Raw genomic sequence first — 53,174 nt, 5'->3', positions numbered from 1 at the left:
TTCGTCGTGGAATTCGTCGGTTGTGTGCGGGGCGGAAAACGAATGTGGGTAGGTCACACCGGAGATGTCGGAGCGGGAGCACTGATGTGCCTCGGGATGGCAGCGATGTGCCTGCCAATGCTTGTTGGTTGAGGCTGCCCTGTCCAGGGCGGCACAAAGTAAGGAGAAATCAATGCAAGAATCTACACAACAGCAGACGCTGTCTTGGGCGAAGCGTCCAAGGCTGATGGGTGGCGCGGCCGTGCTGGGTGCGATCGCGCTGACATTCGGGGGCGCCATAGCAGCGAACGCGCACGTCACAGTGAGCTCAGACACAGCAGAAGCCGGTGCTTACGCGCTACTTACGTTCAGCGTTCCCCATGGGTGCGACGGGTCAGCGACAACGTCTGTGTCGATCCAGATCCCCGAAGAAATAACTTCAGTTACCGCTACGCGCAACCCGCTCTACACGGTCGAAACGATCGCCGAGACCCTTGAAAAACCGATCACCGATAGTCACGGTAACGAAGTGACTGAACGAATTGCGGAGGTTGTTTACACGGCACAAACTCCACTGCCCGATGATCAGCGGGACGCGTTTGAATTGTCGTTGCAGCTGCCCGAGGATGCGGCAGGATCGACACTGTATTTCCCCACGGTGCAAACCTGCGAGCAGGGAGAGTCGGCGTGGGTGCAGATAGCGGCCGAAGGTCAAGATCCGCACGAACTCGATCTTCCCGCTCCGGAGATCGCGATTGTTGAGGCGAGCGCGAATAGCGGTCACGATCACGGCGATCACACCGCCGAAGCTTCGGAAGCCGCGGCTCAGGATGAGACTTCGAGCGTACAGACACCGCTGGTGATCACCGCACTGGTCGTCGGAGCCCTGGGGCTCCTTGCTGGCATCGTCGCACTGGTTCGGGGACGCAAGCAGGCATGAGTCTGACCGTCGCGGGAAAGAGACAGCTCCTAGAGGGGGTGGTCATGCGGTTACTGCTGGCCATCCTCATCGGGGGTGTGCTGGCGTTAATTACTGGCGTCCCACCGGCGAATGCGCACGCGGTTCTGCTAGAGACTACGCCGGGCGATGGTGAGGCCCTTGAGCAAGCTCCAGAAACCGCCGAACTGCAGTTCAACGAACCTGTGCAGCTCATCGAGGGCGCGATCCGCCTCTTTCCTAGCGACGGTGACTCGGTCACCCTTGACGCGCACACACGCGACCACGCCGTCGTAATCTTCCTCCCTGACCGGCTCGCCGACGGCACGTATGCTCTGAGCTACCGGATCGTGTCTGCCGACGGACACCCCGTCGGGGGCGCGATTACCTTCCATATCGGCGAAGCTTCCTCATCAGCTCTGACTCCGGACGCCGAGACCGTGACATCGGCCTCCGCAGACTCGACAGTCACCGTCTTGACCGTCATTCAATACCTCGGGCTGCTCGTCTTCGCAGGATTACTGTTTTTCCATAACGTCGTTATGCGTCATCACCAGGCGCTCCCTCCGGGAGCGCGCCGTCTCACCAAAGCTGCCCTCTGGGGCGGGGCTGCCGCGTCGGTGCTTCTGCTACCTGCCTCCGCGCTGCGCATTACCGGTAAAGGCTTGGGGTCGATCCTCAATCCGGACAGCTGGCTCCCGGGAATGCAGTGGCCTCCGATACTCGTTGCGGCCATCGCGGTGGTCACTGGTTCTGCTGCCTACTTCCTCGGCGCACGCGTCCGTTCCGTGGCGGCCCGAGTCTCATCTGCGCTGCTGGCTGCCACGGCGACCTCGGCGCCAGTCCTAGTCGGGCACTCCCGAACCAGGGAGCCCGGATGGCTCATGATCGCGGCAGATATTTCGCATCTTGTCGTCGCAGCATTCTGGACAGGCGGCGTAATCGGGCTTCTCCTGTTCATAGCGTCTGCCAGTCCGCGACGTGGCGGGGTTTCTACAGATGTTGAACAAGCCGCCCAGGCGACAGCGAGATTCTCGCGGTTCGCTCTGTATAGTGTTCTGCTGCTCGCCCTCAGTGGCACAGTCATGACCGTTCTGATCCTCGACGCACCCGAGCAGCTCGTCAGCACCGGTTACGGCCTGACCTTACTCCTCAAGCTCAGCACAGTTCTCACGGTCATCGCCCTGGCTGCGTGGAACCGCACTCGGCTTCTCCCACACATCCTTTCCGACCCACTCGTCGCTCTGAGATGGGCCACTCTCAAACGCATCCTCAGTTACGAGGCGGCCCTCATCATCACGGTTATTGCGATCACGGGATACCTCGGGAACAGTAGCCCGAGTCACGATCACCACCATGCCGGAGTCGCGGTTCAAACGACGAAACCGCAGGAAAGATCAGTGCGAATCGAATCGCAAGGATTAGTTGTGGTCGGCACACTGAGTCCCGGCACACCCGGCCCAAACGCCCTGGTCTTCAGCCTCTCCTACGACGGGGAGCCCGTCACCACGGAGGACGTTCTGGTATCTGCGCGGCTACCCGCACAACAGCTCGGACCCATTACTGCGGCTACCACACTCGACACCGCTACTGGAGAATATGAATCGTTACTTACTCTCCCTGTCCGCGGTGAGTGGCAGGTCGAGTTCACCACTCGTATCTCGACATATGATCAGCCAATCGCAATGGAGACTATTTCGATCCAATAACACTCGCTCGGCCAACGGCGCAGGTCGGGCTCCCGACTTTTGCGAACGACTTTACACAGTGATCTGACGAGTCGTTCAACTTCTATCGGGCGGTCCAGGGCCGCCACTGTTTGCGAGACACAGGCAGCTCATGCCGCATCACCGCCCGTGTCGGCAGAACACGCAAGGGCCATGTTCACGATTTATGGTTGCGCGCCGGGGACTTCCTCGACCGGTGCGCCCAATCCGGGGTCCGCACCCAAAAACACGACCACTATCTGAAGGACGCCCTATGCTGCGGCAGATGCAGGCAGCGAATGACGATCATCCACGCCAACAACCGGCACGGCAACATCTACCCGCACTTCATCTGCCTGGGTCGCAACAAAGGCCTCGCAAACCCGACGTTCTTCACCCCCATCTAAACAAGAACTCGCGACTAACCGCCGACACGGCGGCGCCGTTCGAGACGATCCTCGACGAGACGACCAAACAGCAAGCCATCGCCTGGGCAGACCAGCACACCGCTAGCAACGAAAAAAGCGATGTTGTAACCCAGAACCTGTTTCTTCAGGCCCGGGTTACAACATCGCTCATTGGGTGCGCGAGGGGGGACTTGAACTGACCTCGACCTCCTCGCGTCGCGAATCTCGGTAGGCCGTTCTGCTGCATGAAATCAACGATCTACGACGTGTGGCATGTGGATAACTCCACGGTGATACTCCGAACTACAGAGTGCTTAGCACTTTCGTTAGCACTTTTCGCAGCTCACAGGATATCGAGCCTGGTCCAGTTCGGAGGCTGAGACGAGACCCGCACCGGCCAGTAACGGTTGTGGCTGAACACGGAAGACAACCATCTCGGTCAAGGTCTGTGCGTCTGGCAATAGTCCAACGTGTTCTCCACCCAGCCCTCGGCGACGATCCCGGCGCATGCCTTCACCTATGGCAGGAACGGACTTCGACAGCGTGATTCGCGGCGGCGTACAGGGGAACACCGGGTTGGCGAACTATCGTCAGGGTAGCGATCGGCAAATGCCGTAGCTCCACAAGGGCCCCGCCTCAGAAGTGCCCGTGATGGAAGCAGGTACCGCCCATGTCGGTAACCAACATACAAGAACTCAACGGTCTCGGCCCCGTACGCGCGACTCGCGCCCGTGCCGGTGACTTTCCGCCGATAGCGAAGGCTTATACGCGGGTCTCGCAGCAGGTGAGGGATGCGGGTCTCCTGCGTCGGGCGCCCTGGTTCTACGTCCTGGTCGGACTGGTTCTTGTGGTCGCTCTCGGCGGCACGATAGCCGGATTCGTTCTGCTAGGAGAGAGCTGGTTCCAGCTCCTCATCGCGGGAGCCCTGGGGATCGTCTTCACGCAGATCGCGTTTCTCGCCCACGAAGCGGCGCACCGGCAGATCCTCTCCCTCGGTCCGGCAAATGATCGTCTTGCGCGCGTCCTCGCCGGTGCCATCGGAATGAGCTACTCCTGGTGGGACTCCAAGCACAGCCGCCACCACTCAAACCCGAACCGAGTGGGCAAGGACCCCGATATCCAGGTCGATACCATCTCGTTCCTCGAAGAAGACGCGGCCCAGGCGAGAGGATTGCGGCGCGCTATCACGAAGCGACAAGGCTGGTTCTTCTTCCCTTTGCTCACACTAGAGGGGCTGAACCTCCACTTCCACAGCCTCCGCCACCTTCTGAGCAGGGAACCGGTGAAAGGGCGCTGGATCGAGCTTGCCATCATCGCCGCGCGGTTCGCCCTCCTGATCATCCCGCTCTTCCTCTTGCTTCCTATAGGTATGGCTTTCGCGTTCCTGGGGATTCAAGTCGCGGTCTTCGGCGTGTATATGGGAGCCTCTTTCGCCCCCAATCACAAAGGGATGCCGGTGATCGCTCACGACGCGAAGCTCGACTTTTTCACGAAACAGGTGCGTACCTCGCGGAACATTCGGGGTGGGTGGTGGGCGACTTCGCTCATGGGCGGCCTCAACTACCAGGTCGAGCACCACCTGTTCCCAAGCATGTCCCGACCGTTTCTTTCGCGCGCGCGACGTATCGTCCGCGAACACTGCCGGGAACTGGGCGTCCCATACACGGAGACATCGCTGGGTCGTTCTTACGCGATTGTCGTTGACTACCTGAACCGTGTCGGTCTCTCGGCTCGTGATCCGTTCGAGTGTCCCATCAATGCCCGGTATCGCCGAGTGTGACTATCTAACCCGTGGCGAGTGGATCGAGCGGTGGGAGCGCGAAGTACGCGAGTCTGGACACGCATACGCCCCGTCTCCAGCCACCGTTGTCCGTCGACAAGCTGAGCTCGCACGAGATCAAGAACAGCAAGATGGCGCTGCAAGTGAGCGACCGTATCGAGGCGGTGAATGTGTCGGATCTGAACCGCGATGCCGATGATCCTTCGCGCGCGAACAAACAAACGAAGGTGTGAAGATTCTCCATCTGACCCGGCGGGGGAGAAGCAGATGGGACGTTCGGCCATCATCAGCCACAGAATGGGTTCTCGAATCATCGGGCTCGCTGTCGACAAGTTTCCTGCCCGTCACAAAGATTTTGTGACGTTCGGCGGTCGGGTGCCGTCTTATGTGTAGAGCGTTGTTCTTCGCTCGTTGGATGGTGCGGCCAGCGGTCGTGCTGCTGGATTGTGGAGGTAGTTCTGATGGCTACGGATGAGATGAACAAGACTGTTGCTTCTGAGGGCGGCGCATCGGTGCCGCGAAGCGTAGGGGCTGCGGGCTCGTCGCGAGTGGATCGTGCGCCTGCGGTACCGCGTCTTCCGATGGAGGAGGGTGCTTCGGCGGGACGGACGACGATCGCCGAGGGCGTGGTCGCGAAGGTCGCGGGCATCGCTGCCCGTGAGGTTTCGGGGGTGCATGCGCTTGGCGGCGGAGGGGCGCGTGCATTCGGTGCGATCCGTGACGCGGTGAACGCGACGGATCTCACGCAGGGCGTAAAGGTCGAGGTGGGTGAGACCCAGGCTGCCGCGGATATCACGATCGTGGTCGACTATCCGGCGCCGATCCAGGAAGTCGCCGATAACGTGCGCAGCGCGGTGACCGCGGCAATCACTCGTCTGGTCGGTTTGCAGGTCGTCGAGGTTAATATCGACGTGAATGATGTGCACCTGCCGATCGACGATGCCGACGACGACACCGAGTCGCGCGTCTCATGAGTGCGACGCTGACCGGGGCGCTGGTCGGCGCAGTGCTGGCCTTCGCTGCGCTGATCTTCGGGTTCTGGGGATTCCTGCTGGTCGTGCTGCTCATGGTGATCGGTGCTCTGACCGGGCGAGTGTTGTCGGGTCAGCTGGACCTTCGCGCGCTCGCTAGCGCATTCACGGGGAGGCGGACCTCGTCATGAGCGTGCTGACCGTTGCATCCCCGAGCATTAGCATTGCGAGCACACCTGATGTTGTTTCGCCGGCGCCTGGGAGCGTTCGGGTGGATGAGCGCGTCATCGACAAGGTTGTTCGGGAAGCGTCAGCGGTCGCGATCGGTGTGTCTCGAGACGACGTGAGCGTCGAGGCGGCTGAATGGGGTGGAGGTCTTGCTGTGCGAATCGCGGCGAAGCTTCCCGTCCCGGATCTCAGCGATCTCGAGGCGATTGAGGCTGCGGTTCCGGTCCTCGAACGGGTTCGTGCGCTTCAGGCCGAACTCGCTGAAGAGTTCGCGCGTTTGACAGGACGGGACATCCGCCGTGTGTCGTTCACTGTTACGGGAGCGATCATCCCGAAGCGAAAGCGGGTGAGGTAGATGACGAATACCGTGCTAAAACGTGTCGTGCGCCGAGAGACGCACTCTCCACGCACCGTCGCCACCGTGATTCTCCTTGTTCTCGTCGCCTTGTCAGCGATCTACGTGGGAATCGAGATCGTCTTACGTCTCCTCGGCATCGGCCCGTTGCTGGTCGCACCAGGGACAGCGCTGACCTGGCTGCAGGATCTGCCAGACCAGCCTCAGGGCCTGGTCGTTGCAGGAGGACTCATCGCGCTGGTTGCCGGGGTGGTTCTCGTCTGGCTCGCCCTCGGCCCTGGCCGGAGACCGAAGCACGAGCTTGGATCCTCGTCGTATGCGGTGATCGTGGACAACGGCGTGATCGCGTCGTCAGTCGCGGAGCGGGTGCGGCGTGAACTGGACCTCGCCAAAGGCGCTGTCGTCGTAGGTGTCGGTCACCGCAGTGCGGATATCACCGTCAGGCCAGAGCCCGGACAAGCCGTCGATAGGCGTCATGCACGCGCTGTCGCCGAGTCGGAACTGGTCGGCTATCAGTTGTCGCCCCGTGTAAGGGTGAGGGCAAGAGTCCTGCGCGCTGCAGATGGGGAGGTGAAGTCATGAATGCCACGAACCGAGGCGTGAACCGAGTGATCCTCTTGATCGCTGGCATCCTTCTGATCTGCGTCGGCAGCGCCACGGTGATGCCCATACTGTGGCCCGTTGCCGGCGACCTCTGGAAGAGCTGGCTATCGACCGGTGTGGACTGGATGGTCAGCGCAGATAACGCGTCTCGTATTTCGGAGGCGACTACGGTGAGCTGGTTCACTCTGGCGTTCCTCACCCTGCTGGTGCTGCTCGTGGTCATCACGGTGCTCGTTATCGCCCGGCTGGGTGGTGGGCGAAGCAGCGTGGTGATCCGTGAGGAGGCGGAAGGCGAGGTGCAGGGATCGTTCACTATTCGGGGCGGCTTCGCGGCCGACGCGATCACCCAATCGCTCGCGTCGCATGAAGAGATCCTCGCCTCGAAAGTGAACGCTCGCAGACTGTGGGGCGCTGACGTCCTCCATGTGAGCGTGACGCCGAGGCAAAACGTGTCACCTGTCGATGTCTCCGAGACGGTGACGGGACTCGTCGATCGCCTTGCGACCCTACTGGGTCGGGAGATCTCGACGCTCGTTACGATCCATTCCGGGATTCGCTCGCGGCTCGCGGCTGACCAATCCCGAGTGAACTGACCCTCGCATTGCGGGGCTTAACGAAAGGAAGAACGCGATGCGTAAGAACATCCTGATACTTGCGGTGATCGCGGTCGCCGCCTATCTGGTCGGCGTGGAGTCGGCAAAGGCGCGCGGGAAGAACTACGAGGACTTGCGGCACCAGCTCGAACGGCTCTGGACAAACCCGGAGGCGAAGAAGTCACGCAAACGGATGGCGAAGAACGCCAAGAAGTCGCTCGAGAAAGCGCGCAAGAACTTTCTCGGCAGCTAGGACAGACGGGCAGCAAGACGCCTGCCCGAGAGTCCCGCTCTCGAATCCAGGGAGCGGTACAGGTAAGAAGGGAAATCACACGATGAGTGCTGAAGACAAGATGAAGGCCGCAGCTGACAAGGTCACCGGTCAGGTGAAGGAGACCGTCGGCAAGACGACCGACAATGACAAGCTCGTCGCCGAAGGCAAGGCAGACCAGGCGAAGGGAGTCATCAGGGACAAGGTCGAGGACGTCAAGGAGATGTTCAAGAAGTAACCACGCCACCGGGGCGGGCTCGCCCGCCCCGGTCACCCCGTTTCTCTCATTCGAAAGGACTGCTCTCATGGGCTTCTTCAGCTTTCTCATTCTCGGGTTGATCGCCGGCGCGATCGCCAAGCTCATCCTTCCCGGCAAGCAGGGCGGTGGCTGGTTCGTCACACTGCTGCTCGGTGTTGTCGGTGCGATGCTCGGCGGCTGGCTCGGCGGCCTCATCTTCAACGTCAACCTGCAAGGATTCTTCAACCTCTCGACCTGGCTGCTCGCGATCGGCGGCTCGATCCTGGTGTTGCTCATCTACGGTCTGATCGCCGGTCGCCGCGCGAAGAAGTGACCCAGTCTCCCAGACCATGGACGAACTGACTGGTACGGGTAAGGATGAGGGAGACGGGTGGGTGTCGCACCGCCCGTCGGCCCTCACCGGAGAGGTGCCCTTGGTATCAGGGGAATGAAGGATGAGCAGTGAGCCGTATCGCAACCCATTGGAGTCAGCGGACGACCGGATCATCGCCGGGCGCGCCGCAGACGGAGACACGGCTGCATTCGCCGTGCTCGTTCGCAGGTACGCCCCGATGATGCGTGCGTATGCGCGTCGAATCCTTCCGGGCAGCGCGGATGTCGACGACGTCGTCCAAGACGCATTCATCACCGCGTGGGATCAACTGCCGAAGCTGAATGACCCCGGACGGGTGAAGAGCTGGCTCATGCGGATCACCAGCCGCAAAGCGATCGACCGCATCCGATCCATTCGACCCTATTCGGATTTGAGCGAGACGGAGCTACCAGCGCCGGAGCGGATGGCCCCGCCGCGACGCGCGGAAGCACGAGCAGGGATCGCTGCGTTAAGCGACGCAATCAGCCAGCTCCCCGATGCTCAGCGTGAATGCTGGGTGCTGCGAGAGCTGGGTGACTACAGCTATGAGGAGATCGCCGAAGAGCTGGACGTCCGGGTGTCGACGGTTCGGGGTTTGCTTGCTCGTGCACGAAAAGACATCATTGTACGAATGGAGCAGTGGCGATGAACCAACACGATCTCCCTGATCCGCAGACCCACGTGACCGAGTTCGAGGACCTCGGTGGGCACACCATTGAAGAGCTCTCCGACTACCTCGATGCCGGGCGCACCCCTGTGGATGCTTCGATCGAAGGCTCGCCCGGTTGCCGCATCGCACTGGATGCCCTGACCCGTCTTCGTGAGCTCACCCCCGAGCTCCTTGCAGCCGACACTTCGGCGGAACCGGAGCCCGACGACACCTGGGTGCAGAGCATCCTCGCCGGCATCACCCTGGACGCGCGCGCCGGACGGCGCATCCCGCTGCCTGCGCCCGCGCTCGAAGCCGACTTGGGCATCACCGAGGGCGCTGTCCGGGGTGTGATCCGCGCGGCGGAGCATACCGTGCCCGGCGTCGTTATCGGCAAATGCCGATTCGACGGAGATGTCACGGTGCCGGGCGAACCCGTGCGAATCCGAGTCGATGTCAGCGTGCCCTACGGCGAACCGATCCCGGATCTTGCGGATCGGCTCCGCACTGAGATCAGTGCACGTGTGATGACACACACCACTCTGAACGTGACCGGCATCGACATCACCGTGCACGATATCCAGCAGCTTCGGAACCTGACGGAAGGAAACCGATGACCGAGCCGACGGGTCAGGCAATGGCCGCGGACATCGAGACCGCGGTCCGGGCCGTTCCCGGAGTGACTACGATCTTCCGGACAGGCGGCATCATCTCAAAAGTGGTCGATGCTGGCGCTCAGCTCCTCGGAGCTCAGCAGAACGAAGCACCGCTTATCCGTTGGGAGCATACGCCGGACGGCCCGCGAGCAGAGGCCGCGATAGGCGTGCTCGCCGCCGCGGGAGCCGCTGAAACCAGTCGCCGAGTACACGCAGCGATTGCCGCGCTGTGTACCGATCGCGGCTGTACCCCTGTGGAGATCCGCCTCACTGTCGTCCACATCGACGATGGCCCCGGAGACCTCGCGTCCCGACGAACGTCGACGGCGAGCCTGGTGATGCCGACTGAAATCTCGCCTCAAGACTGAAGCCGCCGCACCGCCCCGCGCGAATCAACGCACTCCGCAGCAAGCCCCATCATGACGCGCCTGCGCTGAGCCTGCTGAGGCGCTCGTCGAGGCTGTCGGTGGCACCTCGCGCAGCGCCGGACTCACATCGTAGCCCGCGCGGAGGCGGGTGAGATAAGCGGGGCAGCGAAACCTTTCCTGCGTTCACCGCAAGAGTCAGCGCTACCGACGAGTAGTGTCAATGGAGTCGCCTCCTCCCTCTTGCCTCAGTTCCTCGGTGCGGTCGTTCTCCTGTTGATCGCGGATGATCTCGGAGTTCCGGCGGCGCGTGGTCTCTTCGGTGGGCGCGTATGCGTGCCCGGAGTCCTGTATCGCGCGTTCCCATCGTGCCGCTCGCTTCCGCGCGATTCTTCGATGATCCGGTTCCTTCTCGGGGGCGTTCTCATTTGCATTCATATTGTCACCGTAGCTCGCCCGCATGCGAGGCGTTCAGCTTTGGCGGACTGCGAAGAGACGACCACGACGCTGTGATAGCCGCCGCACTGTGCTCGTGCGGTCGCGCTGAACTCGAGCGCCGCAAGGCACATGGACCTAGATGAATAGTCTTGAGCGTGGCCTCCCCGCCCCCCTGACAGGGTTGCCGAAGCTGTGAGGCGTACATGTACGGGGCGTATCGTCAGATCATGGATACACAGACACGAATGAGCGGCGTGGACGCCGCGACGCTGGGCCTGGGATCGGTGCTGGTGGGTTCGTTGCCTGCTGCCCTGATGACCGATGAGGCTCCGGATCGATACACGGTGGAGGCCGTGTTCACGCGACGGCCCGAACGGGACGAAGTGATCGAGATTTTGGGGAGCGAGACCCGAGACTTTCTCGCGCAGGCTGGCTACCCGACCGTGGAGGTGACGGTGTCGGATCGCCGCCTGGAGATCGCGAACACGAACCTCGAGGAGTTGCGCGACGGACTCGCAAGTGCCCTAGCAGATCGCCTGGCGGAGATCAGCACGAGGGTGAAAGCTCGGCAGGAGGCAGCCGCGGTCGTGTTCCAGAATGCAGCTGTGAGTGAGAACGCGCGTACCGCCGCGGTCACCGCACTCGCGGAATCCGTCGCTTTCACCCCATCCCCAACTGGTCAGGATTCGGCGCGAGCGGAGGCGAACCGCGTCCGGTCGGATCGCGCCCAGATCGACGACTGGACCGATGAGGGCGGTCACGGACGTTCCTGACGCCCAAGACCGCAGGATCTCAGGTGCATCATGAACGAGTATCGTTCGACCCGACCTCCTCGGGCGGGCTTGTCAGCCAAGGGTAGGGGTGCGAGCGAGTTCACGACATTGGCGAAGACGATCCGTGAACAGGGGCTGCTGCGTCGCCGGTATGGGTACTACTGGACGAAGCTGATCGGTTTGCCCCTGATCCTCGCCAGCGGCTTGTTCGCGTTCGTCTGGATCGGTGATAGCTGGTGGCAACTGTTTACCGCGGCGCTCCTTGCGATCCTCTTCACCCAGATCGCGTTCCTCGGCCACGACTCCGCACACCGCCAGATATTCGTGTCGGGAACGTGGAACGACTGGGTGAGCATCGTTCTCGGTGATTTGCTGGTCGGCATGAGCTACGGGTGGTGGCAGCACAAGCACACGCGCCACCATGCAAACCCGAACAAACTGGGCGCCGATCCTGACATCGAACTCCCTGTGATTATCGTCACTCCGGATCGAGCACCTCCGAAGAGCCGGATGCTGAAATGGCTGCGGGCGCATCAGGGGGTGTTCTTCTTTCCGATTCTGCTTCTGGAAGGGGTCTCGCTGCACGCATCCGGGGTGCACCGAGTGCTCGCGAGAGGCGAGTTGAAGCGGCGTTGGGCAGAGATCGTGTTTCTACTGATCCGGCTTGTCGGGTTTCCGGTGCTCGTGTTCATCGTGCTCTCGCCGGGAATCGCGTTCGTGTTCCTCACCGTGCAGCTCGGTGTGTTCGGATTCTATATGGGAGCCTCGTTCGCGCCGAACCATAAAGGGATGCCTGTCGTGCCGAGAGATGCGAGCCTCGATTTCCTGCGGCGTCAAGTGATGATGAGCCGCAACATTCGCGGTACCCGTATTCTCGATACCGCGATGGGTGGCCTGAACTATCAGATCGAGCACCATCTGTTTCCTTCGATGCCTCGCCCGCATCTGCGCAGGGCAGCGCCGATCGTCGCTGAGTACTGTCGAACCCATGACGTCCCCTATCTGCAGACGGGCCTGTTCGCTTCGTACGCCATCGTCGTGCGCTACATCAACCGAGTAGGGCTCGGGGAACGCGACGTGTTCACCTGCCCGCTCATCGAGCAGCGCAATCACCTCACGATCCCAGCGGCACCGTGAGGTTTCCTCGCAGAGACGGGACGCCGAGGCGACCGCATGCCGCCGTGGTCTATCACCCGGTGAAGATCCCACTGGAGCGTGCCCGCACTGCCATGGAGGTGCAGGAGCGAGCGTTGCAGTGGGAGCCATCAAGCTGGTACGAGACCGACGCACAGGATTCCGGACGCGCGGCGGCGGAGCAAGCCCTGGCCAGTGAGCCCGCGGTGATCATCGTGGCCGGCGGCGACGGCACCGTCCGAGCCGTCGCAGACGTCGTCCACGGCTCAGGGATCCCCATCGCGCTGATCCCCACCGGCACCGGGAACCTGCTGGCACGCGACCTGGGTATCTCGCTCGGCGATATCGAGGGCAACATCGAGGCCGCGTTCACGGGCGCGACGCAAGCCGTGGATGTCGGGGTCGCCGAGTTCGACGATGCTGACGGCGCCTCACGACGGCATGCTTTCGTCGTCATGGCGGGTATCGGCCTGGATGCGGAGATGGCGGAGCACACGAGCTCGATCGCGAAGAAGCACCTCGGCTGGCTCGCGTACGTCACGCCCATCGCCAGATCGGTCATCGTCAACCGGCTCTTCCATCTCGACTACCGCGTGGACCAGAGCAGAGTCAGGTCCACCCGGGCCCACACGGTCATCGTGGGCAACTGCGGCACGCTCACCGGAAACATGCTCCTGATCCCCGGCGCGGTCATCGATGACGGATTCCTCGACGTGGTCATGATGCGCCCGAAAGGACGGTTCGGGTGGGCTCGGATCGGCACGCGCCTCACGCTGCAGGGCATCGCACGGCGCTCTCAGCTCAGCCGGCGCATGCTCGAACGAGCGCCCGATATTCACGCGCTCGCCTACGTCCGGGGGAGACAGTTCGAGGCACGGTTCGACACCCCGCACCTGATCGAACTCGACGGAGACAGCTTCGGCCACGTGACCCGCGTCAATGTCGGCATCAGACCCGGTGCATTGCAAGTCCGGGTCGCCCGGCGAACTGACTGAGCGCCTGCAAGCAATGCCGGGGTGTGCGGTACGCACGCCATGCCGCAGAAGAGCATCCCCGCTGAACCATGTGAGGGAGAGGCGGGTTATGCTTTCGAGCGCTTCGCGCGTTGCCGGAGCAGCCCGAAGATCAGGGTGCCGACGAAGAGCACGATTCCGATGATGGCCAACCAGAGCAGACCCTCGAACACGAATCCCACGATCGACAGCACCGCCCATACCACAAGCAAGATGAGAAGAACTGTCCACATGTTCCCCACCATACGCTCCATCTGAGTGCAAAAGAAGGAACTGGCAAGACTCACAGGAAGCCGGCGACCACGGCTGAGTCACAAGATAAGCCCCACCTCCAGTCCCTGTGGCAACGAGTTTGGGCACGTTGGGGTCAGAATCAACGCAAATCAACGCGTGACATGAATGCAGCAGTTCTACCAGCAGAGTTTCCCGAGAAACCAAGGTCCCCATGAAAGGACTAACGCGTTCCCCAGCGGTGCAGCGGCCCCGACTTCGTGACAGGCGCATGCATCGCGCACGACACGCCATACTCGATGCAGACAAAGCTACTGCGTCTTCTGTGCTGAACACCGCAACTCTACGACCGTTGCCGATCAAGCGCTGACTCGTCTTCTGATTCACTTCGCCATGATTCTTCGCCCGTTTCTACATTCTCCCATTGTGCTATCTCCCGAATGAACGTATGCTACCGTGGTAGATACGTGAGTTTCTGTAGAAGAAACGTCAGATGGTGATCCTCATGCATGGCGGCGTGATCCTGTTCCGGGGAACCGGAGCCGACGCGCGCCGTTATGTCGAGGCCGATCGCTCCCGTGCCGATGACTATTACCTCGGCGCGGATGCGTCTGTGGCGGCGTTCACCGCGCTCGATAGCGCCGGGAACGTGACTGCTGCGCTCGGGCTTGATCCGGAGGCGTATGCGGCGTGGGTGGATTGGGTGAACCCGGTCACGGGCGAGTCGATGGGCACGCCCCGTCTACCGGGTGTCGGGAAACAGGGGTCGCCGCGGTTCGCGGAGATGGTGGTGAATGCCCCGAAGTCGCTCTCGATTGCCGCAGCGCTCCACCCGGAGGTCTCCGATGTTCTCGACCGGGCGCAGCAGGACGCGGTGGCGGAGATTCAGGCTTGGCTCGCTGAGCACTCCGTGACCCGTGTCGGGCCGCGCGGCAAGCAGGAGGTGGTGCCCGTCCAGCAGTTGCAGACGGTGGCGGTGTCGCACCGCACCAGCCGGGCGGGTGATCCGCACCGGCATATCCACTTTCAGGTCGGTACCCGCGTGTGGGCGGCTGGGAAGTGGCGGGCGCTGGATACGGCGGCGTTGTTCCGGCAGCAGGGCGCGATCCGCGCGCTCGGTACCGCCGTGATCGCCGCGCATCCTGAGCTTGCGGATGTGCTGGATCGGCACGGCTTGACCCTTGATCCGGTATCGGGCGAGGTGGTCGAGCTCGAGCAGTTCAACGGTGTGATGAGCAAGCGCGGCGAGCAGGTGCGCAAGCACTTGGAACGCTTCGAGGCCGAGTGGGAGGCGGCGCATCCCGGCGAGACTATGGGGCCAGTCGTCTCGGCCCGGCTCGCGGCGAAAGCGTGGGCGCATGAGCGGCCTGCGAAGAAGCCCACCACGCTGCGCGAAGAACATGCGTGGGCGACGGAGTTGCGAGAGGCCGGCTACGACCCCGAGACGTTGCGCTGGCCCGTGCGCCGTGCGCGGGTGTCGCTGGATGACCTCTCCGTGCAGACCGTTGCGAACCGGGCACTGGATCGGTGCGCCGCAGGCGGGTCGGCGTGGACGCAGCACACGGTGCAGGAGCACGCGACCCGGATCATGACCGAGTACGGCGTGCAGGCCGCACCCGCCGAGGTGCGCGAGTTCGTGCGCATTGCAACGGCGTTGGCGATGGAGGATTGCTTCTCCATCCTCTCGCCCGGCGCACCAGCCCCAGAGCATGTGGCGCACCTCACGAACCTGCGCGTGATGCAAGCCGAGACGGAACTGCGCGACCTCCTGACCGCACGAGTGCCGAAGCGGAAGCCGAAGCACCCCGACGTGCGCGACGCGGCAAAGGCGCGGGGCCTGGACGCAGGGCAGGAGCGCGCCGCTGCCGCGGTCGCATCGCGCGATCCGCTCGTCGTCGTAAAGGGTGCAGCGGGTGCGGGCAAGACCAAGATGCTCGGTGTCGCAATCGAGGTCACGACGCAGCATGGCCGGGTGTCGCGGGTGGTTGCGCCGACGTTGCGCGCCGCGCAGGTCGCACACGACGAACTCGACGTGCCCGCGACCAGTGTTGCGGCGCTCGTGCACGCGCACGGGTGGCGCTGGAACAGCGACGGCGTGTGGACGCGCCTCGCACCCGGCAACACCGACCCCGAGACGGGCCGCACCTATCACGGCCCGTCCGAGGACGCGCGGCTCGCGCGGGGTGAGCGGGTGATCGTGGACGAGGCCGGGATGCTCGACCAGGACACCGCAATCGCACTCCTGACCGTCACCGCCGAGGCGGGCGCGACGGTCGCACTGGTTGGGGATCGCGCACAGCTCGCCGCCGTCGGTCGTGGCGGTGTGCTCGATATGGCCGCGCAATTCCGGGGTCACACGTTCGATATGGCCGAGGTGCACCGCTTCACCGACCCCGCCTACGCCGAGGTCACGTTGCGGATACGCGACGGCAGAAACCCCGACGAAGTGTTCGACCAGCTCACCAGCCTCGGTCTCATCCGTCTGCACGACAGCGGCGACGAGGCGCGCGAGCATATCGCCCAGGCGCGGCAGGACGGCGAAGCGATCACCGTCAGCACGAGCGATGAAGCCCGCACCGTCAACGCCCGCATCCGCGAGGAACGAGTCTCGAACGGTGTCGTCGACGACACGACGACCGTGTACGGGAGCGACGGCCTGCCCATCGGGGCCGGGGATGTGATTCAGACGCGGAAGAACAACACTGATGTGGGCGTGGCGAATCGGCAGCAATGGGTCGTGCAGCACGTCGAGGACGACGGCGCGCTCTCCGTGCGTGAGGCCGGGAACGGGCGGAAGCGACAGCGCACCCTGCGCCTCCCCGCCGACTACGTGGCCGAGCACGCCCACCTGTCGTATGCGGCGACCGCCTACGGAGTGCAGGGCGCGACCGTGGCGGGGTCGCGCACGATCCTCACCGACGCGACCAGCGCCGCAGGCGTGTACGTCGGCATGACCCGAGGCCAAGAGTCGAACGTGCTGCACATCGTCGCCGAGAGCCAGTCCGACGCCAGGGCGCAGTTCATCGAGGCGATGGGGCGCGACCGCGCCGACCGCGGACTTGCCGACGCCACCCGCCGCGCCGTCGAGGAAGTGGCCGGGCTCACCGAGAACGGCCCCGTGCGGTTCGTGAACGACGAGATGGCGGCGCTCGACAAGCGTGCGGCAACGGCTGAGGCGCAGGCCGCACGCTGGCAACAGGTCAGCGCCGCCCTCGCTAGCCTCAGCGACCGTGAGGTCGAAGTACGGGAGAGGGCGCGAGCCGCCGAGCAGACCGCCCGTAAGCGTGCCGAGCAGGTGCGCGCCGAGGTCGCCGCCCCCATCGTCTCCGCCGCGAGAGGGGCACTCACCGAGTGGAAACAGGCCGAGGCCACCGAGCACACGGCAGGCGAGCAGGTGCGGGCGTCGTCGTGGTTCGGGAAGCGCCGCGCCCGCGACGAGCACGAGAACGCACAAGCGCGCACCGCCGAAGCGCGCCAGCAGGTGCCGAGCGAGTGGGGCGAGCCGCCGAGGTCGAACGAACGCGCCGATGCGTGGGTGGAGCGAGTCACCCGGCCCCGAATCGACAGCGACCCGCGCGTGATCGACGCCGAGCAGGAGCACCGGGCGGCACGCGACGCGCTGCTGCACCGGCCAGAGCGGGCACAGACCGAACGACTCGTCGCGTTCGCGCGAGTGTTCGGCGCGGAGACCGTGATCCGCAATCAGCAGGCGTACCTCACCACCAACCCCGCGCAACAGGCCGCGCGAGCCACGAAGACCGCAAAGCAGGCGCGGGAGGAAGCCGCGCTGCTACGCACGCTCACCCCCGCCGAAGCCGTGGCACGGATCGAGCAGACCCGCGCAGCACAGGCCGCGAGCGAGGCCCAGCGGATGGAGCAGGAACGCGCCAGGCCATACAACTTCCCCCAGGAAGATCGCAGCCCGCCAGAGCGTGACGGGTTTGGTCTGAGCCGGTAGCCCTGTCTCTGCTTTCAGGTTCTCGCGGAGAACCGATCCATAGGATGACAGATGACGATAGAAGCGCGACGAAGCGAGGTGGCTGATGGGTGATCGACGGGCCGAGATGATCCGCGAGGTCGTCCACCGCATTGTGGCGCTTCCCCGTACCGCTCCGATGCGGGTGGCGGTCGATGGGCGCACCGCATCGGGCAAGACCACGTTCGCCGACGAACTCGCCGCAGGCATCCAGCAGACCGGCCGCTCGGTGATCCGCGCCCAGATCGACGGATTCCACCGTCCGAAGGTCGAGCGGTATCGGCGGGGGCGCATGTCGGCCGAGGGGTATTACCTTGATGCCCGCGACCTTGATGCCGTGGTGTCGTTGCTGCTCGCACCCCTCGCCCCTGGCGGTAACCGGATGATCCGCACAGAGTCGTTCGACCTCGATGCAGACCAGCCCATCGACGCCGAACCTTGGCGAGCAGATGCGGACGCGGTGCTGATCGTGGACGGCACGTTCTTGCAGCGCCCCGAGCTGGCAGCGCACTGGGATGCCGCGATCTATGTGCGCACCAGCCCTGCCGTGTGCCTGCAACGCGGGATCGACCGAGATAGCGCCCATATGGGCGGCCCGGAACAAACCCAGCGCATGTATGCCGAGCGCTACCAGCCCGCCTACGAGATGTACGAGCAGGAGGCCTCGCCCGAGGCTAGCGCAGACCTCATCATCGACAATGACGACCCCGCACAGCCGACCGTCCATGCTCGACCAAACGGGCGACTGCCACTCGTCGAACGATAGACAAGAGCTGCCGCGGGCGCGTCGCGCCCTTGCCCCCGGCTACAGGCCGAGACGCGGGCTGCCCCGGTCGCCGCCAGGCGGGGCGTCGTATCCGAACGCATCCAGCGGAGGCAGGGCACGGCGGCGTTCGCGTGCGGCGTCCAACTCCCGGTCGAGCACGGCAGGGTCGCGGACGGCCTTGCGTGTCGTGAAGCCCTGAGTGTGGTCGTTCAACAGCCCTATCAGCCGGTCGTGCCGTGCGGCGTCCTCGACGGTGACGAGGTTCGGGCGGATCAGCGCGTCCAGGCCTGAGGGGTCTTGAACGATGGCGAGGGCGCGAGCGTGCGCGAACACGTCGCCGGGAATCTGCGACCAGTCGATGACCCATCCAGCATCGCGGGCGAGCTGATTGAAGAAGACATGCTGGGTTCTCGTGTTCACGTCGCGGAACGGGTGGATCGCTGTCGTCTCACCCCACACCCAGGCCAGCCCCTCAGAGAACTCGTCCGCATCCAAGCGGCGCAGGTAGTCGCACTCATTGAGGATGCCGAAGACGCGCTCGGTCTCGGGCACGATGAACCGCGGGCGACAGTGCGCGATTCCGGTTCCGCCGGGGTGGGTGTCGGTGTCGCGTATCTCGCCGCCCCACGAGTACATGTCCTGCGTCAGATAGGCGTGGATCGCTTGCAGGTGCGCAAGGTCGTATCCGCCGAGGATTGGATGCTCACGCAGCGCACCCATGCGGGCACCGATGAAGTCCGCCTCGGCGTCTTTCCAGTCGTCGTAGTCGGTAACGCCGAACTTGTTGACGAGAACATCGCTGCCCGGATAGGTGTACCGATCAGGCATCGCGACGCAATACGGTTCAGACGGTGCGGGCGGCGAGGCGTGCGCGGGTGCGAGCGGCGATCACTTCGACGGCTTCGTCTACAGTGATTTCGCCGCGCACCTGGCGAGCCAGCAACTCCAGACCCTCGGGAGTCATTTCCTCGCCTGCCGTCTGCTGCCCGGCCTGCACTTCCGCAATGACGCGCTGAACGTGCGCCTCGGATACGCGTGTCTTCGTAGCCATGCGGGGTGCCTCCTTGTGGTCGGCGTTACGGGTTCAGTCTACGCCGTGCCGCCGACATTCCTCGGGGAACTCGGCGCGGGGGTGCCGAATCGGCACCGCCATAGCGCGCCGCCTACGACTCGTCGGGGGTGGCGTCGGCGAAGAGGGCAAGGAACTTCTCGCGCGGGATCACGATGCGCCGCCCGAGCTTCACATGCGGGATCGTTCCCTCGTTGATGCTCGTGGTGATCGTGCGCGGATCAACCCCGAGTGCTTCGGCGGCTTCTTTGCGGGTGATGACCAGGCTGCGCCGCTTGCGGAGGTCGTCCATGTCCAGGGTGCTCTGCCGCATGAGGTCACCGTCCGATCCGATACAGGGAGATTGAGGGGTGCCTACCACGGTAGAAGCCAAGCCTTGCTGTGTCAAGTACAACCATGTATGTTCTTAGCATGGAAACGGAGAGGGTGCGGGGTAACCCGCCAGGAGACACCAACCAGTACGTCGCAGGGAACATCCGTGCGGCCCGCCAAGCGATCGGCATGGACTTGCGCACCATGTCGAAGCTGCTGACCGACGCGGGTCGAAAACTCTCCCCGTCGGGGATCAGCAAGCTCGAAGCCGGGGATCGCCGCGTGGACGTGGACGACCTCACCGTGATCGCCTACCTGCTACGCACAACCCCGGCCGCGCTCCTCACCCCGCCCGACGCAGCAAGCGGCGTGACGGGGGTGCCTGGCGAGTATCTGACGGAAGAGATCGAGAAGTGGATGCAGGGCTGGCTCACGCTCACCCCGGAGGGGCTGTTGACCTATTGGCAGCAGGAATGGTTCGCCTGCCAGAACCGCATCCAGTATTACGAGTCTTCCCTCAACATCCCCGGCAGCGACCAGCTCCCCAGCACCGAGACCTACATGCAGCGTCTCGCGGAGCAGCGGGAACGCGCCAGGTTCATCCGGGTGCGAGGCGAACAGATCGACCCGAGCGGGCGCGTATTCAGCGGCCCCGACTTCCTCGACCGCCTCGCGCCAGGCGGCACCGAGTAGTCCTCGCGCACCCCAGCGCGACCGCTCACCCAGCAGAAAGGATGAGGCAATGGCACGAAGGGCCACAGCCGCCAGGCACGACCCCGGCGCAGACCCCGCAGGCGAGGAGGTGAAACCGGCGCGACGCTCCCGCTCTCGGCAGCCCGGCTCGATCCAGGGTTACGACACCGACAAGGGCAAGCGGTGGCGGTTCCAAATCTACGTCCTGAAAGACCCCGAGTACCCCGAGATGGGAATGCGGCGTCTCACCCGCTCCGGGTTCACCAGCACCGATGAAGCCAACGACGCCTTGCAGGAGGCGTTGAAACAGCGGAAACAGAACGAGAAGTTCGGAAACAAGGTACCCACCGTTGGCGCGTATGCGGATGAGTGGGCGGCGGGCTTGAAGCTCGCGGCATCCACGATCAAGGGATACAAGAAAATCATCCGCAATCACATCAAGCCCCAGCTCGGCACGATCCGGCTCGACAAGCTCACCGCCACCAGGATCGCCCGCCACTACCGAGACCTCGAAGACCACGGCCGCAAGGACGAATACGGTAAGGGCAAGCCGCTCTCGGCAAACTCGGTTCACAAGGTGCATGTCGTGCTGGGCGCGATCCTCGATGCCGCGATAGACGACGGGCACCTGACGCTGAATCCGGCGAAGAAGAAGCGCACCGTGAAAGCCCCGACCACGAGCGAGGTACGGGCGCAAAAGCCCGAGATCGCGACCTGGACAGCCGAGCAGCTCGCTCTGTTCCTCACCTGGAACCGCGACGAGCTGGAAGACGAGCTGTTCCCGCTATGGCGTCTCATCGCCTACACCGGCATGAGACGCAGTGAAGCGCTGGCGCTCAAGTGGAGCGATATCAATGGCAAGGCAATGCGGGTGAGCATCCGCCGCGCGGTCGATACCGACGACTGGACGAAGACGAAGCCGCCCAAGACCGGGCAGGCCCGCGTCATCGACGTGGACGCCGAAACCCTCAAAGTGCTCGCGAGCTACAAGGTCGCCCGTGCTGAGGTCTCGTTCGAGCTGGCGAAAGCCGACGCCTATGTGTTCGGAGACGACGACGGGAAGCTGCGCTCACCCGACGCCATGACGAGCCGATGGGATCGCCGCTTGAAGTGGGCGACCGCGAAGTTCGACAGCCTGCACCGCGTCACGATCAAGGGGCTGCGTCACACGCACGCGACGCTGCTGCTCGAACTCGGGGAGCACCCTAAGGTCGTGCAAGAGCGTTTAGGGCACTCAACGATCACCACGACGATGAACATCTACTCCCACGTCACCCCGACTATGCAGAGGTCGGCCGTGACCCGCTTCGCCGCCCATCTCGGGAACGCTTAGCACTTTTTCTAGCACTTCCGATGCAAATGACCCCCAACCCGGAGAACTAAATCCCAGGTCAGGGGCCATTTCATTCGCGTGCGCGAGGGGGGACTTGAACCCCCACGCCCTTGCGGGCACTGGCACCTGAAGCCAGCGCGTCTACCAATTCCGCCACTCGCGCAGTGTGGCTCGCGTGCGAACCAACTTCACGAGGATAGCACGGTCGGCACGGTAGTTTTGCCCATTCGTGGGTGACACTACCCTGCTATCCAGGTCACCTGGCTACGATGGCCCTACAGTCGTCAATTTTGGGAGCCGTGTGGGAATACTAGATAGCTTTGAGAAAGGTCTTGAGCGCGCCGTAAATAGCGCCTTTGCTAAGACCTTTCGCAGCGGTATCCAACCGGTCGAGATTGCTTCTGCTTTGCGTCGGGCTGTCGATACGAATGCGGCGGTGGTAAGCCGTGACCGCATTATTGCTCCCAGTGCGTACACGGTTCGTTTGAGCCCTGAAGACGCGGCGTCGATGGAGCGGCTGGGTTCTGCGTTGAATGATGAGATGCATACGCTCATTTCTCGTCACGTGCGTGATCAGGGTTATAGCCTTACGGGCCGTCTTGCTATCTCATTGCAGGCGGATTCGGATGTCGCTACGGGCACTGTCGAGGTCGACACCTCCGATACGGCGCGTGGTGGCGGCCGGGTCACGTGGCAGGCGGTGCTGGAAGAGAATGGTCGTCGGCATGTGATTACTGCGGCTCGCACGATTATTGGTCGCGGTAGCGAAGCCGATGTGGCTATTTCTGACCCGGGTTCGAGTCGAAAGCACGCCGAAGTGCTGTGGGATGGCGAGCGAGCGATGCTGCGTGATTTAGGATCAACCAACGGCACTCGCATGGATGGTCAGCGCATTCGAGAGGCTGCTCTTCCCAGCGACACTGTCTTTACGATTGGTCGCACAGAACTCGCTTTCCGTATTGTTCCTGTATCTGACCGCACTCGGGCTGCATCCGATGGCCCACACTCTTCCTTTGGAGGGATGCCGTGAGCGAACTAACACTGCTGTTACTGCGCATCGGTTTCCTCGTACTGATGTGGTTTTTCGTTTTCGCCGTCGTCTATTCACTGCGCGCCGACCTGTTTGGGGTTAAAGTGCGCCGGATGCCGCAGACGGCCGAAGCTTCGGGCGGCGGTGGCGGTGCTGCACCGGTCGCCGCTGCAAGTCCGCCCGTGTCGGCGCCTCGTCGTGGCGAACCGGCCACGCTCACCTCGGCCAAGCGTCTGGTCATTACGTCGGGACCAAAAGCGGGCTTGGAGTTGCCGTTGGGTGCTGATCCTTTAACGATCGGGCGCTCGAGCGAGTCGGGTTTGGTGATTCGTGACGACTATACGTCGAGCCATCATGCTCGGCTTATGCCGTGGGAGCAGAAGTGGATGCTGCAAGATCTTGATTCCACGAACGGCACGTTCCTTGACGGTAACCGTGTGACTTCGCCTGTGCAGGTGTCTTTGGGTAGCTCCATCAAAGTGGGCGCGACAACATTCGAGCTGCGGGCGTAAGCAACACCATGGTTTTTGAAGGCTCCAGCGCCACGATCTCGCATACCGGGCGGGTTCGCGCCAACAACCAGGACTCCGGCTATGCCGGAGCGAACCTGTTTGTTGTCGCCGACGGCATGGGTGGTCATGCCGGCGGCGATGTGGCCTCGACCATTGCTGTGCAGCGCATGGAGCGCCTCGACCAGCCGTACACAACAACCGATGAGGCACAGGCTGCCCTGCAGGCCGCGGCGACCACGGCGGCGGAAGACCTCAAGATCGCGGCGAAAGAGCGACCCGAGCTCTCGGGCTTGGGCACCACGCTGAGCGCGATCATCATGGTCGACGACTATGCGGTGATCGGCCACATTGGCGACTCGCGCATTTACCTGTATCGCGACGACGAACTCACCCAAATCACTGCCGATCACACTTTTGTGCAGCGGCTGGTCGATACCGGGCGCATCACGCCCGAAGAAGCCCGATATCACCCTCGCCGGTCGGTGCTCATGCGGGTGTTGAGCGATATGGATATTGATCCTGAGCTCGACATGTTCGTCATGCCCACGCAGCCGGGCGACCGTTGGCTGCTGTGCTCCGACGGCCTTTCGGGCGTTGTTGACGACCCACACATGCTCAAAGTTTTGCGGTACAGCCTTCCGCCGGGCCGCACGGCCGACCATCTGCTCAAGCTGGCGCTTGACGGCGGAGCACCCGATAACGTCACGATGGTCATCGTTGACGTAGGCGGGCAGCATCCGGTGACTTCTGGCACCCCCACCATTGTGGGTGCCGCGTCGAACCCGCAGGGTGTGGTCGTACCGGCTGCCCGGCCGTTGCTGCCCAGCTGGTTGCATCCGGGGCGTCAGGCCGCCAACGAGCCCTCGCACTTTGAACCGGCAGCGGAATACCTTGAAGAGCTGATAGAAGAAGACCGGCGCCGAGCCAAACGCCGCCGCTGGGCCTGGTTTGGTGGCCTGGTTGTTGTTATTACGCTGTTCGCTGCCGCACTATTCGGTGCCTACAACTGGACGCAGACCCGATATTTTGTGGGTGCACAAGACGACACGGTCGTGATTTTTCAAGGAATCCAGCAGAATATAGGCCCTATTTCGCTGTCGAATGTGTACTCAGAGACCGATATTACGGTCGATGAGCTTCCACTGTTTGTGCGCGCACAGGTGCAGCAAACCATTACCGCCAGCTCGCTCGACGATGCAGAAGCCATCATCGAACGGCTCCGACAATCAGCGAGAGGATGAACATGAGTAACGACGTTCACGCCGATACCAGCGTCATCCGTGCGCTACGACGCATCCGGGGCCCACAAACCCAGCGCAACCGCGAACTATGGCTGCTCATTTTTGCCAGCGTTGTCAGTGGCGCTGCCATCACACTCGTACAACTGGGTGCCCTCGACACGATCGACCCGATGATCTTGTTCATCGGTGGCGGCCTGGCACTGCTCGCCTTTGCTCTGCACATTGTGCTGCGTTTTGTAGCAGCCAATGCCGACCCTTTCGTGCTGCCGATCGCCACGGTGTTTACCGGCCTGGGTATCGCCATGATCTACCGACTCGACCTTGCCGATGACGCCACCGGATGGGCAGCGTTCTCGAACAAACAGCTCGCGTGGACAGCTATTTCGCTGGCCGGCGCCATTGTTGTTGTCGTGGTGCTGCGCAACTATCGTGTGCTGTTTCGCTACACCTACATCATTGGTCTCGTCGGTATTGTGCTGCTGCTTCTGCCGCTTATTCCGGGCCTGCGTATTGATGAAGCCAACGCCGACGTGTGGGTGAGCGTGGGCGGACTCTTTGCCTTCCAACCGGGTGAACTGGCAAAAATTTGTCTCGCCATTTTCTTCGCCGGCTATCTGGTGCGCACCCGCGAAAGCCTGTCGTCGGTAGGGCACCGCGTGCTCGGCATCACATGGCCCCGGATGCGGGAACTGGGCCCCGTGATCGTGGTCTGGCTGATCTCACTCGGCATCATCATCTATCAGCACGACCTCGGTACCGGGCTGCTGATCTTTGGCATGTTCATCGCCATGATCTATGTGGCCACCGGAAAAACAAGCTGGGTCATCATCGGGCTCGCACTCGTCGGCATCGGAGCCGTGCTTGCTACCCGGTTTATCTCGTATGTGTATGGCCGGTTCGAAAACTGGTTGTTCGCTTTCAACCCCGAAGTGTATGAGGCAACCGGCGGCAGCTATCAACTGGTCAGCGGTATCTTCGGGCTTGCCCACGGTGGTCTCTTGGGCACCGGTTGGGGTCAGGGCCGCCCGCACCTGACGCCGCTCGCCGAAAGCGACTACATTATCCCGAGCCTCGGCGAAGAACTCGGGCTCATCGGGCTGTTCGCCATCCTGTGCCTCTACATGGTTTTTGTTAGCCGCGGCCTGCGTATCGGTCTTGCGGGGCAAGACGATTTTGGCAAACTTTTGGCCACGGGGCTCTCCTTCACGATCGGTCTGCAGGTTTTCATCATGGTCGGCGGTGTCACCCGCGTGATTCCTCTCACGGGTCTCACGACTCCTTTCCTGGCAGCCGGTGGGTCATCACTTGTAGCAAACTGGCTTATCGTTGCCCTTCTCCTACGCATATCTGATGGCGTACGACGGCAACCCAGGGTGGTGATCGGATGACGAAAGAGTTACGGCGGCTGAGCCTGCTTATGCTGCTGATGTTCTTCTCGCTATTTGCGGCCATCAGCTGGATTCAGGTGGCGCAGGCAGAAACACTGGCCCAGAACGACCTCAACAAGCGGGCGCTTCTCGACAGCTACCAGGTGCAGCGTGGTTCGATTATTGCCAGCGGCACCCCGATCGCAACGTCAACGCGCTCCGACGACGTCTACACGTATCAGCGGGTTTACGATGATCCGCTCATGTGGGGTGCTGTCACCGGTTTCTACAACCCCGTACTGGGTAGCGCGACGGGTATCGAACGTGCACTCAACAGCTACCTGACCGGCACCTCGAGCACTCAGTTTTTCTCCACCATCGAACGCATTATTTCGGGACAACCGCAAAAAGGCTCGAATGTGCAGCTCAGTCTTGACCCGGTGGCACAGCAGGCAGCCTTCGACGCACTCGAGGGCTACCAGGGCGCCGTCATCGCGATGGAGCCATCGACCGGACGCATTCTTGCCATGGTCTCGACGCCCGGTTTCGACACCAATGAACTTGCGGTGCACGACGCCGATGTTGTCGAAGACACCTACAGCGCACTCGACAACGACCCGGAAAACCCGCTCTACAACCGCGCGCTCGGCGGCGACATGAACCCGCCGGGGTCAACGTTCAAGATCGTCACGGTGGCAGCAGCGCTCAGTTCGGGCAAGTTCACCATGGACTCCACACTGCCCAATCCCGCCACCTATACCCTGCCGGGCACAACAACGCCCGTGCGCAACGCATGGGGTGGCACCTGCGGCTCGGGTAAAACAGTCAGCATCCGGGATGCCCTCAGCATGAGCTGCAACATTCCCATGGCCGAGCTTGCTGTCGCGGTTGGCGCCAAGGGAATTTTAGAGACGGCCGAACGCTTCGGTTTTAACAGCGATTTTGAAACCCCCCTCGAAGCCGCAGCCTCGACCTACCCGCGAGGCCTCTCTGCCGACAAAGTGGCACTCACCGGATTCGGGCAGGGCGATGTGCGCGCCACACCCCTGCAAATGGTGATGGTGGCCGCTGGCGTAGCCAACGAGGGCGTTGTTATGAACCCTCGACTGGTCGACCGTGTCATCAGCGACAACCTATCGGTATTGAAAGAATTTGAAAGTTCCGAGTTTGGGCGTGCTCTCGAGCCCGAACAATCTGCGGCTATTACTTCTGCACTTGTCGCAAGTGTCGATAGTGGTGCTGCTCAGGGTGCAAGAATAGACGGAGTCGACGTGGCCGGAAAGACGGGCACGGCCGAAAACGGCGACACCAACCCTTACACACTGTGGTTTACCGGATTTGCGCCTGCCGACAATCCGAAAATCGCAGTGGCGGTTGTCGTCGAAGACGGCGGGGGCATGGATCAGTCCGGATCCGGGGATGGCATTGCATCCCCGATTGCTAAGAAGGTCATAGAGGCGGTGCTGGGCAAATGAGGCCGACGCAGGGTGTGTCGTTCGGTGGGCGGTACGAGCTGCTCTCTCGAATTGCTATTGGCGGTATGGGCGAGGTGTGGGAAGCAACTGACCACGTCATCGGTCGAACCGTCGCCATCAAGATCCTCAAAGACGAGTACATGGGTGATCCCGGTTTTCTCGAGCGCTTCCGCGCCGAAGCCCGGCACGCAGCACTCGTCAACCACGAGGGCATCGCCAGTGTCTTTGACTACGGCGAAGAAAACGGCAGCGCCTATCTGGTGATGGAGCTGGTGCCCGGCGAGGCACTGTCAACCATCCTGGAGCGCGACGGTGCCATTAGCGCCGATAAGACGCTCGACATCGTTGCGCAAACCGCCGCTGCCTTGCAGGCCGCGCACGCCGCAGGTCTTGTGCACCGCGATATTAAGCCGGGTAACCTTCTCATCACCCCCGACGGCCGCGTCAAGATCACCGACTTCGGTATTGCGCGCATTGCCGACCAGGTGCCGCTGACGGCGACGGGCCAGGTCATGGGTACGGTGCAGTATCTGTCTCCCGAACAGGCATCCGGCCACCCCGCCTCCCCCGCTACCGACACCTATTCGCTCGGTATTGTTGCCTACGAATGCCTTGCCGGGAAGCGCCCGTTCACGGGCGAATCGCAGGTGGCAATCGCGATGGCGCAAATTAACGAACAACCGCCGCCTCTTCCGGCCACCGTGCCCGGCCCGGTGCAAAACCTGGTCATGGCGATGATCGCTAAGAAACCTGCCGATCGACCCTCGTCTGCGGCATCCGTTGCCCGCGCAGCTCAGGCTCTGCGCCGTGGTGACTTGCAGTCGGCAACCATCGCGGTTCCTGCCATTAATGGCGAAGAGAGCCCGGATGCTACTACCCAGCTGTTTGCAGGTGTTGGCGGCGAAGACGCCACCATGATGCTGCCAGCAACAACGCCGCTGCCCACCGACGATGCAGCCGACGAAGAAGGTGCGCAAAAGAAGAAGCGCAGCCCCTGGACGTGGCCGCTCATCGCGCTCATCGCACTGCTGGTGCTCGTACTCGGCGGATCACTGTTCGCTCTGCTCAACGGTGACTCGCAGCCTGAGCCCGACCCAAGCAGCCCAACGGCAACTGCGACAAGCACGCCCACACCCACCACAACGCCTACACCGACCCCGACCGAAAGCAATCGGGTGTCGCTGGCATCACTCGACCTCATAGGACAATCGTGTGATCAGGGTGTGGCCACGGCCGAAGACGCAGGGCTTGACGCCACCTGTGTGACGGGAGACGCCGCGCCCAGCGACGACCAGATTGGTTTGGTCTACAAGACTGATCCCAGCGGCGGCTCCGTCGATAAGGGTTCGCTCATCACGCTCACGATCTACGGTGACCGTGTTCCTGTCGGTGCGCCCGAGTCGGCCCCGTGGCTCGACGGCGAAGCCCTTGCCGGCGAGACAGTCACGCTGCAGTGGGACTCCTTCACCTGCCCCAGCGGCACGGGCAACGTCAGCGGATACAAGGTGACGCTCACGGGCGCCACGTTCGATAACGGTGACGTACAGCGAACGTTCTCGCCCCAGCAGCTGAACTCACCCATCATCGTCGCCAACGCACCCGGTGGTGTCGTCACAGCTACCTACTCGGCCACCTGCTCGGGTGGTTCGGGCGGCGACATCCGCACCTCGGGCGACTCGCCCCAGATGAGCGAACCGATTGCTTCTCCTGCCCCCGACGACCCTGAACAAGACGAGAGCGAATAAACAGTTACTCTAAGACAGTTACTTCAGTAAGTCAGTAAGGGGGGCGATTGGTGGCCAGCGGCAAGCGCGTGCTTTCTGGGCGTTACCGCGTCGACGAGATGATCGGCCAGGGTGGAATGGCTCGCGTCTACCGCGGCTATGACATGCGCCTCGATCGCGAAGTTGCCGTCAAGATACTCGATCCCAAGCTCGCTCACGACCGCGCTTTTCGTACCCGCTTTCGCCTCGAAGCGCAGGCCGCTTCACGCATGTCGCACCCGTCGATCGTGCGAGTGTTCGATGCCGGCGAAGACTCGTCGACCGAGGGCGAAGACCCGGTGCCGTTTATCGTCATGGAACTGGTTCACGGCAAGCAGCTCAAAGATGTGATCGCTGAGGGGCCTATTCCTGTTGCCGATGCGCTGCGGTACGTCGACGGGATTCTCGAAGCCCTCGAATACTCGCACCGGGCCGGTATTGTGCACCGCGACATTAAACCCGGCAACGTGATGGTCACCGAATCAGACACCATTAAGGTGATGGATTTTGGTATTGCCCGTGCCGTCTCTGACTCATCATCGACCGTGGCCGAGACCACGCAGATCATTGGCACGGCCTCCTACTTTTCTCCCGAGCAGGCAAAGGGCGAACAGGTCGATGCCCGCACCGACCTGTATTCAGCCGGAATTGTGCTGTACGAGCTACTCACCGGGCGCACTCCTTTCCGGGGTGAAACACCGGTTGCCGTGGCCTATCAGCACGTGAGTGAGGCGCCCGTTCCTCCGACAGAAGAAAACACTGAAGTTCCTGGTGCACTCGACCCCGTTGTTCTCACGGCCCTGGCCAAAGACCCCTTCCAACGCTACCAAGACGCAGCGAGTTTTCGGCGCGCCCTCGACGAAGCAGCCACCGGCAAGGCGCCCTCCAAACGCAAGCTGGGCGCTTTGTCGAACGAGTTGTATGGTGCCGACCCTCGACAGGCCGCGGAGACCGCGCGAACCCTGCGCCAGCTGAGCTCTGACACAACCGTTACCCGCACACAAACCGGCCCGCCCGTCGCCTGGATTTGGACCGGCATAGCGATTCTGGCGATTCTGCTCGTGTCGGTGCTGTTCTGGGTGCTGAGCATCCGATCGGTGCCACAAATTCCCACCACCGCACGCACCGTGCCCGTTCTTGAAGGCTCCACGTGGGAACGTGCAGAAGCCGATCTGTTGGCCGTTGATCTCGTTGCCGTGCGCATTGACCAAACCAACGGCGAGGTAGCAAAGGGCAACGTTATTGGTTCGGAGCCCGGTGCCGGAACACATCTCGAACCCGGCCAGAGCGTCACGGTTTACGTGTCGTCGGGAGCAGAGATGGTGACCGTGCCGTCACTTGAAGGGCTCGACGAAGCCACGGCGCGCGAACAAATAGAAAAGGCCGGGCTCGTCGTGGGCGTTGTCTTACAGCGCAACGACCCCGAACTGGCCAAGGGCACTGTTATCCGAGCCGTTATTGACGGCGTCGACGCCGTACCCGACTCAGAAGTGGTCCCCGGCTCGGTGATCGACCTGACCGTCGCCAGCGGTGTCGTCTCTGTCGACGACGTCAAAGGCTGGGAGCTGTCTGCCGCAGTTGCCGCGCTAGAAAAACTCGGACTCACCGCCACAACCGTCGCCATCGACGACTGTGCCGCCACCGACCCGTACACGGTCGCCTCCATGTCCGTCGCTCCCGGAGACGTCACGATCCGGTCAACCGTCGAGCTGAATTACTGCGCAGGAGAATAGGCGCGCGGGCAAATAAGCGTGCCGAGAGTAGGGCTGCGCCCGCAGCATGGGGCCCGTGCGCAGCATCCGGCAATAATTATTCTTCGATAACGATGTCACCCGGCAGAATAATGGGACTCAACCACGGGAAGACATACCAGAAGAGACCATAAAGAACCGCTGCGATCAACGCAAGAAGCAGAATGAGCTTGATCACCCACGGGCCCGGCAAGAGCCGCCACAGTGCTCCATACATCAGAGTCCCTCCTCGTGCAGTGAATCGGGTTCGCCCTCGGCGCGCGGCTGGAAACCCTCAAATACACCGTAGGCAACAATACGCTCAGCCAGCGAATACAGCGGCGAGCAGGCCGTGAGCGTCAGATACTTTTCGCCCGTGTTCGCGGCAGGCACCTGAGGAACAGGCAGCAGCACATCGACGCGATCAGGCGTCACATACTCGAGCGTACGAAAACGGTACGTGTACCAGCCCTCCTCGGTCTCGATAATGATCGGGTCGTTCAACCGCAGCGAGTCGATGTGGCGCAACGGCGCGCCCCAGGTTGTGCGGTGCCCTGCAACAGAAAAGTTGCCCTCTTGACCGGGCATAACCGACTGATCATAAACACCGATCCAGCCGTTATCGAGTGTGATCGGTCGCGTCACACCACCGGCCAGCTCGGTCGCGTAGTCGTCGCCAAAACGGGGCACCCGCATGACGCCAACAACCTCACCCTCACCCGGATGCTCCATACGGGGAGCCTCCCACTGCGGCGCAGCATCCGGGTCGTCAGGGTTCTCCAGCAGCGGCGGCGGCTCGGGGGCAGGCCCATTCGACCACGATGATGACAGCTCGTTACCGCGCGCATTGTTCTCGGCACCAATAATGATGTCGCCGATCCACATTTGCCAGGCTACAAACAGCAAAACAACAGCACCCGCTGTGAGCAAAAGCTCACCCAAAACGCTGCCAAACGTGGCTCGTGGCCGCCGGGCACGCCGTAATGAGCGGCGTGAAGGATGGCTTGCGGTCGCGCTCGTCATAGCGGTGAGCCTATCGACTCTAGGTGAATGCTTTCTGATGGGTAGACTGTGCGCATGGCACGATCCGGTAAGTCCGAAGAACCCGTTGTTGAGCACCCCGATGGTGATGCTCCGAATGCTGTTTGGTTCAAGCCCGTCATGGTGGGCTTCATGCTCCTTGGTCTCGTGTGGATTCTGGTGTTTTACATCAGTGGTTCACAGTTCCCGATTCCTTCGATTGGGGCATGGAACCTACTCATCGGTCTCGGCATCGCCATGATCGGTTTTCTTATGACCACTCGTTGGAGATAATTGTCCCGTTCCGCCCGGCGCTCTCGGTACTGTTCGAGAGCGCCTTTTCTTTGCCCTCGTGACTATCCACAGAAAAGTTATCCACAGGCTGTGCACATGTGAATAACATGCATGTAATTCTCCCCAGCTGTGGATGAATATTGTGGATAACTATGCGGTTAACGCAAAAAAGACGCTGTCCACAGGCATGTGGATAACCTGTGGACAGCGTTGTGAATGAGTGGGCTACCGCCGTCTCTTACTGTGTCAGCAGTACGGGCGGCACAACAGCCACCACAATCAGCAGCACGGCCGTGAGCGCTGCCAGCAACAGAACGCGCATCGTGGCGCTTTTGTGTCGGGCCGTGCGGGCATAAATAAAACCAATAATGGCGCCCACCACCAGGCCACCCACGTGCGCCTGCCATGAAATATTGTTGCCGGGCAGAAAACCAATCACCAGGTTGATACCCAAGATGATCACAATGCCGCCGACATCGGCGCCCATGTGACGGCCAATCGAGAACAGCGCACCCATCAAACCAAATACTGCACCGGATGCCCCGATGACCGCTGATCCCGGAGAAATGAGCGCGACCGCAACAGACCCGCCCAGACCGCTCAAAATATAGAGCGCAAGAAAACGCCACTTGCCCACTATCGGCTCGAGAATGCGGCCCAGCATCCACAGGCCCAGCATGTTGAGCGCCAGGTGCAGAAAGCCAGAGTGTACAAGGAGCGCGGTGAGCATCCGCCACGGCTCAAAAGAGGCATTAACGAAAAGCTGCGGATACAGGTACGGGGCATAAAACAGCAGCGACGATTTCACCGTGTTACCTACCGTGCCGGGGATCATGCCCAGCAAGCTCACGGCCACGGTCACCATGAGAATGATGTTTGTTACCGGCATCCGGCCACCGACAAGTGCAGCAACGCGGCCCTGGCCCGAATGACGCTGCGCTTTGCGCTGAGCAGGAGACTGTTCGCGGCGCTGCTGTTTCATACACTCGGGGCAGATGACGCCCACGGGTGCAGGAGTTTGGCACTCACTGCACACCGTGCGCGTGCATCGCTGACACAGCACAAAACTTTGACGCGACGGATGCCGGTAGCAAAAGTTGTCGCGCGAAGAAGCGTCGGTCATCGTGTTGTTCGTGGCTCGTTACACTGCGGCAATATCGACCGAGTGCAAAATGACGTCGTCGACGGGGCGGTCGGCCGGGCCGGTCTTGACAGCCGAAATAGCGTCAACAACGGCACGCGAATCATCGTCGGCGACCTCACCAAAAATGGTGTGCTTGCCGTGCAGCCACTGGGTTGGTTCGGTGGTGATGAAGAACTGTGACCCGTTGGTTCCCTCGGCCGCGCCGGTGATGGCGTTCTGGCGGAGACCAGCGTTGGCCATGGCCAGCTTGTAGGGGGCGTCGAACGTCAGTTCACCGTGGATCTCATCATTAAATGTGTATCCGGGCCCGCCGATACCCTGACCGAGCGGGTCGCCGCCCTGAATCATGAAACCGGGGATGATGCGGTGAAAAATGACGTCTTTATAGAGGGGGCCCTCACCCGGCTGGCCGGTGGTGGGGTTTGTCCACTTTCCGGTGCCATCAGAGAGACCAACGAAGTTCGCTACCGTGCGCGGAGCGTGGTCGCCAAAAAGGTTGACGACAATGTCGCCGTGGTTCGTGTGCAGAGTCGCAACATGTGTGGGGTTAGCCATGACATCTATTCTCGCAGAGCTTTTCAGTACCAGGTTTCTTCGAGTTCAGCCAGTATTCGGGTGAACCGGGCTTACGTCTGGCAAGATGGAAGATTCCGAACCGCAACTCGATCGGGAGGGCACCGTGGGCCTCAGCCGCAAACGCAAGAAGGAACTCCGTCGACTGCAGAACGACGCTAACCGACTATGGGAGTCGCAGCAGGTTCTCGTGAACGACGCCGCAAACGTGGCCCGTGCAGCGAGTCGCCAGCTGGGCAACTTTGGTCGTGAGCAGGTCGTTCCGGCGGTACAAGATGTTTATGATCACCGGGTTGCACCCGTTGTCGAGCGCAGCCGCAAGGTTACTCGCAACGTTGTCGACAACCGGGTCGTGCCTGCCGTTGGCACTCTGATGGGCACGGCCATGTCAGCGTGGGATGTCGCAAACCAGAAGCGTCGCGCCATGGCGCAAGGTTCGCGGTTTGTTCCGGCACGTTTCGTTCCCGAACCTGAGCCGAAGAAACGCGGTCTCGGTTCGGTCATCGCAATCGTGCTGGGTGTTGCCGCCGGTGTCGGCGTGCTGTATGCCGCATGGCAGGCGCTGCGCACCGACGACGAACTGTGGGTTGCTGACGACCCGCTCGGTAACCCCGAAGCGTGACTTCTTCACCGGTGAGCGGGTCGGATGACGATCCGCTCACTCGTGTGTCTTCGCAGGCTCCGCCTGCTGACCGCACAGGCACTCGTCACTCGGGTCCCGACCACACTCGCGTTACTGCCGCGGCGCAAGCGCGTGATCTTGCGATTGAAATTCGCTCCCGGCCCGCCGCATCATCCCTGGCCGAAGCCGCTGCAGGCTTAGGTATCGCCGAGCACGACATCGTCAAAACCATTGTCGTCAAACGGCATACTCCGCAGGGGGCACCTCCTGCCTATCTTTTTGCGCTCGTGCCCGGTGGTCGCCGCATTTCGTGGGCACGGCTGCGCACGGTTGTCGGCGTCAATAAACTCCGGATGCCGGAGCCTGAGCTTGCCCTCGAGGCCACAGGCTATGAGCGCGGCGCGATCGTTCCCATCGGCAGCACGCACGACTGGCCCGTGTTCGCCGGTTCATCCATCATCGGCCGACGCATCGCGATGGGTGCCGGAACCCGCGGCTACAGTCTGTTCGTCGACGCCGACGACCTCATCGCCGCATATAACGCTACGGTCGCCGATATTTCTGAGCCCGAAGAGCGCGCTTAAACGCTGCTAAGCCCTGCAAGCGCGAGACCGGTCCAGACCAGATTCACTTGCTGCAGATCTGCGACCTCATCGAGTGGAAACCAGGCGGCTTTGTCGGTTGAGCCACCGGTTTCAAACCGCAGTTCCCCGCCAACAATATGGGCCCGATAAATAATGCGCAGCGTGTGCAGCGGAACCTTCTTGCCCTCGCTCAGCCGCTGTTCCAAGGGAATAACCCGCGAATCAACACCCAGAAGCTCATCAAGCACAACCTCGTACCCGGTTTCTTCCCACACTTCACGGCGTGCAGCATCAGCCGGGTCCTCCCCCGGCTCGAGCCCCCCGCCCGGCAGAGTCCACGCGGCGCCCCTATCGTGACGCCAGTGAGCAAGGAGCACCCGATTGTTGTCGTCGGTGATGATTGCGTAGGCGGCAACGCGAATATCCATAGGTTTACAGTAGTCGCCCGGGGCACAGCATCCGGATGCTTGAGGCCGTGGCACCTACCTGGATCGCGGCGGGTCGCCACAGGGCACAACACGCCGCACCACACGCAAACACACGGCGTGTCGTGACCGGTCGCGCAAAAGAACCCGACACAAACCCCACCACAGGACACAACACGCCGCACCACACGCAAACACACGGCATGTCGTGACCGGTCGCGCAAGAAGTAACCGGCGAATGAGTGAGCGCGGGAGGGCACGCGCAAGAAGTAGGCGCAAGAAGAGCGCCGACGCGGAGGATGCAAAGAAGTAAGGCGGGGCGCGAGGGTTAGCCACCATCCTCGCGCCCCGCAGTCGAGTTACCGGCCCCGCTTTTTGCCGGCCGTATGGCGTCCGAGCGCGATCGTGACGGTTGCCGAGGGGTCGGCCGGGTCGTCACCACCGAGCGGGTCGGCTCCTGGGAGCACAGGGCCGTGCCGTTTTGCGGCCGCGGTGAAGGAGCGCCGCGAGAGAACTGCCTGCAGTCCGTAACCGATGATGAACACCATCAGGGTGAATATCAACGCCATCGCTGCACCCTGGTCGGGTGAATAGAGCTGTGCGGAACGTGGGTTGATCATGGCGTAGATGTACATCGACAGCGGTCGGGATTCGGGGGTGGCCAAGAACGCCGGCAGCGTGAACTCATTGGTGCCCAGAATAAACAGTTGGATCCACACGGCAAAGACTGTCGGTGCCAGTAGCGGCGCGATGATGCGACGGAAGGCTTCGAGCCTGCTCGCCCCGCTGGCGACCGCGGCTTCTTCGAGTTCTTTTCGAATCTGTAGCGTCGCGCTATATGAGGCCCGGTAGGCGATCGATACCCGGTACGAGTAGGCGATGATGAGAGCCAGGATGGTGCCCGCTAGCGGGATGATCGGGTTGATCACCATGAACAGCAAGAACATCGCAAAACCGGCGATGGTTGCGGGAATCGCCACGGAGGATGACGCGAAGAGGTCCATCGCTTTCGTCCAGAACGATGGTTTACTGCGTGCAATACCGTAGGCGAGAACGGTCGCGGCTACGCAGGCGAGGGTTGCCGAACCACCGGCGATCAGCACGGTGCGGCCGAGGGATGCCCAAAACTCACCGTCGGCGAATACGGCACCGAAGGCTGAAAACCGCGTGTGATTGAGCACGGCATCGAGTGAAAAGCCGATCGGGTACGGCGTAATTGCCGACCAAAATAGGGCAAACAGGGGTAGAACTGCCGTCAGCAGCACGAATGCGCCCACAGCGATCATGACCGGAACTTTCCACACACCCAACTGCATCGTGGTGGGGCGGAAACCCTTACCCGAGACTGAGGCGCGGCGTTCGGCATCGCGTGTGGCCCGCAGGTAGATGAAGAAGGCGATCGTGGTGATGATTAAGAAGATGAGACCCCAGGCTGCGGCCAGGCCGTACTGCGGTAGTTCGCCCGAGCGGGCACTAATGAGCACCCAGAGTTTGAGGGCAAAGATCGACTTGCCCGACTCCTGGCCGAACAGCAGCGGCACTTCGAGGCTCCCCAGCCCCAAAATGAAAGTGAGCACGGCCACACCCAGCAGGCCCGGCCACAGCATGGGTAGCGTGACTCGACGCAGAGTTTCTGGCCAAGAAGCCCCCGAGACACGCGCTGATTCTTCGAGCGAGCCATCCATATTGGTGAGGATCGGCACAATCATCAGGTACGGAAACGTCACGCTAGTGAGCGACTGAATAACAATGAGCGTCGGAAAAGCGTAGGGGTTGATGGGCACATCGCCAGTGAATGGCAGCAGTCGCAACAGCTGATTGAGTACGCCGGTTTCTGGCGAAAGCATGAGCAAAAATGCCTGGGCCTTCACAATGGGCGGGATGATATACGGCACAATCACGAGCGCTGAGATCACGGCCCGCATGGGTGCGTCGGTTCGTACCGTCACCCATGCCAACCCGAACGCCATCAGTAGCCCCAGCGTTGTTGCTCCCCCAACAAAGGCCGCGGTTGACCCGATGACCGACCAGAAGTCGTCACGCAAACCCCACAGGGTGACGAAGTTTTCTACACCCCACTGGGCCGAAGAGACTCCGAATGGTAGGAACGGACCACGAAATGCTGTGATGACCTGAATGATCAGTGGCAATGCCAGCAGCAGAAATATGATTCCGCCGGCGATGATCATCACCACGGTCATCGTGGTGGGTCGCGACCGCATCGCTTTCGTGGTCCGTCCTCGCTGAAACATGGTTATCCGTTCAGTGCCTCGTCGGCCGCGTTGATCATGTCGTTCCATTGATCACGCGTCTCTTGTGTCTCTGTTTCTGCGCCGTCCGTGATACCCAGCAGCAGAGCGTCAGCGTTGATCTTCATGAGACCCTCCGCCGAGTCGAACAGCGACGTGGGTAGACCGGCATACGGCACCTGTGTCGTAGCAAAACGCTCATCGGTCATCCGCAGGTTGAGCCAGTCGGGGTCGAAAGCGTTCCACAGTGTCCAGAGCATGGCGCCGGGCTTGTTCTTCGCGTCAACGTTCACACCCGAATACTGCGCAAAAACACCCGAGTGTTCGAAGGGCGCAACTTTGAGCGAGGGGTTCGGGTTGAACAGCGTCTGGTTGAGGGCAACAGGTACATCACCGCTTGACAGCGGAGCGTTCTGGTCTTCTAGCAGGGTGAGGTTACCCGACGACTTCAGGTCGGTGATGAGGTCGACCATGGCTTCTTCGCCGTTGGCCATGCCGTAGCCGGCGAACACGATCGGGTTCCATCCGGTTACCGAAACTTTGCCCTTGTATTTCTCATCGAGCAGGCCTTCGAGGGTTTCGGGTACGTCGATTTTGTCGCTGTTGTACTGCATGAGCGTTCCGTTGATGCTGTCGGGCATCAGTTCGGGGGCACCGATTTCAAAGAACTCTTCTGGCACACCGAATGTGGTCCAGTCGACGTCTTCCCAGAATCCTTCGTCGTACATCGCCATCATCGATACGAGTGAGCCAGAGACAATGTCGGTGTTTCGGCTACCGGTGGCCTTGGCCGAGATAATGGCAGAAGAAATGTTGTAGGTGAGCCCGCGGGTTTCAATAGTGAGGCCCGGATACCGCTCGGTAAACAGCTGGATAATGTCGGGGCTCAGCTCATACCAGTCCCAAATAACAACGCGGCCACCGTCGGTTTCTTTGGCCTGTTCGTAGAGCGCGTCGAGCTGCCGATCAATTTCAGGCCAATAGTCGTCGTAAAAGTTTTCGCAGCGGGTAAACGCACCCAGCTGTACGGCGTCGCACGTGATTTCGTTGCTGGCGACAGTGTCGTCGGGTTCGACAGCGGCAGGTGCGGCTTCGCCGCCACCCGAGCTGCACGAACTCAGAATTAGTGCGCCGGCAGCGGCCAGGGTGATGACGCTCCAGTGTTTTCTCATGATCCGTGTGTCCTCTCTGACGTGGATCCGGGTTACGGGTAGGTGTCGGCTAGGCCGCTATGACGCGGCACGCTTGCGGAGTGAGTTCGAGATAGATCACTTCGCCCTCCGGGGGCGTCGCCAAGGGCGCGCCACGGGCGACCAGAGTGCCGACACTCTGATCTCCGTTGAGAACTTCGGCTTCGTATTCCACGATTTCGCCGAGAAATTCGACCCGGATGACGCGTGCCGGTAGTACGTTCGGCCGGTCAACGGCTGCTTCGTGCCAGCGCACACTTTCGGGTCGGTATGTGACGGTCACCTGTTCGCCTCGGCGTATTTCGCCGGGGCAGGGGGTGGTCATGCGCGTGCCGAAGGCTTCGACGATTGCGTCGCCCGCGCTGTCACGGTCGTGGAGGGTGGCCTCGATCATGTTGACGCGTCCGACAAAGTCGGCCACGAATCGGTCGGCGGGCTGGTTGTAGAGGTCGCGGGGTGCGGCTTCTTGCACGATTCGGCCCTGGTTCATGACTGCTACGCGATCAGACATCGATAGCGCTTCAGACTGATCGTGGGTCACATACAGTGCGCTAATGCCGAGTTCTTGTTGCAGGCTGCGCAGTTCGTTGCGCATGGTGTCGCGCAGTTTTGCGTCGAGGTTGCTGAGCGGTTCGTCAAGCAGCAGCAGCCGTGGTCGGTGTGCGAGGGCGCGGGCGAGGGCGAGGCGCTGTTGTTGTCCGCCCGAGAGGGCGGTTGCCGGTCGCTGCGCGAGGTGGTCGAGTTGCACGAGCTCGAGTGCCTCCATGGCACGCAGTCGTGCCTCATTTTTGGGAAGTTTTCCGCCCGATACTTGCAGCGGAAAAACGGCGTTGGCAAAGACGCTCATGTGCGGCCAGATGGCATAGTTCTGAAACACCATGCCGATGTCGCGCTTATTGGGCGGAATATGGGTGGTTGCTGTCGACAGGGTTGTGCCGTCGAGTGAAATTTCTCCACCGTTACTGGTTTCTAGGCCGGCTACACAGCGCAGGGTGGTGGTTTTGCCGCATCCGGATGGCCCTAACAGCGAATAGAAGGTGCCCGGTTCGATCGTGAACGTGACGTTTTTGACGACGGGAACCTCGGTGCCATCGAGTTCGTAGTGTTTTTGCAGACTGTCGACGACGAGGCGGCCACCGGCGGCTGTTATGGTCATGGCACTTCTCAGCTTTCGGTTGCGGTTACCGTGCGAATGGTCGGTGCTTTTGACCATGCGGTTTGCGGGCGGGCTTGGGTTTGGCCGTCGACGATGATCGCGTCGACCTGTTCGTCGTAGAAGCACACAAGGTTTTCGATCTTGGGGCATTCAGGAACAGGGCGTCGGTACACCCATGCGATGTCTTTGACCAGCTGATCGCCGATCTGAATGGAGTAGTACTCGGCTTCGCCTTTGTATGGGCAGATCGAGCGTGTTGACGACGGTACGAACAGTTCTTGTCGTACATCGGCCCAGGGAATGTAGTACCGCGTGGGCAGGCTCGTTTCAAACAGCAGTCGCGGGCGCATGCTCTCGGCGACCACTTCGCCGAGAACCTGCACTTCAACGTGACGCGAGCTGTTGAGCACATCGACCCGGTGGTAGGGGTCGCGCGGGTGCTTGTATACCTCGTCGTCTTCTTCAAACCAGTGGTCCATTTTGGCCCAGTAGAAACCGACAAGACCCTGAAGCCCGGATGCCGCAGACGGCGGCGCGTCGTGGATCCACGCGGCATCGGTTATCGTGCGTTTTCCTGTGTCGAGGTTCAGGTAGTGCACGGGACCGCGGGAGTCGAAGGTTTTTGTGCGCCCGGAGGGGGTGAGCAGGTCCATACGCACATCTTCTTGAGGAAAGTAGTAGACCGGCATGTGCTTCGACTCGTGCAGCAGGTGCACGTTGATGCTTTTGGCCACCGTGATGCCGTCGACGACGACGGTAACCATGCGGCCGCTGGGTTCGAGTTCGAGGGCGAAGCGGCTGGGGTCTTGTTCTCGTTCGATGACCTTGTCTTCAATGAGGAAGGGCGTTGAATTGCTCATGGGTGTTACTCCGTGGCGGCTGTCTCGGTGTGAGCGGCCTGCCGTTCGTTGTCGTATTTTTCGGTGTCGACCTGGCGCAGGATTCCGCCGTCTTGTTCGACGGGCACCATTTGGCGATACATTTCGTAGTCGTCGCGCACGACGAAGTGTTCCGAGATTTTGAAGTCGCGGAAGCGCAGAATGTGTACCTGCTGTTGGCTCACTTCAACGCCGGTGGCGGGAATGCCGTACAGGGTGAGTCCGGTGTGTTTGGCAGAGAAGCGGCCTTCAAGAAAGACAAGGTCGCCATCGGCGGCGACTTTGTCGATAACGAAGTTGGGGTCGGTGAAGAGTTCGAGGAATGCTTTGCGCACCATGTAGGCGTTTTCGAAGCCGCGGTCTTTGCCGGGTTCTGAGGCGTGGTTCCAGTAGTCCTGCGTGTAGTACTTGTCGAAGTGTTCGCGGAATCCGGGTGTATCGGGGTGCGCTTTGTGTGATGCCAGGTCGTTGCCCCATACTTCGAGGGCGATCTGCTTGTTGCGGGCTGCGACGTCTTCCATGACGGGCTCCTAAACTGTACTGGATTCTGTATCCACGTTGTGAAGTCAAGTGGCATGAGACAAGCACAGTTCAGAGCGTCTGGCAATGGTTACGCCTGCGGCTCGGGCTTTCAAGCTTCGTGCAGGCTGATCGCCCTAATGCCGCATTTTCCCTAGAAAATCCGCGGTTTTTCGAGCCGCATCCGCGCAGCCTTCTGCCTGGCCAAGAACTGTTCTGGTATTGGTGCGATCAAAAAAAGCTATGGCCCAAACCGGGGTAGACCACGACGTGTGCCGGATGCTGCGCCTGCGCCACCGCCGCCTGCCAGGCTGCGATCTCCTCGGCCGGAATCAACTCGTCGGAGCCACCAAAAATAGACAGCGTGGGGCACGTGATGGCGTCAATGTGTTGATCGGGTGCAGGAAGATCACTGCGCGCCGCTCCCCTGGTTTGGGCATAAAAAGCGACTGCGCCCTGCAGGCGAAGCTGCGCCATGGTGCTGGCGAGCAGGGCAAGCCGACCACCCAGACAGAAGCCGATCACGGCGATCGGCAGATTGGGGTTATCAGCGCGCAGCAGGGCAGTGGCTGCTTCAAGATCGTGCTGTACGGTGCGCCACTGCAGCTGCGCCGAATGCTCGCCCGAAACAAAGTCGTCACCGCGGGGCAACCTGCCTGCCGTGCGCGCATAAAGGTCAATAGCCAGGCAGTGAAAGCCGCTCGCAGCGAGCTCTTCGGCCAGGGCGCCGTAGTACGGATGCAACCCGCGCCCATCATGAATCACCACGACTCCTACGGTCGGTGCTGCAGTGCTCGGGCGCGCCTCGACGGCATCCATAACGGTGCCGTCATGCGCCACGACCGTGCGGTTGGTGCGGGTTATCGCGGTGCGGGGCCCAGGAAACTGGGGAGGCCGGCTGTCATTGGGGAAACACATGGCCCGAGCATAGGTGCATCACGGGGCGTTGTAGTAAAAACTGGATCCAAACGCCACAATGGAGGTATGAGTGACGCCACACTGCCCGCTGCGGGTTCTCCCGCCGGGCGACTTTTGAACGGCCGCCTCAAGCTGCGGCATCTGCAGTTGGTGTGCGCACTGGCCGAACACGGCAGCCTTGTTGCTGCCGCCGAGCACCTGCACATTGCCCAGCCCGCGCTTACTCGTTCGCTCCGTGAAGCAGAAGAAATTGTGGGCGCGCGCATGTTTGACCGCGGCCCGCGCGGAGTAACCCCCACCGAAATTGGCCACGCATTTATTGAACATGCGCAGGCGGTGCTCGGTCAGCTCAATCGTGCCGGCCAAGACATCGACGACCTGCTTATGGCGCGCAGCGGAACCGTGCGCGTGGGTACCCACTTGGCCGCCTCGAGCCATCTTTTACCGGGCGCCATTTTGGCGGTGCGTAAACAAGCACCCGAGGTGACGATTGTTGTGCGTGAGGCCACTCCCGACACGTTGCGCACTGAACTGCTCTCGGGTGAACTCGACGTCGTAGTAGGGCGCATTCACCCCACCGAACCCGATCAGCGCTTAGCGACCGAACCGCTCTACCGCGAGCCGATTCTTATCGTCGCGGCAGCCGATCATCCTGCCACCACCATGCCCACCCCTTCTCTTGCGCAGCTGCGCGAGTTTCCATGGGTATTGCCAGTGCAGCAGACCGTTTTGCGCACACAGGTCGAAGACCTTTTTGCGGCACACGGCCTGCCCCTCCCCCAGCAGCGTGTGGACTGCACGCTTCTTCCCATCACAAAAGAGCTCATTGTTCGCGGCGGAGCCATTGGTGTGCTGCCGCGGCTCGTGATCGACAACGATCCGGCGATCGTTCCCGTGGGCGGTGCGCCTGACACTCTGCAGTGGCCCGTGGGCTTCACGACGGTGGCCGACCGCTGGTCGGCACCGGCTGTGCAAAGGTTACTGGCAGCCCTGCGCCGCGAAGGGGCATCGGTTCGCAGGCGGTTTGACGAGGCTCGCTCGAGCGACCATCAGCGGCGGCGCAATGCGCTTGCCGACACGGTATAACACCGCGGTATAGCAATCTCTGCATACCGGCAGGGGCGCTTGGTATTAGCTTTCATCGGTGAACGCCTTCAAGATCGTGAGCAGGAGGTGCTCCGATGACGGTCATCGACATTCACGCCCATTACGTGCCACAGCAGTGGCCCGCATTGGCGGGAACCCCACCGCGGCCCACACTGCGAGTAGACGGCCCGCGCGACGCGACAATTATGCTCGGCTCACAGGAGTTCCGGCGCATCGATGATGCATCGTGGAACGCCGATAAGCGCCTCGAAGACATGGACACGCACGGTATTGACCTGCAGGTGATGTCGCCAACACCCGTGTTTTTCAGCTATGAGCAGCATCCGGATGCCGCCACCCAGGTGGCTTCTATTTTTAATGACCTTGCGCTCGACATCGCTGCGCAGGGCGAGGGCCGCCTTCTGCCTTTTTGCCAGGTGCCGCTGCAAGACACCGACGCCGCCTGCGCAGAACTCGACCGCTGCCTAGACGCCGGGCACGTGGGTGTAGAGATCGGTAACCATGTGGGCGACCGCGACCTGGACGACGCGGGAATCGTCACCTTTTTGCAGCACTGCGCCGACCGCGACGTGCCCGTGTTTATTCACCCGTGGGATATGCCCAACGGTCCGCGTCTTGACCGATGGATGGCGCAGTGGCTCGTGGGCATGCCGTCAGAAACACACCTGTCGATTCTTGCGCTGATCTTGGGCGGCGTTTTTGATCGTGTCGGGCCCGAGCTTCGCCTGTGTTTTGCGCACGGCGGTGGCTCTTTTCCATTCTGGATTGGCCGCATGGACAACGCATGGCAGCACCGCAACGACATTATTGGCACATCGGCACTGCCGCCGTCGGGGTATCTCGACCGCTTCAGTGTCGACACCCTGGTTTTTGACCACGCTCCCCTTCGCATGCTCATCGACACTATGGGTGCCGATCGCGTGATGCTCGGCAGCGACTACCCGTACCCGCTCGGCGAACAGAACATTGGCGAGCTCGTGCGCACAGCCGGACTCGATAGCTCGGTGCACGACCGCATTCTTGGCCGTAACGCCGAACTCTTTTTGGGGGCCCGATCGGCCTCCGCGCTGCAGGGGATATCTGCCGCGGCCGGAGCCGTCTAGGTCGCTCACCGCCACCGCATCAGCACTCGAAGACGAGGAAAAGATGACTATTACCAGCACCGACACCGAACGCGACGCGCGCGACCGCGACGCTGCCGACCCACTATCGTCGCTGCGCACACGGTTTGCTATTCCGCCGGCCGACGGCGGCGATAACGACGAGAGCGCGTATCTGGCGGGCAACTCGCTGGGTCTGCTGTCGGTTGACGTGCGCGCCATCATCGATGAAGAGCTGTCGGCATGGTCGCGGTGGGGTGTGGAGGGCCACAGCGATGCACCGCGCCCGTGGGTGCGCTACCACGAGCATCTGCGCGAGGCCTCGGCCCGACTCGTGGGTGCTTTGCCACACGAGGTTGTCGTCATGAACTCGCTGACGGTCAATCTGCACCTCATGCTTGTGAGCTTTTATCGGCCAGCTGGCGATCGCACGGCGATCGTCATAGAAGACTCTGCTTTCCCTTCGGACAGCTATGCGGCACGCAGTCAGGCAGCTTTGCACGGGCTTGATCCGGATGCTGCGGTTATTCGTCTTCGCCCCCGCGACGGCGAAGACGTTTTGCGCACAGAAGACATCGAACAGTTTCTTCGCGATGAAGGACACCGTGTAGCAGTCATGATGCTGGGAGGCGTGAACTATTACACCGGTGAAGTGGTCGACATTGCGCGCGTGACGGCGGCCGGCCATGCCGCGGGTGCCATCGTCGGCTGGGACCTCGCTCACGCCGCCGGGAACATCCCCCTGCAGTTGCATGAGTGGGGTGTGGACTGGGCCGCGTGGTGCACGTACAAGTACATGAACGCCGGGCCAGGGGCAGTAGCCGGATGCTTTGTGCATGAGCGTCATGTGGCAGACCGCACTATTCCTCGTTTTGAGGGCTGGTGGAGCAGTAATGTCGAGACCCGTTTTCAAATGGGTCCGACGGTCGATCCGGTGGCCAGTGCCGATGCCTGGCAACTTTCTAACCCGCCCATTCTGGCCATGGCGCCGGTCTTGGCGTCGCTGCGCATGTTCGACAGCGTCGGTATCACGGCGCTGCGCGAGCGGAGCCTTCGCCTTTCGGAATATCTCATGGATCAGCTCGACACCGTACTGCAGGGGCGCGCTTCGCACATTATTACCCCCCGCGAGCAAGAACGTCACGGATCACAGGTGTCGGTGCGTTTAGGGGCAGACGCGGCCGATGTCACGAACAAACTGCGCTGGGAGCACGGTGTTATTGGTGACGCCCGTATGCCCGATGTCATTCGTCTGGCGCCCGTGCCACTTTATAACTCCTTCCACGACTGTTGGCGGGCAGCGCGGGCACTGGGATCGGTGCTCGACGAGCTCGGTGACACACAACAGGGGGCATCATGAGCACGCCACAGCTAAGAAACCTCATCGACAACGAATGGGTCGACTCCGGCCAGACGTTTGCCGACGTATCACCGGTGACCGGAGCAACCATCGCCGAGGTGCACGAAGCCGACCGCAGTGTTGTCGATGCGGCCGTCGGGGCAGCTCGACGCGCCCTGCATGGCCCGTGGCGATCGTTGAGTGTGCCCGACCGCGTTGCAGCCCTACGGCGTTTTGCCGACGGCATCCGGAATCGATTCGACGACCTGGCGGCAGTCGAAATTGCCGACACCGGCAAACCCGCAGCGCTCGCGCGCTCACTGGATGTTCCCCGTGCGGCAGTCAACATTGACGCTTTCGCCGATCTGCTCACCCAGGTAGACACCGAGTCATACATCACCGAACTAGCCGACGGCAGCCGCGCCCTCAACTACACGGTACGTAAGCCTCTGGGCGTTGTGGCCGTTATTGTGCCGTGGAACCTGCCACTGCTGCTACTGACCTGGAAACTCGGACCAGCTCTGGCGTGCGGCAACACGGTGGTGATCAAACCCAGCGAACTCACACCGTGGTCGGCAACCGTACTCGGCGAAATCGCAGTCGAAGCGGGCATTCCTCCAGGCGTTATTAACATCGTGCACGGATTTGGTCCGAACTCTGCAGGTGAATACCTCACCACGCACCCTGATATTGATGGCGTGACGTTTACGGGTGAGTCATCGACCGGAGCAACGATCATGTCGGCCGTAGCATCCGGAGTAAAACCCGTTTCGTTTGAATTGGGAGGAAAGAACGCCGGTATCGTCTTCGCCGATGCCGACTTCGACCGTGCCGTCGCCGGAATCGCGCGGTCATCGTTCCTCAACACCGGCCAGGTATGTCTGGCCACGGAACGCGTGTATGTCGAACGCAGCATATATGAGCGGTTTGTCGATGCGTTGGCGGTGCAAGCCCGCAACCACCGCCTCGGGCATCCGGATGCTGCAGCCACAACGCTCGGCCCCCTCATCTCACACGAACACCGCAACAAGGTCACGCACTACTTTGACAGGGCGCGCGCCGAAGGCACCATCATCACCGGCGGCGGTATCCCCGATATGCCCGACGACCTGGTCGGCGGCTCCTGGATAGAACCAACCATCGCTACCGACCTCGCCCACGACTCTGCCGTTATGCGCGAAGAAATCTTTGGACCCTTCTGCGGCATCATCCCGTTCGACACAGAAGAAGAAGCCATCGCGCTAGCCAACGACACCCGCTACGGGCTCGCCGCAGCCACCTGGACAGACGACCTGCGCCGCGCTCACCGGGTGGCTGCCGCCATGGATGTGGGAATCTCGTGGGTCAACACCTGGTACCTGCGCGACCTGCGCACCCCCTTCGGCGGGCGCGGGCTCTCAGGTATCGGCCGCGAAGGCGGAAAGCACTCCCTCGACTTCTACACCGACTCCACGAACGTGGTGATAGCCCTATGAAAACGCACGACCCGGCCATAACGGAAGCGGTCGAACGACTGCGCACCGCCGCACGCACAGCAACACCCTGTGCGCCGGTGCGAGACATCATTACAACGCTCGACGACGCCTACGCCGTACAAAGCCATATTGTGGGCGCCGAAATTGACAGCGGCCGACGCATTGGTGGCCGCAAAATCGGCCTCACCTCAACCGCTGTACAACAGCAACTCGGCGTTGACCGCCCCGACTTCGGCGCCCTCTACGCCGACGAAATCTTCATGTCTGGGCATCGCGTCGACCTGGCTTGCTTTATCGCACCACGCGTAGAAGCAGAGATCGCATTCGTGCTAGATCGCGACCTCGATATGACCCACCCCTCCGCCGCCGATGTGCAGGCCGCGATCGGTCTGGTCGCACCGGCCATCGAAATTGTTGACTCACGCATCATCGACTGGGACATCACCCTCATCGACACCGTTGCTGACAATGCATCCGGAGCCGCCAGCGTTATCGGGCAAGCCCGCAGCTTTGCCTCCCTCGACCTCGATCTGCGCGATGTCGGCATGGTCATGGAACGCGGAACGCAAGCGGTATCGGTCGGAGCCGGAGCCGCATGCCTCGGCCACCCCCTCGTGGCCGTTACATGGCTCGCGCAAGAACTGGCACGCCGTGGCAACCCCCTACGGGCTGGCGACCTCATCATGTCGGGAGCGCTGGGCCCTATGGCTTCGGTGACAAGCGCGGGAGCATACGAAGCACGCATCGAGGGCTTAGGCAGTGTTCGCGTGGAATTTACCGCCGCCCACAACGAGCAGAAATCATCATCATGACAACGCACGATTCCCGTATACCTGTTGCCATCATCGGATCCGGCAATATCGGCAGCGATCTAATGATCAAGATCCTGCGCATCTCGCAGACGCTGAAGCTCGTAGCCATGGTGGGCGTTGACCCCGACTCCGACGGGCTCGCCCGTGCTCGCCGGCTCGGCATCCCCACCACAGCCGAAGGAATCGACGCCCTCGCGGAGCTGGTTGGCCCAACCGGGGTCGACATCGTCTTCGATGCCACCTCGGCGTCAGCCCATGCACACAACCAAAAAGTCGCAGCCGAACTGGGCGCGGTATCCATCGACCTCACGCCCGCAGCTATGGGCCCCTTCGTCGTGCCGCCGGTAAACCTCGGCGACCACCTCGACCAACCCGACATCAGCATGGTCACGTGCGGCGGGCAGGCCACCATTCCCATCGTGGCAGCCATCAGCGCCGTCGCGCCCGTGCGGTACGCCGAAATCGTCGCCTCCATCGCGTCTCGCTCAGCCGGCCCCGGCACGCGCGCCAACATTGATGAGTTCACCGAAACCACCTCGCGTGCAATAGCTGAGGTAGGCGGCGCCGACAAAGGCAAAGCCATCATCATCCTCAACCCCGCTGAGCCTCCCCTACTCATGCGCGACACCGTCACGGCACTGTGCGACGACATTGATGCCGATGCCGTCGTGGGCTCGATTACGGCCATGGTTGCCGAGGTCGCCCGCTATGTTCCCGGCTACCGGCTCAAACACCCGCCCCAGGTTGCGGCGATCAGCGCCGACTATGTGCCAGCACTCGATGGCCCCTTTACCGGTAAACAGGTCACCGTCTTCCTTGAGGTCTCAGGCGCCGGCCACTACCTGCCCGACTACGCCGGAAACCTCGACATCATGACCTCGGCCGCTCTAGCGACAGCCGAAAAGCTCATGCAGTTGCGCGCAGAAAACAGCATCCGCCGTAGCTCTACCACCACCGCGACCCGCACGGAGCAGTCATGACGACAACAGCACAACCGCCCGCCGTCTACCTGCAAGACGTCACGCTACGCGACGGTATGCACGCCGTTCGCCACGGCTTCAGCATCGACCAGGTGCGCACCATTGCACGAGCACTCGATGAGGCCGGGGTAGACGCCATCGAGATCGCTCACGGCGATGGTCTCAGCGGCTCCAGCCTCACCTATGGTTTTGGCGCGCACACCGACGACGCATGGATCACAGCCGTTGTCGATTCGGTCTCGCGCGCCCGAGTAACAACACTCTTACTGCCCGGTATCGGCACAATCGACGACCTACGCCGCGCACAATCACTCGGCGTAACCAGCGTGCGGGTGGCCACCCACTGCACCGAAGCCGACGTCTCGGCACAACACATCGCCTGGGCACGAGAGAACGGCATGGATGTTTCGGGGTTTCTCATGATGAGCCACCTCAACTCGCCCAAAGAGCTCGCGCGCCAAGCCAAACTCATGGAGTCTTACGGCGCCGGATGCGTGTATGTCACCGACTCGGGCGGTCGCCTCACCATGAACGATGTCGCCGCCCGCATCACCGCCTACCGCGACGTTCTCGAACCCGAAACCCAGATCGGGATTCACGCGCACGACAACCTGTCGCTGGCTATCGGCAACTCGGTCACGGCGGTCGAACACGGCGTATACCGTGTTGATGCTTCACTCACCGGCCTCGGTGCCGGCGCCGGCAACGCACAACTAGAAGCGTTTAGCGCCGTCGCCGACCTCATGGGTTTTCGTCATAACGGCAACACGTTTGCCCTCATGGACGCCGCCGACGACCTCGTGCGGCCGCTGCAACAACGACCCGTGCGCGTCGATCGCGAAACACTTACCCTCGGATACGCAGGGGTATACAGCAGCTTTTTACTGCACGCCGAACGCGCAGCGCAACAGTACGGCTGTGACGTGCGCGAACTTCTCATGGAGTTAGGCCGACGCGGCATGATTGGCGGCCAAGAAGACATGATCGTCGACGTCGCTCTCGACCTGGTAGGTGCACAGTGACCAACCACGCTCGCATACTGCACGACGCCCAGCGCGGAACCACCGAGGTCGACGCTTTTACTCACGACGACACGCTCGATCTCGCTGCCGCTTACCGTGTGCAACAGCAGCTCATTGAGCTGCGACTGGCCGAAGGTGAACAGGCCACCGGCCTCAAGCTCGGGTTCACCAACCCCGCCAAAATGCGCCAAATGGGAGTGAATCACATCATCGCGGGGCGCATTACAACCGGCATGGCCCACGCCGATGGTGCCACCGTCAGCCCGGCACAGTTCATTCACCCCCGCGTTGAGCCCGAGCTCTGTTTTCGTCTCGCACGTGACATCGCACCCGACGAAAACCTTGCCGCCATCAGCAACGCCATAGACGGCATTGCGGTCGGCATCGAAGTGATCGACAGCCGTTATCGTGACTTTCGCTTCACGCTCAGCGACGTCGTCGCCGACAATGCCTCCGCATCGGCATACGCGATCGGCCCGTGGATCACGCCAACACCCGCCCTCGAACACAGTCTGAGCAACCTCGGAGTCATCCTGCAGATCGACGGCGTCGACATCGACACCGGAAGCACCGCAGCCATACTCGACAACCCGTGGCGCGCCCTCCATGCGGCCGTCATCCATGCTCGCGAACACGGCATCCCGCTCCGCGCGAAAGACGTGATACTTGCCGGAGCAGCTACGGCCGCCCACCCGTGGCATCCGGGAACCTCCGTGCGAGCCACCATCTCCCAATTAGGATCAGTCACCCTCCACATGTCTGAGGAGGCATAATGAACCCGCGCCGCACCGTTTATCTCCCCGGAAACGCCCAGCCGCTCGGCGGATACCCGCACGCACATATCGCCAACGGCACGATTTATGTTTCGGGAACGAGTAGCCGCAGGGCCGACAACACCATCGCCGGGGCCACGCAGCATCCGGATGGCACATTCACGCTCGACATTCGCGAACAAACCGCCGCCGTTATCGACAACATTGGCACCATTCTTCGCCACGCCGGGGCCTCACTCGACGACCTCGTTACCCTCACCACCTACCTGGTGTCGATGGATGACTTCGCCGGATACAACGAGGTATACGCCCGCTATTTTCAGGGCGATACCGGGCCTGCCCGCACAACCGTCGCGGTGCACCAACTGCCCCACCCACAATTGCTCATCGAAATACAAGCCATCGCGACGCTGCCAACGACAGCAACAACGCACACACAGTAAGGAGACGGTCATGGCCGACTGGACATCAACCAATTTTCAAGGATGGCTGGTAGACAACGCTCACCTGCTCAAGCCACCGGTGGGCAACAAAGCAATGTTCCCCGAAGGGAAAGACCTCATCGTCATGGTCGTTGGCGGACCCAACTCACGCCAGGACTACCACGTCGACCCGTACGAAGAACTCTTCTACCAAATCAAGGGCAACATGCACATTAATGTGATCACGCCCGAAGGACCCCGCACCGTGCACGTTCGCGAAGGCGAAATGTACCTACTGCCCGGCAACACACCGCACTCCCCCCAGCGACCCGAAGAAGGGTCGATCGGACTCGTCATCGAACAAGTGCGGCAAGAAGGCGTGCTCGAAAAATTCCAGTGGTACCACCACACCGCCGACACTGCGACGCTCGTGCATGAAGTCGAACTACAGGTCACCGACATCGTCACAGACCTCCCGCCCGTGTTCGACGCTTTCTACGAACGCCTCGATACCCTGCAGGCGCCCGACGGCTCGCCTCTGCAGCGCGAACACCTCTCGCCCGTGGCATCCGGGGTGGCTCCGTAGCATCCGGGGCTGCTTGTGCGGGTGTCCTCGCGCGGCTACTCGCGTGGGCTTGGGCCGAGAACAGGAAATTTGCCGAGATCATGCTAATTCTGCAGAAATCTTCATGATCTCGGCAAATTTCCTATTTTCGGCAAACCCGTCGACCGCCCAGACCTATGTGATCGCAGATAGCCACGCCTCTTTTCGGTTCACGAGTCTTGAGCGCGCTCACGCCAGGTGAAGTCGTGCCTGGAGGGGACGATGAAATCAGCGATGATTCCTGGCGCACGTGCGACCGCTGGTTTCGGCGGTCAGGTAATCGTTGGGCGCGACCTTCAACGTTTGGCAATCACAGCGTCGAAGTCATAGTTCAGCCAGCGAGCCTGGCCTCGAGCGCCTGACGAAAGAGTTCGTCGGCTCGTTGCATGGCGGCAGCCTGCACTACGTCGTCGAAGGGCATAACGCCACCGTCGTGACGCGAAACGCAGCGCACAAGAGCATAGCGGCCGTCGCCACGGTCGACCGTGACAGTTGCGCCTTCGGCCAGGTCGAGTGCCGCAGCGATCACGGCATCGTCGCGCTCTTGCAGCTCGCGCACCGTGGTTTCGTCGATCTCGACCGAAAAGGTTTCCACAGCACGCCCGTCGTGCCATTCAGTCACCTCGATCACCACGTCATCGACGCGAGTAAAAGCCTCCGGATGCTGCTGATAAAACTCGCGCACGTCGTCAATCGTGAGTTCATCACGAAGCTTGTCGCGCAGACCCTGTGCCAGTTGTTCAACGTAGTCGCGATAGCGCTGCCACGTTGTCATCGTTTGGGCACCGAACTGTGTGTCGTTGGTCGGTACTGCGCTATCGTCCGCGAATTCTGCCGTCTCGAAGCGCTCGATAATGCCGGCCTCGATAGCCCAATCAATGATCGCAATATCGCGCTCCATGGCCGACTCTTTCGCGTCGAGCACGACGCCTTCGGCCTGTTCATAGACCGCCGCAACTTCGTGTTGCACGGTGGCAGGCGTGCAAGCTGCGGCAGTGGTA

At 61.8% G+C, this 53,174-nt stretch carries 58 protein-coding genes and 1 tRNA gene (1 of these 59 only partly in view); 42 read left to right on the top strand and 17 right to left on the bottom strand.

What is annotated here, in order from left to right; translation table 11 throughout:
* Positions 1-172 precede the first annotated feature (172 nt).
* From ACQUSW_RS08630 to ACQUSW_RS08545, 18 genes are all read left to right on the top strand, one after another.
* The gene (locus ACQUSW_RS08630) at positions 173-919 is read left to right on the top strand and encodes a YcnI family copper-binding membrane protein (protein ID WP_428931873.1); all 747 of its coding nucleotides are present in this window, start codon (positions 173-175) and stop codon (positions 917-919) included.
* 44 nt (positions 920-963) lie between these two features.
* A complete protein-coding gene (locus ACQUSW_RS08625) occupies positions 964-2,625 on the top strand; it encodes a copper resistance CopC/CopD family protein (protein ID WP_428931872.1) in 1,662 nt (553 codons plus the stop codon).
* Positions 2,626-3,699: 1,074 nt separating this feature from the next.
* The gene (locus tag ACQUSW_RS08620; protein WP_428931871.1) at positions 3,700-4,809 is read left to right on the top strand and encodes a fatty acid desaturase family protein; all 1,110 of its coding nucleotides are present in this window, start codon (positions 3,700-3,702) and stop codon (positions 4,807-4,809) included.
* A gap of 11 nt (positions 4,810-4,820) precedes the next feature.
* Complete coding sequence (locus ACQUSW_RS08615; RefSeq protein ID WP_428931870.1) at positions 4,821-5,042, top strand: hypothetical protein; 222 nt, start codon at positions 4,821-4,823, stop codon at positions 5,040-5,042.
* Between the two features lie 228 nt (positions 5,043-5,270).
* Complete coding sequence (locus ACQUSW_RS08610; protein ID WP_428931869.1) at positions 5,271-5,783, top strand: Asp23/Gls24 family envelope stress response protein; 513 nt, start codon at positions 5,271-5,273, stop codon at positions 5,781-5,783.
* Positions 5,780-5,971: a DUF2273 domain-containing protein gene (locus ACQUSW_RS08605; RefSeq protein ID WP_055346117.1), complete on the top strand. Its 192-nt coding sequence runs from the start codon at positions 5,780-5,782 to the stop codon at positions 5,969-5,971. The genes ACQUSW_RS08610 and ACQUSW_RS08605 overlap by 4 nt, the downstream gene beginning before the upstream one ends.
* Positions 5,968-6,363 (top strand): NTP pyrophosphohydrolase, encoded by a 396-nt coding sequence (locus ACQUSW_RS08600; protein ID WP_428931868.1) that lies wholly within the window; start codon positions 5,968-5,970, stop codon positions 6,361-6,363. Before ACQUSW_RS08605 ends, ACQUSW_RS08600 begins: the two co-directional genes overlap by 4 nt.
* Entirely contained in the window at positions 6,364-6,945 is a 582-nt protein-coding gene (locus ACQUSW_RS08595) for a DUF2065 domain-containing protein (RefSeq protein WP_428931867.1), read from the top strand. It begins immediately after the preceding gene.
* Positions 6,942-7,559: a hypothetical protein gene (locus ACQUSW_RS08590; RefSeq protein ID WP_428931866.1), complete on the top strand. Its 618-nt coding sequence runs from the start codon at positions 6,942-6,944 to the stop codon at positions 7,557-7,559. Before ACQUSW_RS08595 ends, ACQUSW_RS08590 begins: the two co-directional genes overlap by 4 nt.
* A gap of 37 nt (positions 7,560-7,596) precedes the next feature.
* Positions 7,597-7,812, top strand: a complete 216-nt coding sequence (locus ACQUSW_RS08585) for a hypothetical protein (RefSeq protein ID WP_055346121.1) — start codon at positions 7,597-7,599, stop codon at positions 7,810-7,812.
* 82 nt (positions 7,813-7,894) lie between these two features.
* On the top strand, positions 7,895-8,068 hold the full coding sequence (locus ACQUSW_RS08580; protein ID WP_428931865.1) for a CsbD family protein: 174 nt from the start codon (positions 7,895-7,897) through the stop codon (positions 8,066-8,068).
* Between the two features lie 67 nt (positions 8,069-8,135).
* The gene (locus ACQUSW_RS08575) at positions 8,136-8,402 is read left to right on the top strand and encodes a GlsB/YeaQ/YmgE family stress response membrane protein (protein WP_428931864.1); all 267 of its coding nucleotides are present in this window, start codon (positions 8,136-8,138) and stop codon (positions 8,400-8,402) included.
* Positions 8,403-8,523: 121 nt separating this feature from the next.
* On the top strand, positions 8,524-9,090 hold the full coding sequence (locus tag ACQUSW_RS08570; protein ID WP_428931863.1) for an RNA polymerase sigma factor: 567 nt from the start codon (positions 8,524-8,526) through the stop codon (positions 9,088-9,090).
* A complete protein-coding gene (locus ACQUSW_RS08565; RefSeq protein ID WP_428931895.1) occupies positions 9,087-9,707 on the top strand; it encodes an Asp23/Gls24 family envelope stress response protein in 621 nt (206 codons plus the stop codon). Before ACQUSW_RS08570 ends, ACQUSW_RS08565 begins: the two co-directional genes overlap by 4 nt.
* Entirely contained in the window at positions 9,704-10,114 is a 411-nt protein-coding gene (locus tag ACQUSW_RS08560) for a hypothetical protein (protein ID WP_428931862.1), read from the top strand. The genes ACQUSW_RS08565 and ACQUSW_RS08560 overlap by 4 nt, the downstream gene beginning before the upstream one ends.
* A 662-nt stretch (positions 10,115-10,776) precedes the next feature.
* A complete protein-coding gene (locus tag ACQUSW_RS08555) occupies positions 10,777-11,322 on the top strand; it encodes a hypothetical protein (protein ID WP_428931861.1) in 546 nt (181 codons plus the stop codon).
* Between the two features lie 30 nt (positions 11,323-11,352).
* Entirely contained in the window at positions 11,353-12,459 is a 1,107-nt protein-coding gene (locus ACQUSW_RS08550) for a fatty acid desaturase family protein (protein ID WP_428931860.1), read from the top strand.
* A 44-nt stretch (positions 12,460-12,503) separates the two neighbouring features.
* Positions 12,504-13,451: a diacylglycerol/lipid kinase family protein gene (locus tag ACQUSW_RS08545; RefSeq protein WP_428931859.1), complete on the top strand. Its 948-nt coding sequence runs from the start codon at positions 12,504-12,506 to the stop codon at positions 13,449-13,451.
* Between the two features lie 86 nt (positions 13,452-13,537).
* Here the strand turns inward: ACQUSW_RS08545 and ACQUSW_RS08540 are convergent, their stop codons facing one another.
* A complete protein-coding gene (locus ACQUSW_RS08540; RefSeq protein ID WP_172952688.1) occupies positions 13,538-13,702 on the bottom strand; it encodes a hypothetical protein in 165 nt (54 codons plus the stop codon).
* 491 nt (positions 13,703-14,193) lie between these two features.
* Here ACQUSW_RS08540 and mobF point away from each other — a divergent pair, with 491 nt between their 5' ends.
* Positions 14,194-17,658: a MobF family relaxase gene (mobF, locus tag ACQUSW_RS08535; RefSeq protein WP_428931858.1), complete on the top strand. Its 3,465-nt coding sequence runs from the start codon at positions 14,194-14,196 to the stop codon at positions 17,656-17,658.
* An 85-nt stretch (positions 17,659-17,743) separates the two neighbouring features.
* Positions 17,744-18,442 (top strand): nucleoside/nucleotide kinase family protein, encoded by a 699-nt coding sequence (locus ACQUSW_RS08530; RefSeq protein WP_428931857.1) that lies wholly within the window; start codon positions 17,744-17,746, stop codon positions 18,440-18,442.
* 39 nt (positions 18,443-18,481) lie between these two features.
* On the opposite strand, the gene ACQUSW_RS08525 is transcribed toward ACQUSW_RS08530, so the two are convergent.
* The 3 genes from ACQUSW_RS08525 to ACQUSW_RS08515 all read right to left on the bottom strand — a co-directional run bounded on the left by ACQUSW_RS08525 (position 18,482) and on the right by ACQUSW_RS08515 (position 19,824).
* A complete protein-coding gene (locus ACQUSW_RS08525; RefSeq protein WP_428931856.1) occupies positions 18,482-19,270 on the bottom strand; it encodes a Fic/DOC family protein in 789 nt (262 codons plus the stop codon).
* A gap of 16 nt (positions 19,271-19,286) precedes the next feature.
* The gene (locus ACQUSW_RS08520) at positions 19,287-19,493 is read right to left on the bottom strand and encodes a hypothetical protein (protein WP_067190824.1); all 207 of its coding nucleotides are present in this window, start codon (positions 19,491-19,493) and stop codon (positions 19,287-19,289) included.
* Between the two features lie 112 nt (positions 19,494-19,605).
* Complete coding sequence (locus tag ACQUSW_RS08515) at positions 19,606-19,824, bottom strand: helix-turn-helix domain-containing protein (RefSeq protein WP_428931855.1); 219 nt, start codon at positions 19,822-19,824, stop codon at positions 19,606-19,608.
* A gap of 98 nt (positions 19,825-19,922) precedes the next feature.
* Here ACQUSW_RS08515 and ACQUSW_RS08510 point away from each other — a divergent pair, with 98 nt between their 5' ends.
* Together ACQUSW_RS08510 and ACQUSW_RS08505 are read left to right on the top strand one after the other, a co-directional pair.
* On the top strand, positions 19,923-20,516 hold the full coding sequence (locus tag ACQUSW_RS08510; RefSeq protein WP_428931854.1) for a helix-turn-helix domain-containing protein: 594 nt from the start codon (positions 19,923-19,925) through the stop codon (positions 20,514-20,516).
* A gap of 49 nt (positions 20,517-20,565) precedes the next feature.
* Complete coding sequence (locus ACQUSW_RS08505; protein ID WP_428931853.1) at positions 20,566-21,849, top strand: tyrosine-type recombinase/integrase; 1,284 nt, start codon at positions 20,566-20,568, stop codon at positions 21,847-21,849.
* A gap of 79 nt (positions 21,850-21,928) precedes the next feature.
* Here the strand turns inward: ACQUSW_RS08505 and ACQUSW_RS08500 are convergent.
* Positions 21,929-22,012 (bottom strand) — tRNA-Leu (locus ACQUSW_RS08500).
* A 138-nt stretch (positions 22,013-22,150) separates the two neighbouring features.
* Between ACQUSW_RS08500 and ACQUSW_RS08495 the strand changes: the two genes are divergently transcribed.
* The 7 genes from ACQUSW_RS08495 to pknB are packed head-to-tail and all read left to right on the top strand — an operon-like array spanning position 22,151 to position 30,970.
* Positions 22,151-22,879 (top strand): FHA domain-containing protein, encoded by a 729-nt coding sequence (locus ACQUSW_RS08495; RefSeq protein ID WP_428931852.1) that lies wholly within the window; start codon positions 22,151-22,153, stop codon positions 22,877-22,879.
* Positions 22,876-23,391: an FHA domain-containing protein FhaB/FipA gene (locus tag ACQUSW_RS08490; RefSeq protein ID WP_428931851.1), complete on the top strand. Its 516-nt coding sequence runs from the start codon at positions 22,876-22,878 to the stop codon at positions 23,389-23,391. The genes ACQUSW_RS08495 and ACQUSW_RS08490 overlap by 4 nt, the downstream gene beginning before the upstream one ends.
* Before the next feature lie 8 nt (positions 23,392-23,399).
* Positions 23,400-24,632, top strand: a complete 1,233-nt coding sequence (locus ACQUSW_RS08485) for a PP2C family protein-serine/threonine phosphatase (protein WP_428931850.1) — start codon at positions 23,400-23,402, stop codon at positions 24,630-24,632.
* A gap of 2 nt (positions 24,633-24,634) precedes the next feature.
* Positions 24,635-26,020, top strand: a complete 1,386-nt coding sequence (locus tag ACQUSW_RS08480) for an FtsW/RodA/SpoVE family cell cycle protein (RefSeq protein ID WP_428931849.1) — start codon at positions 24,635-24,637, stop codon at positions 26,018-26,020.
* Complete coding sequence (locus tag ACQUSW_RS08475; protein ID WP_428931848.1) at positions 26,017-27,474, top strand: peptidoglycan D,D-transpeptidase FtsI family protein; 1,458 nt, start codon at positions 26,017-26,019, stop codon at positions 27,472-27,474. Before ACQUSW_RS08480 ends, ACQUSW_RS08475 begins: the two co-directional genes overlap by 4 nt.
* The gene (locus tag ACQUSW_RS08470; RefSeq protein WP_428931847.1) at positions 27,471-29,219 is read left to right on the top strand and encodes a protein kinase domain-containing protein; all 1,749 of its coding nucleotides are present in this window, start codon (positions 27,471-27,473) and stop codon (positions 29,217-29,219) included. The genes ACQUSW_RS08475 and ACQUSW_RS08470 overlap by 4 nt, the downstream gene beginning before the upstream one ends.
* A gap of 50 nt (positions 29,220-29,269) precedes the next feature.
* Positions 29,270-30,970 (top strand): Stk1 family PASTA domain-containing Ser/Thr kinase, encoded by a 1,701-nt coding sequence (pknB, locus tag ACQUSW_RS08465; protein ID WP_428931846.1) that lies wholly within the window; start codon positions 29,270-29,272, stop codon positions 30,968-30,970.
* 76 nt (positions 30,971-31,046) lie between these two features.
* Here pknB and ACQUSW_RS08460 read toward each other — a convergent pair whose 3' ends face one another.
* Together ACQUSW_RS08460 and ACQUSW_RS08455 are read right to left on the bottom strand one after the other, a co-directional pair.
* The gene (locus tag ACQUSW_RS08460; protein WP_428931845.1) at positions 31,047-31,205 is read right to left on the bottom strand and encodes a hypothetical protein; all 159 of its coding nucleotides are present in this window, start codon (positions 31,203-31,205) and stop codon (positions 31,047-31,049) included.
* A complete protein-coding gene (locus ACQUSW_RS08455; protein ID WP_428931844.1) occupies positions 31,205-31,990 on the bottom strand; it encodes a class E sortase in 786 nt (261 codons plus the stop codon). Before ACQUSW_RS08455 ends, ACQUSW_RS08460 begins: the two co-directional genes overlap by 1 nt.
* Before the next feature lie 54 nt (positions 31,991-32,044).
* Here ACQUSW_RS08455 and ACQUSW_RS08450 point away from each other — a divergent pair, with 54 nt between their 5' ends.
* Positions 32,045-32,281 (top strand): cell division protein CrgA, encoded by a 237-nt coding sequence (locus tag ACQUSW_RS08450; protein ID WP_428931843.1) that lies wholly within the window; start codon positions 32,045-32,047, stop codon positions 32,279-32,281.
* A 238-nt stretch (positions 32,282-32,519) separates the two neighbouring features.
* Here ACQUSW_RS08450 and ACQUSW_RS08445 read toward each other — a convergent pair whose 3' ends face one another.
* Both ACQUSW_RS08445 and ACQUSW_RS08440 read right to left on the bottom strand, forming a co-directional pair.
* The gene (locus ACQUSW_RS08445) at positions 32,520-33,263 is read right to left on the bottom strand and encodes a rhomboid family intramembrane serine protease (protein WP_428931842.1); all 744 of its coding nucleotides are present in this window, start codon (positions 33,261-33,263) and stop codon (positions 32,520-32,522) included.
* A gap of 159 nt (positions 33,264-33,422) precedes the next feature.
* Positions 33,423-33,980: a peptidylprolyl isomerase gene (locus tag ACQUSW_RS08440; RefSeq protein ID WP_428931841.1), complete on the bottom strand. Its 558-nt coding sequence runs from the start codon at positions 33,978-33,980 to the stop codon at positions 33,423-33,425.
* A 124-nt stretch (positions 33,981-34,104) separates the two neighbouring features.
* Here ACQUSW_RS08440 and ACQUSW_RS08435 point away from each other — a divergent pair, with 124 nt between their 5' ends.
* Together ACQUSW_RS08435 and ACQUSW_RS08430 are read left to right on the top strand one after the other, a co-directional pair.
* Positions 34,105-34,620 carry a DNA helicase gene (locus ACQUSW_RS08435; RefSeq protein WP_428931894.1) on the top strand — a complete coding sequence of 172 codons (516 nt, stop codon included), beginning with the start codon at positions 34,105-34,107 and terminating at the stop codon, positions 34,618-34,620.
* A 143-nt stretch (positions 34,621-34,763) separates the two neighbouring features.
* Entirely contained in the window at positions 34,764-35,204 is a 441-nt protein-coding gene (locus ACQUSW_RS08430) for an aminoacyl-tRNA deacylase (RefSeq protein ID WP_428931893.1), read from the top strand.
* On the opposite strand, the gene ACQUSW_RS08425 is transcribed toward ACQUSW_RS08430, so the two are convergent.
* The 7 genes from ACQUSW_RS08425 to ACQUSW_RS08395 all read right to left on the bottom strand — a co-directional run bounded on the left by ACQUSW_RS08425 (position 35,201) and on the right by ACQUSW_RS08395 (position 42,539).
* Positions 35,201-35,632, bottom strand: coding sequence for an NUDIX hydrolase (locus ACQUSW_RS08425; RefSeq protein ID WP_428931840.1), 432 nt, complete (start codon positions 35,630-35,632; stop codon positions 35,201-35,203). The genes ACQUSW_RS08430 and ACQUSW_RS08425 overlap by 4 nt on opposite strands.
* 356 nt (positions 35,633-35,988) lie before the next feature.
* Entirely contained in the window at positions 35,989-37,818 is a 1,830-nt protein-coding gene (locus ACQUSW_RS08420; RefSeq protein ID WP_428931892.1) for an ABC transporter permease, read from the bottom strand.
* 65 nt (positions 37,819-37,883) lie between these two features.
* Positions 37,884-39,050 carry a hypothetical protein gene (locus ACQUSW_RS08415; protein WP_428931839.1) on the bottom strand — a complete coding sequence of 389 codons (1,167 nt, stop codon included), beginning with the start codon at positions 39,048-39,050 and terminating at the stop codon, positions 37,884-37,886.
* Between the two features lie 49 nt (positions 39,051-39,099).
* Complete coding sequence (locus tag ACQUSW_RS08410) at positions 39,100-40,224, bottom strand: ABC transporter ATP-binding protein (RefSeq protein ID WP_428931838.1); 1,125 nt, start codon at positions 40,222-40,224, stop codon at positions 39,100-39,102.
* Between the two features lie 8 nt (positions 40,225-40,232).
* Positions 40,233-41,084, bottom strand: coding sequence for a DUF427 domain-containing protein (locus ACQUSW_RS08405; protein WP_428931837.1), 852 nt, complete (start codon positions 41,082-41,084; stop codon positions 40,233-40,235).
* A gap of 5 nt (positions 41,085-41,089) precedes the next feature.
* On the bottom strand, positions 41,090-41,623 hold the full coding sequence (locus ACQUSW_RS08400; protein WP_428931836.1) for an ester cyclase: 534 nt from the start codon (positions 41,621-41,623) through the stop codon (positions 41,090-41,092).
* A 229-nt stretch (positions 41,624-41,852) separates the two neighbouring features.
* Positions 41,853-42,539: a dienelactone hydrolase family protein gene (locus ACQUSW_RS08395; protein ID WP_428931835.1), complete on the bottom strand. Its 687-nt coding sequence runs from the start codon at positions 42,537-42,539 to the stop codon at positions 41,853-41,855.
* 66 nt (positions 42,540-42,605) lie between these two features.
* Between ACQUSW_RS08395 and ACQUSW_RS08390 the strand changes: the two genes are divergently transcribed.
* From ACQUSW_RS08390 to nbaC, 10 genes are all read left to right on the top strand, one after another.
* Positions 42,606-43,625 (top strand): LysR substrate-binding domain-containing protein, encoded by a 1,020-nt coding sequence (locus ACQUSW_RS08390; RefSeq protein ID WP_428931834.1) that lies wholly within the window; start codon positions 42,606-42,608, stop codon positions 43,623-43,625.
* Between the two features lie 95 nt (positions 43,626-43,720).
* The gene (locus ACQUSW_RS08385) at positions 43,721-44,749 is read left to right on the top strand and encodes an amidohydrolase family protein (protein WP_428931833.1); all 1,029 of its coding nucleotides are present in this window, start codon (positions 43,721-43,723) and stop codon (positions 44,747-44,749) included.
* Between the two features lie 43 nt (positions 44,750-44,792).
* Positions 44,793-46,106, top strand: a complete 1,314-nt coding sequence (kynU, locus tag ACQUSW_RS08380; RefSeq protein ID WP_428931832.1) for a kynureninase — start codon at positions 44,793-44,795, stop codon at positions 46,104-46,106.
* Complete coding sequence (locus tag ACQUSW_RS08375) at positions 46,103-47,560, top strand: 2-hydroxymuconic semialdehyde dehydrogenase (RefSeq protein ID WP_428931831.1); 1,458 nt, start codon at positions 46,103-46,105, stop codon at positions 47,558-47,560. The genes kynU and ACQUSW_RS08375 overlap by 4 nt, the downstream gene beginning before the upstream one ends.
* Positions 47,557-48,372, top strand: coding sequence for a 2-keto-4-pentenoate hydratase (locus ACQUSW_RS08370; protein WP_428931830.1), 816 nt, complete (start codon positions 47,557-47,559; stop codon positions 48,370-48,372). The genes ACQUSW_RS08375 and ACQUSW_RS08370 overlap by 4 nt, the downstream gene beginning before the upstream one ends.
* A complete protein-coding gene (locus tag ACQUSW_RS08365; protein ID WP_428931829.1) occupies positions 48,369-49,352 on the top strand; it encodes an acetaldehyde dehydrogenase (acetylating) in 984 nt (327 codons plus the stop codon). The genes ACQUSW_RS08370 and ACQUSW_RS08365 overlap by 4 nt, the downstream gene beginning before the upstream one ends.
* The gene (gene dmpG, locus ACQUSW_RS08360; protein WP_428931828.1) at positions 49,349-50,374 is read left to right on the top strand and encodes a 4-hydroxy-2-oxovalerate aldolase; all 1,026 of its coding nucleotides are present in this window, start codon (positions 49,349-49,351) and stop codon (positions 50,372-50,374) included. Before ACQUSW_RS08365 ends, dmpG begins: the two co-directional genes overlap by 4 nt.
* Entirely contained in the window at positions 50,371-51,147 is a 777-nt protein-coding gene (locus ACQUSW_RS08355; protein WP_428931827.1) for a 2-keto-4-pentenoate hydratase, read from the top strand. The genes dmpG and ACQUSW_RS08355 overlap by 4 nt, the downstream gene beginning before the upstream one ends.
* Positions 51,147-51,590, top strand: a complete 444-nt coding sequence (locus ACQUSW_RS08350) for a RidA family protein (protein WP_428931826.1) — start codon at positions 51,147-51,149, stop codon at positions 51,588-51,590. Before ACQUSW_RS08355 ends, ACQUSW_RS08350 begins: the two co-directional genes overlap by 1 nt.
* A gap of 10 nt (positions 51,591-51,600) precedes the next feature.
* Complete coding sequence (nbaC, locus tag ACQUSW_RS08345; RefSeq protein ID WP_428931825.1) at positions 51,601-52,155, top strand: 3-hydroxyanthranilate 3,4-dioxygenase; 555 nt, start codon at positions 51,601-51,603, stop codon at positions 52,153-52,155.
* A 349-nt stretch (positions 52,156-52,504) separates the two neighbouring features.
* Here the strand turns inward: nbaC and ACQUSW_RS08340 are convergent, their stop codons facing one another.
* Positions 52,505-53,174, bottom strand: partial view of a peptidylprolyl isomerase gene (locus ACQUSW_RS08340; protein WP_428931824.1) — the 3' portion only. 83 nt of this gene lie beyond the right edge of the window; the window shows 670 of its 753 coding nt (coding positions 84-753); the start codon falls outside the window, past its right edge; its stop codon occupies positions 52,505-52,507.

Source organism: Microbacterium luticellae (assembly GCF_050408645.1).
Lineage (GTDB): Bacteria > Actinomycetota > Actinomycetes > Actinomycetales > Microbacteriaceae > Microbacterium.
This window is presented reverse-complemented; position numbering and strand designations above follow the sequence as displayed.

Bases quoted from the DNA above. Each gene is read 5' to 3' on its own strand.
- ACQUSW_RS08530 (WP_428931857.1), top strand. From the start codon at position 17,744: ATGGGTGATCGACGGGCCGAGATGATCCGCGAGGTCGTCCACCGCATT.
- ACQUSW_RS08415 (WP_428931839.1), bottom strand. From the start codon at position 39,050: ATGAGAAAACACTGGAGCGTCATCACCCTGGCCGCTGCCGGCGCACTA.
- ACQUSW_RS08605 (WP_055346117.1), top strand. From the start codon at position 5,780: ATGAGTGCGACGCTGACCGGGGCGCTGGTCGGCGCAGTGCTGGCCTTC.
- ACQUSW_RS08600 (WP_428931868.1), top strand. From the start codon at position 5,968: ATGAGCGTGCTGACCGTTGCATCCCCGAGCATTAGCATTGCGAGCACA.
- ACQUSW_RS08590 (WP_428931866.1), top strand. From the start codon at position 6,942: ATGAATGCCACGAACCGAGGCGTGAACCGAGTGATCCTCTTGATCGCT.
- ACQUSW_RS08475 (WP_428931848.1), top strand. From the start codon at position 26,017: ATGACGAAAGAGTTACGGCGGCTGAGCCTGCTTATGCTGCTGATGTTC.
- ACQUSW_RS08520 (WP_067190824.1), bottom strand. From the start codon at position 19,493: ATGGCTACGAAGACACGCGTATCCGAGGCGCACGTTCAGCGCGTCATT.
- ACQUSW_RS08460 (WP_428931845.1), bottom strand. From the start codon at position 31,205: ATGTATGGAGCACTGTGGCGGCTCTTGCCGGGCCCGTGGGTGATCAAG.
- dmpG (WP_428931828.1), top strand. From the start codon at position 49,349: ATGACGACAACAGCACAACCGCCCGCCGTCTACCTGCAAGACGTCACG.
- ACQUSW_RS08625 (WP_428931872.1), top strand. From the start codon at position 964: ATGCGGTTACTGCTGGCCATCCTCATCGGGGGTGTGCTGGCGTTAATT.
- ACQUSW_RS08620 (WP_428931871.1), top strand. From the start codon at position 3,700: ATGTCGGTAACCAACATACAAGAACTCAACGGTCTCGGCCCCGTACGC.
- ACQUSW_RS08390 (WP_428931834.1), top strand. From the start codon at position 42,606: ATGAGTGACGCCACACTGCCCGCTGCGGGTTCTCCCGCCGGGCGACTT.
- ACQUSW_RS08405 (WP_428931837.1), bottom strand. From the start codon at position 41,084: ATGAGCAATTCAACGCCCTTCCTCATTGAAGACAAGGTCATCGAACGA.
- ACQUSW_RS08515 (WP_428931855.1), bottom strand. From the start codon at position 19,824: ATGCGGCAGAGCACCCTGGACATGGACGACCTCCGCAAGCGGCGCAGC.
- ACQUSW_RS08350 (WP_428931826.1), top strand. From the start codon at position 51,147: ATGAACCCGCGCCGCACCGTTTATCTCCCCGGAAACGCCCAGCCGCTC.
- ACQUSW_RS08480 (WP_428931849.1), top strand. From the start codon at position 24,635: ATGAGTAACGACGTTCACGCCGATACCAGCGTCATCCGTGCGCTACGA.
- ACQUSW_RS08525 (WP_428931856.1), bottom strand. From the start codon at position 19,270: ATGCCTGATCGGTACACCTATCCGGGCAGCGATGTTCTCGTCAACAAG.
- ACQUSW_RS08455 (WP_428931844.1), bottom strand. From the start codon at position 31,990: ATGACGAGCGCGACCGCAAGCCATCCTTCACGCCGCTCATTACGGCGT.
- ACQUSW_RS08595 (WP_428931867.1), top strand. From the start codon at position 6,364: ATGACGAATACCGTGCTAAAACGTGTCGTGCGCCGAGAGACGCACTCT.
- ACQUSW_RS08540 (WP_172952688.1), bottom strand. From the start codon at position 13,702: ATGTGGACAGTTCTTCTCATCTTGCTTGTGGTATGGGCGGTGCTGTCG.
- ACQUSW_RS08375 (WP_428931831.1), top strand. From the start codon at position 46,103: ATGAGCACGCCACAGCTAAGAAACCTCATCGACAACGAATGGGTCGAC.
- ACQUSW_RS08385 (WP_428931833.1), top strand. From the start codon at position 43,721: ATGACGGTCATCGACATTCACGCCCATTACGTGCCACAGCAGTGGCCC.
- ACQUSW_RS08400 (WP_428931836.1), bottom strand. From the start codon at position 41,623: ATGGAAGACGTCGCAGCCCGCAACAAGCAGATCGCCCTCGAAGTATGG.
- ACQUSW_RS08410 (WP_428931838.1), bottom strand. From the start codon at position 40,224: ATGACCATAACAGCCGCCGGTGGCCGCCTCGTCGTCGACAGTCTGCAA.
- ACQUSW_RS08425 (WP_428931840.1), bottom strand. From the start codon at position 35,632: ATGGATATTCGCGTTGCCGCCTACGCAATCATCACCGACGACAACAAT.
- ACQUSW_RS08395 (WP_428931835.1), bottom strand. From the start codon at position 42,539: ATGTGTTTCCCCAATGACAGCCGGCCTCCCCAGTTTCCTGGGCCCCGC.
- ACQUSW_RS08505 (WP_428931853.1), top strand. From the start codon at position 20,566: ATGGCACGAAGGGCCACAGCCGCCAGGCACGACCCCGGCGCAGACCCC.
- ACQUSW_RS08610 (WP_428931869.1), top strand. From the start codon at position 5,271: ATGGCTACGGATGAGATGAACAAGACTGTTGCTTCTGAGGGCGGCGCA.
- nbaC (WP_428931825.1), top strand. From the start codon at position 51,601: ATGGCCGACTGGACATCAACCAATTTTCAAGGATGGCTGGTAGACAAC.
- ACQUSW_RS08565 (WP_428931895.1), top strand. From the start codon at position 9,087: ATGAACCAACACGATCTCCCTGATCCGCAGACCCACGTGACCGAGTTC.
- ACQUSW_RS08560 (WP_428931862.1), top strand. From the start codon at position 9,704: ATGACCGAGCCGACGGGTCAGGCAATGGCCGCGGACATCGAGACCGCG.
- ACQUSW_RS08365 (WP_428931829.1), top strand. From the start codon at position 48,369: ATGACAACGCACGATTCCCGTATACCTGTTGCCATCATCGGATCCGGC.
- ACQUSW_RS08575 (WP_428931864.1), top strand. From the start codon at position 8,136: ATGGGCTTCTTCAGCTTTCTCATTCTCGGGTTGATCGCCGGCGCGATC.
- ACQUSW_RS08555 (WP_428931861.1), top strand. From the start codon at position 10,777: ATGGATACACAGACACGAATGAGCGGCGTGGACGCCGCGACGCTGGGC.
- ACQUSW_RS08440 (WP_428931841.1), bottom strand. From the start codon at position 33,980: ATGGCTAACCCCACACATGTTGCGACTCTGCACACGAACCACGGCGAC.
- ACQUSW_RS08450 (WP_428931843.1), top strand. From the start codon at position 32,045: ATGGCACGATCCGGTAAGTCCGAAGAACCCGTTGTTGAGCACCCCGAT.
- ACQUSW_RS08550 (WP_428931860.1), top strand. From the start codon at position 11,353: ATGAACGAGTATCGTTCGACCCGACCTCCTCGGGCGGGCTTGTCAGCC.
- ACQUSW_RS08420 (WP_428931892.1), bottom strand. From the start codon at position 37,818: ATGATCATCGCCGGCGGAATCATATTTCTGCTGCTGGCATTGCCACTG.
- ACQUSW_RS08570 (WP_428931863.1), top strand. From the start codon at position 8,524: ATGAGCAGTGAGCCGTATCGCAACCCATTGGAGTCAGCGGACGACCGG.
- ACQUSW_RS08510 (WP_428931854.1), top strand. From the start codon at position 19,923: ATGGAAACGGAGAGGGTGCGGGGTAACCCGCCAGGAGACACCAACCAG.
- ACQUSW_RS08370 (WP_428931830.1), top strand. From the start codon at position 47,557: ATGAAAACGCACGACCCGGCCATAACGGAAGCGGTCGAACGACTGCGC.
- ACQUSW_RS08585 (WP_055346121.1), top strand. From the start codon at position 7,597: ATGCGTAAGAACATCCTGATACTTGCGGTGATCGCGGTCGCCGCCTAT.
- kynU (WP_428931832.1), top strand. From the start codon at position 44,793: ATGACTATTACCAGCACCGACACCGAACGCGACGCGCGCGACCGCGAC.
- mobF (WP_428931858.1), top strand. From the start codon at position 14,194: ATGGTGATCCTCATGCATGGCGGCGTGATCCTGTTCCGGGGAACCGGA.
- ACQUSW_RS08630 (WP_428931873.1), top strand. From the start codon at position 173: ATGCAAGAATCTACACAACAGCAGACGCTGTCTTGGGCGAAGCGTCCA.
- ACQUSW_RS08445 (WP_428931842.1), bottom strand. From the start codon at position 33,263: ATGAAACAGCAGCGCCGCGAACAGTCTCCTGCTCAGCGCAAAGCGCAG.
- ACQUSW_RS08470 (WP_428931847.1), top strand. From the start codon at position 27,471: ATGAGGCCGACGCAGGGTGTGTCGTTCGGTGGGCGGTACGAGCTGCTC.
- ACQUSW_RS08580 (WP_428931865.1), top strand. From the start codon at position 7,895: ATGAGTGCTGAAGACAAGATGAAGGCCGCAGCTGACAAGGTCACCGGT.
- ACQUSW_RS08485 (WP_428931850.1), top strand. From the start codon at position 23,400: ATGGTTTTTGAAGGCTCCAGCGCCACGATCTCGCATACCGGGCGGGTT.